This window comes from Aeromonas sp. OTU364 (assembly GCF_038440395.1).
Classification (GTDB): Bacteria; Pseudomonadota; Gammaproteobacteria; order Enterobacterales; family Aeromonadaceae; genus Aeromonas.
Window position 1 is genome coordinate 56,829 of the sequence record NZ_JASATR010000010.1, and the last position, 55,533, is coordinate 112,361.

General features: G+C 62.9%; 49 protein-coding genes and 14 tRNA genes (2 of these 63 running past the window's edge). 47 read left to right on the forward strand and 16 right to left on the reverse strand.

Annotated features, from left to right (window positions below):
• A protein-coding gene (locus AAHB08_RS11615; protein WP_342059008.1) for a proline--tRNA ligase crosses the window boundary here: on the reverse strand, positions 1 to 1,409 show its 5' portion. The gene continues 316 nt to the left of window position 1, outside the view; 1,409 of the gene's 1,725 nt are visible here — the first part of the coding sequence; the start codon lies at positions 1,407 to 1,409; its stop codon lies beyond the left edge, outside the window.
• Positions 1,410 to 1,665: 256 nt separating this feature from the next.
• Here AAHB08_RS11615 and ruvA point away from each other — a divergent pair, with 256 nt between their 5' ends.
• The 27 genes from ruvA to AAHB08_RS11750 all read left to right on the forward strand — a co-directional run bounded on the left by ruvA (position 1,666) and on the right by AAHB08_RS11750 (position 14,845).
• On the forward strand, positions 1,666 to 2,280 hold the full coding sequence (ruvA, locus tag AAHB08_RS11620; RefSeq protein WP_043128860.1) for a Holliday junction branch migration protein RuvA: 615 nt from the start codon (positions 1,666 to 1,668) through the stop codon (positions 2,278 to 2,280).
• Positions 2,281 to 2,355: 75 nt separating this feature from the next.
• Positions 2,356 to 3,366, forward strand: coding sequence for a Holliday junction branch migration DNA helicase RuvB (ruvB, locus tag AAHB08_RS11625; protein ID WP_043128861.1), 1,011 nt, complete (start codon positions 2,356 to 2,358; stop codon positions 3,364 to 3,366).
• A gap of 937 nt (positions 3,367 to 4,303) precedes the next feature.
• Complete coding sequence (gene cydA, locus AAHB08_RS11630) at positions 4,304 to 5,860, forward strand: cytochrome ubiquinol oxidase subunit I (protein ID WP_139439078.1); 1,557 nt, start codon at positions 4,304 to 4,306, stop codon at positions 5,858 to 5,860.
• Positions 5,861 to 5,872: 12 nt separating this feature from the next.
• Positions 5,873 to 7,009: a cytochrome d ubiquinol oxidase subunit II gene (cydB, locus tag AAHB08_RS11635; protein ID WP_042650005.1), complete on the forward strand. Its 1,137-nt coding sequence runs from the start codon at positions 5,873 to 5,875 to the stop codon at positions 7,007 to 7,009.
• A gap of 14 nt (positions 7,010 to 7,023) precedes the next feature.
• The gene (gene cydX, locus AAHB08_RS11640; RefSeq protein WP_005331536.1) at positions 7,024 to 7,140 is read left to right on the forward strand and encodes a cytochrome bd-I oxidase subunit CydX; all 117 of its coding nucleotides are present in this window, start codon (positions 7,024 to 7,026) and stop codon (positions 7,138 to 7,140) included.
• The gene (locus AAHB08_RS11645; protein ID WP_111913291.1) at positions 7,127 to 7,438 is read left to right on the forward strand and encodes a cyd operon YbgE family protein; all 312 of its coding nucleotides are present in this window, start codon (positions 7,127 to 7,129) and stop codon (positions 7,436 to 7,438) included. Before cydX ends, AAHB08_RS11645 begins: the two co-directional genes overlap by 14 nt.
• 208 nt (positions 7,439 to 7,646) lie before the next feature.
• On the forward strand, positions 7,647 to 8,054 hold the full coding sequence (ybgC, locus tag AAHB08_RS11650; RefSeq protein WP_005331541.1) for a tol-pal system-associated acyl-CoA thioesterase: 408 nt from the start codon (positions 7,647 to 7,649) through the stop codon (positions 8,052 to 8,054).
• A complete protein-coding gene (tolQ, locus tag AAHB08_RS11655; RefSeq protein WP_025325802.1) occupies positions 8,044 to 8,733 on the forward strand; it encodes a protein TolQ in 690 nt (229 codons plus the stop codon). Before ybgC ends, tolQ begins: the two co-directional genes overlap by 11 nt.
• Positions 8,734 to 9,180, forward strand: coding sequence for a protein TolR (gene tolR / locus AAHB08_RS11660; protein ID WP_005331545.1), 447 nt, complete (start codon positions 8,734 to 8,736; stop codon positions 9,178 to 9,180).
• 5 nt (positions 9,181 to 9,185) lie between these two features.
• Positions 9,186 to 10,319 carry a cell envelope integrity protein TolA gene (gene tolA / locus AAHB08_RS11665; RefSeq protein WP_139439080.1) on the forward strand — a complete coding sequence of 378 codons (1,134 nt, stop codon included), beginning with the start codon at positions 9,186 to 9,188 and terminating at the stop codon, positions 10,317 to 10,319.
• A gap of 93 nt (positions 10,320 to 10,412) precedes the next feature.
• Positions 10,413 to 11,738 (forward strand): Tol-Pal system beta propeller repeat protein TolB, encoded by a 1,326-nt coding sequence (tolB, locus tag AAHB08_RS11670; RefSeq protein WP_025325804.1) that lies wholly within the window; start codon positions 10,413 to 10,415, stop codon positions 11,736 to 11,738.
• Between the two features lie 50 nt (positions 11,739 to 11,788).
• Entirely contained in the window at positions 11,789 to 12,313 is a 525-nt protein-coding gene (gene pal / locus AAHB08_RS11675) for a peptidoglycan-associated lipoprotein Pal (protein ID WP_005331552.1), read from the forward strand.
• Between the two features lie 158 nt (positions 12,314 to 12,471).
• The gene (gene ybgF, locus AAHB08_RS11680) at positions 12,472 to 13,278 is read left to right on the forward strand and encodes a tol-pal system protein YbgF (RefSeq protein ID WP_162519289.1); all 807 of its coding nucleotides are present in this window, start codon (positions 12,472 to 12,474) and stop codon (positions 13,276 to 13,278) included.
• A gap of 174 nt (positions 13,279 to 13,452) precedes the next feature.
• Positions 13,453 to 13,528, forward strand: a tRNA-Lys gene (locus AAHB08_RS11685).
• A 32-nt stretch (positions 13,529 to 13,560) separates the two neighbouring features.
• A tRNA-Val gene (locus tag AAHB08_RS11690) sits at positions 13,561 to 13,636 on the forward strand.
• Positions 13,637 to 13,682: 46 nt separating this feature from the next.
• Positions 13,683 to 13,758 (forward strand) — tRNA-Lys (locus AAHB08_RS11695).
• A 22-nt stretch (positions 13,759 to 13,780) separates the two neighbouring features.
• Positions 13,781 to 13,856, forward strand: a tRNA-Val gene (locus tag AAHB08_RS11700).
• A 21-nt stretch (positions 13,857 to 13,877) separates the two neighbouring features.
• Positions 13,878 to 13,953 (forward strand) — tRNA-Lys (locus AAHB08_RS11705).
• 18 nt (positions 13,954 to 13,971) lie between these two features.
• Positions 13,972 to 14,047 (forward strand) — tRNA-Val (locus AAHB08_RS11710).
• 24 nt (positions 14,048 to 14,071) lie between these two features.
• Positions 14,072 to 14,147, forward strand: a tRNA-Lys gene (locus AAHB08_RS11715).
• A gap of 18 nt (positions 14,148 to 14,165) precedes the next feature.
• Positions 14,166 to 14,241 (forward strand) — tRNA-Val (locus tag AAHB08_RS11720).
• Positions 14,242 to 14,287: 46 nt separating this feature from the next.
• Positions 14,288 to 14,363: transfer RNA gene (locus AAHB08_RS11725), tRNA-Lys, on the forward strand.
• A gap of 22 nt (positions 14,364 to 14,385) precedes the next feature.
• Positions 14,386 to 14,461: transfer RNA gene (locus tag AAHB08_RS11730), tRNA-Val, on the forward strand.
• A 21-nt stretch (positions 14,462 to 14,482) separates the two neighbouring features.
• A tRNA-Lys gene (locus tag AAHB08_RS11735) sits at positions 14,483 to 14,558 on the forward strand.
• 17 nt (positions 14,559 to 14,575) lie between these two features.
• Positions 14,576 to 14,651 (forward strand) — tRNA-Val (locus tag AAHB08_RS11740).
• 24 nt (positions 14,652 to 14,675) lie between these two features.
• Positions 14,676 to 14,751, forward strand: a tRNA-Lys gene (locus AAHB08_RS11745).
• Between the two features lie 18 nt (positions 14,752 to 14,769).
• Positions 14,770 to 14,845 (forward strand) — tRNA-Val (locus AAHB08_RS11750).
• A 46-nt stretch (positions 14,846 to 14,891) separates the two neighbouring features.
• Here AAHB08_RS11750 and AAHB08_RS11755 read toward each other — a convergent pair.
• Positions 14,892 to 16,997, reverse strand: coding sequence for a methyl-accepting chemotaxis protein (locus AAHB08_RS11755; protein ID WP_342059009.1), 2,106 nt, complete (start codon positions 16,995 to 16,997; stop codon positions 14,892 to 14,894).
• Positions 16,998 to 17,138: 141 nt separating this feature from the next.
• On the opposite strand from AAHB08_RS11755, the gene nadA reads away from it, so the two are divergent.
• On the forward strand, positions 17,139 to 18,212 hold the full coding sequence (nadA, locus tag AAHB08_RS11760; RefSeq protein ID WP_342059010.1) for a quinolinate synthase NadA: 1,074 nt from the start codon (positions 17,139 to 17,141) through the stop codon (positions 18,210 to 18,212).
• A gap of 312 nt (positions 18,213 to 18,524) precedes the next feature.
• Here the strand turns inward: nadA and AAHB08_RS11775 are convergent, their stop codons facing one another.
• Together AAHB08_RS11775 and gap are read right to left on the reverse strand one after the other, a co-directional pair.
• Entirely contained in the window at positions 18,525 to 19,391 is an 867-nt protein-coding gene (locus AAHB08_RS11775; protein WP_342059011.1) for a D-hexose-6-phosphate mutarotase, read from the reverse strand.
• A gap of 105 nt (positions 19,392 to 19,496) precedes the next feature.
• Positions 19,497 to 20,492, reverse strand: a complete 996-nt coding sequence (gene gap / locus AAHB08_RS11780) for a type I glyceraldehyde-3-phosphate dehydrogenase (RefSeq protein ID WP_139439088.1) — start codon at positions 20,490 to 20,492, stop codon at positions 19,497 to 19,499.
• Positions 20,493 to 20,837: 345 nt separating this feature from the next.
• Between gap and malQ the strand changes: the two genes are divergently transcribed.
• The 4 genes from malQ (at position 20,838) to msrB (ending at position 27,877) form a co-directional block, all read left to right on the forward strand.
• A complete protein-coding gene (gene malQ, locus AAHB08_RS11785; protein WP_342059012.1) occupies positions 20,838 to 23,027 on the forward strand; it encodes a 4-alpha-glucanotransferase in 2,190 nt (729 codons plus the stop codon).
• A gap of 82 nt (positions 23,028 to 23,109) precedes the next feature.
• The gene (glgB, locus tag AAHB08_RS11790) at positions 23,110 to 25,287 is read left to right on the forward strand and encodes a 1,4-alpha-glucan branching protein GlgB (protein ID WP_342059013.1); all 2,178 of its coding nucleotides are present in this window, start codon (positions 23,110 to 23,112) and stop codon (positions 25,285 to 25,287) included.
• A complete protein-coding gene (gene glgX, locus AAHB08_RS11795; RefSeq protein ID WP_342059014.1) occupies positions 25,287 to 27,428 on the forward strand; it encodes a glycogen debranching protein GlgX in 2,142 nt (713 codons plus the stop codon). Before glgB ends, glgX begins: the two co-directional genes overlap by 1 nt.
• 56 nt (positions 27,429 to 27,484) lie before the next feature.
• A complete protein-coding gene (msrB, locus tag AAHB08_RS11800; protein WP_106884912.1) occupies positions 27,485 to 27,877 on the forward strand; it encodes a peptide-methionine (R)-S-oxide reductase MsrB in 393 nt (130 codons plus the stop codon).
• A gap of 70 nt (positions 27,878 to 27,947) precedes the next feature.
• Here the strand turns inward: msrB and chrA are convergent, their stop codons facing one another.
• The 3 genes from chrA to AAHB08_RS11815 all read right to left on the reverse strand — a co-directional run bounded on the left by chrA (position 27,948) and on the right by AAHB08_RS11815 (position 31,225).
• Positions 27,948 to 29,090: a chromate efflux transporter gene (gene chrA, locus AAHB08_RS11805; protein WP_342059015.1), complete on the reverse strand. Its 1,143-nt coding sequence runs from the start codon at positions 29,088 to 29,090 to the stop codon at positions 27,948 to 27,950.
• Between the two features lie 329 nt (positions 29,091 to 29,419).
• Entirely contained in the window at positions 29,420 to 29,854 is a 435-nt protein-coding gene (locus AAHB08_RS11810; RefSeq protein ID WP_139439097.1) for a nucleotide triphosphate diphosphatase NUDT15, read from the reverse strand.
• 366 nt (positions 29,855 to 30,220) lie between these two features.
• The gene (locus AAHB08_RS11815; RefSeq protein WP_342059016.1) at positions 30,221 to 31,225 is read right to left on the reverse strand and encodes an NADP-dependent oxidoreductase; all 1,005 of its coding nucleotides are present in this window, start codon (positions 31,223 to 31,225) and stop codon (positions 30,221 to 30,223) included.
• 199 nt (positions 31,226 to 31,424) lie between these two features.
• On the opposite strand from AAHB08_RS11815, the gene AAHB08_RS11820 reads away from it, so the two are divergent.
• The 3 genes from AAHB08_RS11820 (at position 31,425) to AAHB08_RS11830 (ending at position 32,572) form a co-directional block, all read left to right on the forward strand.
• Complete coding sequence (locus AAHB08_RS11820) at positions 31,425 to 31,850, forward strand: MarR family winged helix-turn-helix transcriptional regulator (protein WP_162519291.1); 426 nt, start codon at positions 31,425 to 31,427, stop codon at positions 31,848 to 31,850.
• Between the two features lie 29 nt (positions 31,851 to 31,879).
• Positions 31,880 to 32,110, forward strand: coding sequence for a hypothetical protein (locus AAHB08_RS11825; protein WP_139439101.1), 231 nt, complete (start codon positions 31,880 to 31,882; stop codon positions 32,108 to 32,110).
• Between the two features lie 144 nt (positions 32,111 to 32,254).
• The gene (locus AAHB08_RS11830; protein WP_005324594.1) at positions 32,255 to 32,572 is read left to right on the forward strand and encodes a hypothetical protein; all 318 of its coding nucleotides are present in this window, start codon (positions 32,255 to 32,257) and stop codon (positions 32,570 to 32,572) included.
• Between the two features lie 74 nt (positions 32,573 to 32,646).
• Here AAHB08_RS11830 and AAHB08_RS11835 read toward each other — a convergent pair whose 3' ends face one another.
• Both AAHB08_RS11835 and AAHB08_RS11840 read right to left on the reverse strand, forming a co-directional pair.
• Positions 32,647 to 33,123 (reverse strand): Lrp/AsnC family transcriptional regulator, encoded by a 477-nt coding sequence (locus tag AAHB08_RS11835; RefSeq protein ID WP_025325819.1) that lies wholly within the window; start codon positions 33,121 to 33,123, stop codon positions 32,647 to 32,649.
• Positions 33,124 to 33,433: 310 nt separating this feature from the next.
• Positions 33,434 to 34,057 (reverse strand): helix-turn-helix transcriptional regulator, encoded by a 624-nt coding sequence (locus AAHB08_RS11840; RefSeq protein ID WP_139439103.1) that lies wholly within the window; start codon positions 34,055 to 34,057, stop codon positions 33,434 to 33,436.
• 167 nt (positions 34,058 to 34,224) lie between these two features.
• Between AAHB08_RS11840 and AAHB08_RS11845 the strand changes: the two genes are divergently transcribed.
• Together AAHB08_RS11845 and AAHB08_RS11850 are read left to right on the forward strand one after the other, a co-directional pair.
• Positions 34,225 to 35,463 (forward strand): MFS transporter, encoded by a 1,239-nt coding sequence (locus AAHB08_RS11845; protein ID WP_319916990.1) that lies wholly within the window; start codon positions 34,225 to 34,227, stop codon positions 35,461 to 35,463.
• A gap of 247 nt (positions 35,464 to 35,710) precedes the next feature.
• Positions 35,711 to 36,532 carry a Cof-type HAD-IIB family hydrolase gene (locus tag AAHB08_RS11850; protein WP_342059017.1) on the forward strand — a complete coding sequence of 274 codons (822 nt, stop codon included), beginning with the start codon at positions 35,711 to 35,713 and terminating at the stop codon, positions 36,530 to 36,532.
• A gap of 37 nt (positions 36,533 to 36,569) precedes the next feature.
• Here AAHB08_RS11850 and AAHB08_RS11855 read toward each other — a convergent pair whose 3' ends face one another.
• Positions 36,570 to 37,133: a DUF2799 domain-containing protein gene (locus AAHB08_RS11855; protein ID WP_106884903.1), complete on the reverse strand. Its 564-nt coding sequence runs from the start codon at positions 37,131 to 37,133 to the stop codon at positions 36,570 to 36,572.
• Between the two features lie 200 nt (positions 37,134 to 37,333).
• Between AAHB08_RS11855 and AAHB08_RS11860 the strand changes: the two genes are divergently transcribed.
• The 3 genes from AAHB08_RS11860 (at position 37,334) to AAHB08_RS11870 (ending at position 41,445) form a co-directional block, all read left to right on the forward strand.
• The gene (locus AAHB08_RS11860) at positions 37,334 to 38,173 is read left to right on the forward strand and encodes an isopenicillin N synthase family dioxygenase (protein WP_043128396.1); all 840 of its coding nucleotides are present in this window, start codon (positions 37,334 to 37,336) and stop codon (positions 38,171 to 38,173) included.
• Between the two features lie 209 nt (positions 38,174 to 38,382).
• Positions 38,383 to 39,696 (forward strand): sodium-dependent transporter, encoded by a 1,314-nt coding sequence (locus AAHB08_RS11865; RefSeq protein WP_319916992.1) that lies wholly within the window; start codon positions 38,383 to 38,385, stop codon positions 39,694 to 39,696.
• 435 nt (positions 39,697 to 40,131) lie between these two features.
• On the forward strand, positions 40,132 to 41,445 hold the full coding sequence (locus AAHB08_RS11870; RefSeq protein ID WP_342059018.1) for a sodium-dependent transporter: 1,314 nt from the start codon (positions 40,132 to 40,134) through the stop codon (positions 41,443 to 41,445).
• A 37-nt stretch (positions 41,446 to 41,482) separates the two neighbouring features.
• On the opposite strand, the gene AAHB08_RS11875 is transcribed toward AAHB08_RS11870, so the two are convergent.
• From AAHB08_RS11875 to AAHB08_RS11885, 3 genes are all read right to left on the reverse strand, one after another.
• Positions 41,483 to 43,111, reverse strand: coding sequence for a hypothetical protein (locus tag AAHB08_RS11875; RefSeq protein WP_342059019.1), 1,629 nt, complete (start codon positions 43,109 to 43,111; stop codon positions 41,483 to 41,485).
• Positions 43,112 to 43,281: 170 nt separating this feature from the next.
• The gene (locus AAHB08_RS11880) at positions 43,282 to 43,746 is read right to left on the reverse strand and encodes a hypothetical protein (protein ID WP_342059020.1); all 465 of its coding nucleotides are present in this window, start codon (positions 43,744 to 43,746) and stop codon (positions 43,282 to 43,284) included.
• Between the two features lie 29 nt (positions 43,747 to 43,775).
• Positions 43,776 to 45,149, reverse strand: a complete 1,374-nt coding sequence (locus AAHB08_RS11885; protein WP_342059021.1) for an aminotransferase-like domain-containing protein — start codon at positions 45,147 to 45,149, stop codon at positions 43,776 to 43,778.
• 116 nt (positions 45,150 to 45,265) lie between these two features.
• Between AAHB08_RS11885 and AAHB08_RS11890 the strand changes: the two genes are divergently transcribed.
• From AAHB08_RS11890 to AAHB08_RS11905, 4 genes are all read left to right on the forward strand, one after another.
• Positions 45,266 to 45,862 (forward strand): LysE family translocator, encoded by a 597-nt coding sequence (locus tag AAHB08_RS11890; protein ID WP_139439689.1) that lies wholly within the window; start codon positions 45,266 to 45,268, stop codon positions 45,860 to 45,862.
• A gap of 114 nt (positions 45,863 to 45,976) precedes the next feature.
• Positions 45,977 to 46,567 (forward strand): LysE family translocator, encoded by a 591-nt coding sequence (locus tag AAHB08_RS11895; protein ID WP_139439688.1) that lies wholly within the window; start codon positions 45,977 to 45,979, stop codon positions 46,565 to 46,567.
• Positions 46,568 to 46,685: 118 nt separating this feature from the next.
• On the forward strand, positions 46,686 to 47,378 hold the full coding sequence (locus AAHB08_RS11900; protein ID WP_342059022.1) for an aspartate/glutamate racemase family protein: 693 nt from the start codon (positions 46,686 to 46,688) through the stop codon (positions 47,376 to 47,378).
• A 238-nt stretch (positions 47,379 to 47,616) separates the two neighbouring features.
• Positions 47,617 to 48,831: an aldose 1-epimerase family protein gene (locus AAHB08_RS11905; RefSeq protein ID WP_342059023.1), complete on the forward strand. Its 1,215-nt coding sequence runs from the start codon at positions 47,617 to 47,619 to the stop codon at positions 48,829 to 48,831.
• A gap of 75 nt (positions 48,832 to 48,906) precedes the next feature.
• On the opposite strand, the gene AAHB08_RS11910 is transcribed toward AAHB08_RS11905, so the two are convergent.
• Positions 48,907 to 50,697, reverse strand: coding sequence for an AMP-dependent synthetase/ligase (locus tag AAHB08_RS11910; RefSeq protein WP_202047864.1), 1,791 nt, complete (start codon positions 50,695 to 50,697; stop codon positions 48,907 to 48,909).
• 180 nt (positions 50,698 to 50,877) lie between these two features.
• On the opposite strand from AAHB08_RS11910, the gene AAHB08_RS11915 reads away from it, so the two are divergent.
• Positions 50,878 to 51,420: a hypothetical protein gene (locus AAHB08_RS11915; RefSeq protein WP_139439684.1), complete on the forward strand. Its 543-nt coding sequence runs from the start codon at positions 50,878 to 50,880 to the stop codon at positions 51,418 to 51,420.
• 77 nt (positions 51,421 to 51,497) lie between these two features.
• Here AAHB08_RS11915 and rimI read toward each other — a convergent pair whose 3' ends face one another.
• Together rimI and AAHB08_RS11925 are read right to left on the reverse strand one after the other, a co-directional pair.
• The gene (rimI, locus tag AAHB08_RS11920) at positions 51,498 to 51,947 is read right to left on the reverse strand and encodes a ribosomal protein S18-alanine N-acetyltransferase (protein ID WP_342059050.1); all 450 of its coding nucleotides are present in this window, start codon (positions 51,945 to 51,947) and stop codon (positions 51,498 to 51,500) included.
• Positions 51,948 to 52,045: 98 nt separating this feature from the next.
• Complete coding sequence (locus tag AAHB08_RS11925; protein ID WP_342059024.1) at positions 52,046 to 52,480, reverse strand: hypothetical protein; 435 nt, start codon at positions 52,478 to 52,480, stop codon at positions 52,046 to 52,048.
• Positions 52,481 to 52,703: 223 nt separating this feature from the next.
• On the opposite strand from AAHB08_RS11925, the gene AAHB08_RS11930 reads away from it, so the two are divergent.
• Both AAHB08_RS11930 and viaA read left to right on the forward strand, forming a co-directional pair.
• Positions 52,704 to 54,311 (forward strand): ATPase RavA domain-containing protein, encoded by a 1,608-nt coding sequence (locus AAHB08_RS11930; protein ID WP_342059025.1) that lies wholly within the window; start codon positions 52,704 to 52,706, stop codon positions 54,309 to 54,311.
• Between the two features lie 88 nt (positions 54,312 to 54,399).
• Positions 54,400 to 55,533: the 5' portion of an ATPase RavA stimulator ViaA gene (gene viaA, locus AAHB08_RS11935; RefSeq protein ID WP_319914274.1), read on the forward strand. It continues 321 nt past the right edge of the window; only the first 1,134 of its 1,455 coding nucleotides appear in the window; the start codon lies at positions 54,400 to 54,402; its stop codon lies beyond the right edge, outside the window.

The window sequence follows — 55,533 nt, forward strand, 5'->3', positions numbered from 1 at the left end:
GGCCAGATGATGCCGTACTGGTCGTTGTTCTGCTCGATGGCGGCGGCCACCAGGCGGGAAACCCCGATACCGTAGCAACCCATCTCCATGGTGACGGACTTGCCACCCTCGTTCAGCACGCTCGCCTTCATGGCTTCGGAGTACTTGGTGCCCAGCTGGAAGATGTGGCCCACTTCGATGCCGCGCTTGAGCAGCAGCTTGCCCTGGCCGCAGGGGCTGGGGTCGCCTTCCACCACGTTGCGCAGGTCGGCAACCTCGTAGGTGGCGATGTCGCGATCCCAGTTGGCACCGGTCAGGTGGAAGCCGGTCTCGTTGGCGCCGCAAACAAAATCGCTCAGATGGGCGGCGCTGCGATCGACGATGATGCGACCGGCAAAGCCGACCGGGCCTATGGAGCCCGCATCGCAACCGGCGGCAGCCTTGATCTGCTCGTCGTTGGCGAAGGTGAGCGGGTTGGCGACACCCGGCAGCTTCTCGGCCTTGATTTCGTTCAGCTCGTGGTCGCCACGCAGCACCAGGGCGATGACGGCCTGCTTGCCGTGCTCGTCCGCTTCGGCCAGTACCAGCAGGGTCTTGGCGATGGCGGTCGGTGCCACGTTGAGGAAGGCGGCCACTTCGTCGATGGTGTGAACGGCCGGGGTGGCGACCTTGGTCAGGGCTTTGGTGGCGGCGGCGCGCTCACCAGCCGGTGCCAGCGCTTCGGCCATCTCGATGTTGGCGGCGTAATCGGATGTATCGGAGAAGGCGATCAGGTCTTCACCGCTCTCGGCCAGCACCTGGAATTCGTGGGAGCCGGTACCACCGATGGAGCCTGTGTCGGCCTGCACCGGACGGAAGTTCAGACCCATGCGGGTGAAGGCGGCGCAGTAGGCGGCGTGCATCTTCTCGTAGGTCTCGATCAGCGAGGCCTTGTCGATGTGGAAGGAGTAGGCATCCTTCATCAGGAACTCGCGGCCGCGCATCACGCCGAAACGGGGACGAACCTCGTCGCGGAACTTGGTCTGGATCTGGTACAGATTCAGCGGCAGCTGCTTGTAGCTGTTCACTTCGTAACGGATCAGGGCGGTGATCACCTCTTCGTGGGTCGGGCCCAGCACGAAGGGACGGTTGTGGCGGTCGGTCAGGCGGCACAGCTCGGGGCCGTAGTCATCCCAGCGGCCGGACTCCTGCCACAGCTCGGCGGGTTGCACCACCGGCATGGAAACTTCGATGGCACCAGCATTGTTCATCTCTTCGCGAACAATGTTCTCGATCTTTTTCAGTACCCGCAGGCCGGTTGGCAGCCAGGCATACATGCCGGAGGCCAGTTTACGGATCATCCCGGCGCGCAGCATCAGCTGGTGGCTGATGACTTCAGCGTCGGAGGGGGTTTCCTTGAGAGTGGAAAGCAGATATTGGCTGGTACGCATCGCGGTAGACCTTCGCTAGTTCGGGCCCTTGGCCCTGGAAAATTTCAAGTGCGGAATTTTAACAGGCCGAGCCCCGTGGCCCAAGGGCTAAATTCAGCCAGGCAGGGGGGAAGGGCCGCGTTGGCGCGGGCCTTGTCCCCCCGGGCAGGGGAGGGGGAGCGGCAGATCGCGGGGCAAGCCCTATGCTGGATACTTATCCAGTTATTCTTTATGCTATGACCCAATTTACAAGAGTCTGCGTGGCGAGGAAGAGAACATGATCGGTCGCTTGAGAGGCGTCATCATCGAGAAACAACCCCCTGAGGTGCTGATCGAAGTGGGGGGCCTGGGCTATGAAGTGCACATGCCCATGAGCTGCTTCTATGATCTGCCCGAGCTTGGGAAGGAAGCTGTCATTCACACCCACTTCGTGGTGCGCGAAGATGCCCAGCTGCTCTATGGCTTCAACCACAAGCAGGAGCGGGCGCTGTTTCGCGAGCTGATCAAGACCAACGGGGTCGGCCCCAAGCTGGCGCTGGCCATCCTCTCCGGCATGACGGCCACCCAGTTCGTGATGAGCGTCGAGCGCGAGGAGATAAGCTCCCTGGTCAAGTTGCCCGGTGTGGGCAAGAAGACCGCCGAGCGGCTGGTGGTGGAGATGAAAGACCGCCTCAAGGGCTGGGTCAGCCACGATCTCTTCTCCCCTGCCGCTATCAGCCTGCCCGCCCAGGAGAGCCAGCTGCGCGCCCCCGATGCCAGCGAAGAGGCGGCCAGCGCCCTGGTGGCGCTCGGTTACAAGCCGCAGCAGGCGAGCCAGATCGTGGCCAAGGTGGCCAGCGAGGGCATGTCGGTGGAAGCCATCATCCGTGAATCCCTGCGCAGCCTGGTGTGAGGATGACAATGAAGCAAGCGGACCATCCCGGGTCACCGGACTGTGACCGCGGGGATGCAGAGCGTGAGGTAGTGCATGATTGAAGCGGATCGTCTCATCTCGGCCGGTGCCGCCCGCGAGGACGAGGTCATCGATAGGGCCATCCGGCCCAGGAAGCTGGCGGATTACACCGGGCAGGATCACGTCTGCGACCAGATGGAGATCTTCATCGAGGCCGCCCGCCAGCGCGGGGAGGCCCTCGATCATCTGCTGATCTTCGGCCCGCCCGGGCTTGGCAAGACCACGCTCGCGAATATCGTGGCCAACGAGATGGGGGTCAACATCAAGACCACCTCGGGCCCGGTGCTGGAGAAGGCCGGCGATCTCGCCGCCCTGCTCACCAACCTCGAACCGAACGATGTATTGTTCATCGACGAAATCCACCGCCTCAGCCCCGTGGTGGAGGAGGTGCTCTATCCGGCCATGGAGGATTACCAGCTCGACATCATGATAGGAGAGGGGCCTGCCGCCCGCTCCATCAAGCTCGATCTGCCCCCCTTCACCCTGATCGGGGCCACCACCCGGGCGGGCTCCCTGACCAGCCCGTTGCGTGACCGCTTCGGGATAGTCCAGCGCCTGGAGTTCTACAACGTCAAGGATCTCACCGACATCGTCTCCCGCAGCGCCCGCTGCCTCGGGCTCGACATGTCGGGGGACGGGGCGCTGGAGGTGGCTCGCCGCTCCCGGGGGACCCCGCGGATTGCTAACCGTCTGTTAAGACGGGTGCGGGATTTCGCCCAGGTGAAATCCGATGGTCGCATTGATGGACCCATAGCGGCCCGTGCCATGGATATGCTGGACGTGGACAATGAGGGGTTCGACTTCATGGACCGCAAGCTATTGTTGGCCGTCATCGACAAGTTTATGGGGGGGCCCGTGGGTCTCGACAACCTGGCCGCCGCCATAGGGGAAGAGAAGGACACCATAGAGGACGTGCTGGAGCCTTATCTGATCCAGCAAGGCTATCTGCAACGTACACCCAGAGGGCGGATCGCGACACCGAGAGCTTATGCGCACTTTGGCCTGCAACGGCCAGATGAGCAGTAAAAGCAGCCTTTTGAACGACAAACCGCCCCTAGGGCGGTTTTTTATTATCCGGGCAAAAAAAAGCCCACGGCGGATGCGGTGGGCAAAGACAATTCAGGATGGATGTTCACAGACAGTGAGTGCGTCTGCAGACCGGTCGGGAAAAAACAAAGGAGCCGTCGCGAGGCCTCAGAGTCGGTTCATTTGATAGAGTTGAACGAACGAAAGCTTGTAGTAACGGATGGTCTTGGCAACAAACTTTTTCATCATTAATCCCAACAAACAGGTTCGAAATGTTCATCGAATACGTACCGGGAACCCGGAATGACCGGCCTGTATCCAGAGGTGTGCCCTCACTGCGAGGCGCATTGTAGGAGCTCTTGCCGGGCCGGACAAACAAGAAAATCTATGTGTTTCGGATTAGATAAAATAATTGATTTGCGAGATGACCCTATCCGCATAAACATGTGTTTTTGTTGGTTTTAAATTGATTTCATGATGGCCTTCACCATTCTTGAAATATCGGATTGATAAGGGCGAGTCTGCCCACCTTGTCTATTTGTTTAACAGAATTGAAACTATTTTCACGAGAGTTAAAATTGATTTAAATCAAGTATTTACGGTTTAATGTTTTTTGTGAGCAAGCTCCCAAAATTAATGGGAAACGGCTTGTAAGTTGCCTTGAAAAGGCATGTATTGATGATGGGTTTACATTGATTTCAATCAAATAAAGATGATATAAAACAGCCATCATTATAGGCGAGAATAGAACTGTAGTTAATGTTTACCAGATGTTAAACATTAGCTTTTTTTGTTCCTCTATATTGCCTTGTTGTTAATGTGGTGGCAGTCGAATCCGGTCAGTCCGCGAGGGGTGATCGACCATTCGGGGACTTCCAATGGAAGCTTTGTCCTTAAAACTTAAAATAGCCGTGCCAATAATCGGTGAGGAAACATCATGATTGCTGAGCATGTGGTAGACCTATCGCGGTTCCAATTCGCTGCGACGGCCCTTTATCACTTCCTGTTTGTACCCCTGACGCTGGGAATGGCCTTCCTCCTGGCGATCATGGAGTCTGTCTATGTGATGACCAACAACACAGTGTACCGGGACATGACCAAGTTCTGGGGCAAGTTGTTTGGTATCAACTTTGCCCTTGGGGTTACCACCGGGCTCACCATGGAGTTTCAGTTCGGTACCAACTGGGCTTACTACTCCCACTATGTCGGCGATATCTTCGGGGCCCCGCTGGCCATCGAAGGCTTGATGGCCTTCTTCCTGGAGTCCACCTTCGTCGGCATGTTCTTCTTCGGTTGGGATCGCCTCAGCAAGCGCCAGCATCTGGCGGCAACCTGGCTGATGGCACTCGGGACCAACCTCTCCGCCCTCTGGATCCTGGTCGCCAACGGCTGGATGCAGAACCCGGTCGGCGCCGAGTTCAACTTCGAATCCATGCGCATGGAGATGGTGAGCTTCGCCGATCTGGTGTTCAACCCGGTGGCGCAGGTCAAGTTCGTCCACACAGTGGCGGCGGGCTACACCACGGGCGCCATGTTCGTGCTGGGCATCTCCTCCTACTACCTGCTGAAGAATCGTGATGTGGCCTTCGCCCGTCGCTCCTTCGCCATCGCGGCCGCGTTCGGCATGGCCTCCATCCTCTCCGTGCTGGTGCTGGGTGACGAGTCCGGCTACGAGACCGGGGAAGTGCAGAAGGTGAAACTGGCGGCCATCGAGGCAGAGTGGAACACCGAGCCGGCCCCCGCGTCCTTCACCCTGTTCGGCATTCCGAACCAGGAAGAGATGCGCACCGACTACGCCATCAAGATCCCTTATGCCCTCGGCATCATAGCGACCCGTTCCCTGGACGGTCAGGTGACCGGTCTCAAGGATCTGAAGAGCGAGCATGAAGTGCGCGTGCGCAGCGGCATGACAGCCTACGATCTGCTGACCAAGCTGCAATCCGGCGACAAGTCAGACGAGACCCGCGCTCGCTTCGACGAGGTGAAGCAGGATCTGGGCTACGGTCTGCTGCTCAAGCGTTACACCGCCAACGTGACCGACGCGACCGACGATCAGATCAAGGCCGCCGTGGATGACTCCATCCCGCAGGTGCTGCCGCTGTTCTTCGCCTTCCGCATCATGGTTGCCTGCGGCATGTTGATGCTGGTGCTGATCGGTCTGGCCTTCTATGACAGCACTCGCCACAAGATCGGTGAGCGCAAGTGGTTGCTCAAGGCGCTGCTGTACGGCATCCCGCTGCCCTGGATCGCCATCGAGGCAGGCTGGTTTGTCGCCGAGTACGGTCGCCAACCCTGGACCATCGCCGAGATGCTGCCGACCTCAGTCTCCGCATCCAATATCCCTGCGTCCGAGATCTGGTTCTCCCTGATCGGGATCTGCCTGTTCTACACCGTACTGCTGATCATCGAGATGTACCTGATGTTCAAGTATGCGCGTCTGGGCCCAAGCAGCCTGAAGACGGGCAAGTACCACTTCGAACAGAGCAAGGCATAAGGAGAGTAACCCATGTTTGATTACGAAATGTTGCGTCTGGTCTGGTGGGTGTTGGTCGGCGTGCTGCTGATCGGCTTCGCCATCACCGACGGCTTCGATATGGGGGTCGGTGCCCTGCTCCCCTTCGTCGGCAAGAAGGATGTGGAGCGTCGGGTGATGCTCAACACCATGGGGCCGCACTGGGAAGGCAACCAGGTCTGGCTGGTCACCGCGGGCGGTGCCCTGTTTGCGGCCTGGCCCATGGTGTATGCGGCGGCCTTCTCCGGCTTCTACATCGCCATGATCCTGACCCTGATGGCGCTCTTCTTCCGTCCGGTCGGTTTCAAGTACCGCTCCCTGCAGGAAGGCGCCCAGTGGCGCACCAGCTGGGACTGGGCGCTGTTCGCCGGTAGTGCCATTCCCCCCGTCATCTTCGGGGTGGCCTTCGGCAACCTGCTGCAAGGGGTTCCCTTCAGCTTCAACCAGTTCCTGATGCTGACCTACCACGGCAACTTCTTCGGCCTGCTCAACCCGTTCGGTCTGCTGGCCGGTCTGGTGAGCCTGTTCATGATAGTGACCCAGGGCGCTGCCTGGCTGATGATGAAGACCGAAGGTGAAGTGCTGGCCCGCTCCCGCACCGCCGCCATGATCTTCTCCCTGCTGACCCTGGTGCTGTTTGCCCTGGCCGGTGTCTGGGTGAGCGGCATGGATGGCTATGTGATCGTGGGCGCCGTCGCCACCGACGCCGTCACCAACCCGCTTCACAAGGAAGTGGTGGTGCAGGCCGGTGCCTGGATGCAGAACTACAACCTCTACCCCTGGATGATTGCCGCCCCCGTGCTGGGTCTGGTGATGAGCCTGCTGACCGCGCTTGCGGCCAAGCTGGGCAAGGGCTGGATGGCGTTCCTGTTCTCCTCCCTGGCCATTGCCGGCATCATACTGACCGCGGGCTTCTCCATGTTCCCGTTCGTGATGCCCTCCAGCCTGGAGCCGTCCCAGAGCCTGACCATGTGGGATGCCACCGCCTCCTTCAACACCCTCAAGGTGATGACGGTAGTCGCAGTCGTCTTCGTACCGACAGTGCTGGCTTACACCATCTGGACCTACATCAAGATGTTTGGCCGGGTGAGTAACAAGCACATCGAAGACAACCAACAATCGCTCTACTAAGAAGGTGCCCTGATATGTGGTATTTCACCTGGATCCTGGGGCTGTTGCTGGCCTGTGCGTTTGGGATCATCAATGCGCTCTGGCTGGAGCACACCGAGAACCTGGATCGTCAGATCGATGAAGACAAGTGACAGGCTCGCCCGGCTGGCCGCTCCCCTGGAGCGCCAGCCATGGCAAGGTCTGATGTTGCTGGCGGCGGCCCTGCTGGGCGTCGCCATCTTGCAGGCACCGAATCTGGTCGCCGCCAACACCAGTGACCACGGTCTCTGGCTGGCCCCCTGGCTGATGTGGGCGGTCTGCTGCGGCGTCATGCACGGACTGGGATTCCACCCCCGCAGCCTGGTCGGGCGCCTGCTGTTTTTCCCCTGGCTCGCCTTGCCAAGCCTGTTGTACGGGCTCTGGCTGACCAGCGGTTATTACCTGCCATAAACACAGAGGGAGGCCAGACATTTTCTGCCTCCCTCTGCTTTTGTACCCCGCAGTGCGGCCGTGGTTTTGCCCCCGGCGGATCGGCCATTATTGCCTGCCATAAAAAACAGGGGGAGATGGGATTTCCCTGTCTCCCCCTGCTTCTTTCCTATTCAGCCCTGCGCTATGATAGCCCCCCATCTGACTGTCGAATGGATCACAGATTTTTATGGGGGAAGTCTCTGAGTTTCCGGTACGTGTCTACTACGAAGACACAGACGCCGGAGGCATCGTCTACAACGCCAATTATCTCAAGTTTATGGAACGGGCTCGCACCGAGTTCCTGCGCGCCGGCGACATCGAGCAAGATGTCCTGTTGCAGGCGGGGATCGCCTTCGTGGTGAGTCGCACCGAGATCGATTTCCGCTCCGCGGCCCGCTTCAATGAACTGCTGACCGTATTGACGCAAGTGACTGAAGTGAAACGTGCATCCATGCGCTTTTCACAGCAGATCCTGGCGGCTGATGGACGACTGATCACCCAGGCCATGGTACAGATTGCCTGTGTCAGTCATCCGCAAATGAAACCTGTTGCAATACCTGAAAAAATCAAGGGAGTGCTGTTAAGTGCACGCTGAAATTTCGTTTATTGGTCTGTTCTGGCAAGCCAGCCTGCTGGTGAAACTGGTCATGATGACCCTGATGGGCATGTCGGTCGTCTCCTGGGCGCTGATCATCCAGCGTTCCAAGGTCATCAAGGCGGCCAACCTCGCCTCGGAGCAGTTTGAAGACAGATTCTGGTCCGGCGTCGACCTCAACCGTCTCTATCAGGAGTCCTCCTCCCGCCGCGATGACATCGAAGGCATGGAAGACATCTTCTATTCCGGCTTCAAGGAGTATGCCCGCCTGCTCAAGGCCGGTGCCCGTGGCCAGGATGCGGTGATGGACGGTACTTACCGCGCCATGCGCGTCTCTCTGTCCCGTGCGGTGGACGAGCTGGAATCCAACCTGCCAGTGCTGGCGACCGTCGGCTCCATCAGCCCCTATATCGGCCTGTTTGGTACCGTATGGGGCATCATGAACGCCTTTATCGCCCTGGGCCAGGTGCAGCAGGCGACGCTGCAGATGGTGGCACCGGGCATCGCGGAGGCGCTGATCGCCACCGCCATGGGTCTGTTCGCGGCCATTCCCGCGGTTATTTTCTATAACAGATTCACCAACAAGGTGGAGAAGCTGGAGAACGCCTACGCCAACTTCATGGACGAGTTCACCACCATACTGAACCGCCAGATTGCACAGCAGCAGGGTGACAAGTAAATGCAAACCTATCAGCGGATCCGGCGCAAGAAGGTCGCCGAGATCAACGTGGTGCCCTATATCGACGTCATGCTGGTGCTGCTCATCATCTTCATGGCGGTGACGCCGGTGATCACGCAAGGGGTCAAGGTGGACCTGCCCCAGGCGGAGTCCGAGCAACTGCCCGAGGATGCCAAGCCCCCCTTCATCGTCAGCGTCAACACCGAGGGTGAGTACGTCATCAAGGCCGGTGAGGCGGATGACGAGCCAGTGCCAAGCGGCACGCCCGAGGCGATGCAGCAATACATCACCGAGAAGGCCATGGGCTATCTGGCCATCAACCAGAATGCTCCCGTGGTGGTGGCGGGTGACAAGTCCGTGCGTTACGAAGAGGTGATCCTGCTGATGGTGGCCCTCAAGAAAGCCGGTGTGCCTCAGGTTGGCCTGATGACGGATCCGGTGAACTGACGGAGATGGATGTGAAGCGTGGTATTTCCGGTTATCTCGTCGCGTCGCTGCTGCTGCATCTGATCATCGGCATCATACTGCTGGTCGGGGTCGACTTCAGCAAGCCCAAGCGCCCCGAGTCGAAGGGACAGATCGTCAATGCGGTGATGCTGGACAGCGAGTTCCTGGAGCAACAGGCACAGCAGATCCAGCAGCAGAAAGCTCAGCCCAAGGCTGCCCAGCAGCAGAAAGAGAAGGACAAGGAAGACGCCGATCAGGCCCGGCGCGAGCTGGCGAAGGAGCAGGAGCGTCTGCGCATCGCCGAGACCAAGCGCAAGGAGGCCGAAGAGGCCACCCGCAAGGCCGAGACCGAGAAGCAAAAGAAGGTAGCCGAGCAGAAGCAGGCGGAAGAGCAGGCCCAGAAGGCCGAAGAGGCCCGCAAGCTGGAGGCGCAGAAGACCAAGCAGGCTGAAGCCAAGCGCCAGGAAGAGGAACTCGCCAAGGCGCTGGCGCTCAAGAAAAAGAAAGAAGAGCTGGAGAAGAAGCAGGCCGAAGAGAAAGCCAAGGCGAAGGCGGATGCGGCCAAGAAGGCTGAAGCCGACAAGAAGGCCAAGGCCGAGGCCGAGAAGAAAGCCAAGGCGGAAGCCGAGAAGAAGGCCAAGGCTGAGGCAGAGAAAAAGGCTGCAGATGAAGCCGCCAAGAAGGCAAAAGCTGACGCAGAGAAGAAGGCGAAGGCCGAGGCTGACAAGAAGGCCAAGATAGAGGCGGAGCGCAAACGCAAGGCGGCCGAGGAGGCCAAGCTGCAGAAAGAGATGGAAGCCATGATGCAGCAGCAGCTGGAGGCTGAGGCCAGTTCCCGCAGCCAGGCCGCATCGGCTGCCGCCAAGGGGGAGGTCGACAAGTACGCCGCCCTCATCAAGGCAACGGTCGAGCGCTACATGATTTTGGATCCCACCATGCGGGGCAAAACCTGTACTATCGGTGTCAAATTGGCCAGTACCGGCTTCGTCATCTCGGTGGACAACGGTCAGGGTGACCCGGCGGTCTGCCGCTCCGGCAAGGCGGCAGTGCTGAAGGCGAATCAGTTGCCGGTGCCGAAGGACCCGGCGGCGTTCGAGATGTTGAAGGAGTTTAACCTCAAGTTAGAACCTAGCATCTAGACGTGATAAAACGGGGTCATTGACCGTGGTTGGCAGCATCTGCTGATAAAGGAATTTCACCTCTCATTTTTATTGGAACAGAGTATTTAAGCCATGATAAGAAAAGTGTTTTTTGCTTTGGTTGGCTGCCTTCTGCTAGGCCAGAGCGCTCAGGCGGCCTTGGACATCGTCATCACCGGCGGTATTGACAGTGCGCGTCCCATCGCCATCGCTCCTTTCAAGTGGGAGGGCAATGGTCAACTGCCACAGGACATCGCAGAGGTGGTCTCCAACGACCTGATGCGCAGCGGCAAGTTCAAGCCGCTGGCCCGTGGCCAGATGCCGCAGACCCCGAGCACCAGCGGCGAGATCAACTTCGCTCCCTGGGCGTCCCAGGGTGTGGAGGCCGTGGTGGTCGGTTCCATCGCGGCGGTCGGTGATGGCACCTACAAGATCAACTTCGAGCTGGTCGACGTGCTGAAGGGCCAGCTGGCCAAGACCCAGGGCGGGGAAGCAAACGGCTACATCCTCGACAGCCGCATGGCGACCATACCGGGTGCCCAGATGCGCCAGTTCGCCCACCGCATCTCCGACATCGTCTACGAGCGGCTGACCGGTGAGCGTGGTGCCTTCCTGACCCGTCTGGCCTATGTCTCCGTCCAGCAGGGCACCCAGTTCCCGTACCAGCTGCGGATCTCAGATTACGATGGCTACAACGAGAAGACCCTGCTGCGCTCCCGCGAGCCGCTGATGTCACCGGCCTGGTCGCCGGATGGCAGCAAGCTGGCCTATGTGAGCTTCGAGAACCAGAAGTCCGAGATCTATGTGCAGGACATCTATACCCAGCAACGCAGCCTGATCACCAGTTTCCGCGGCATCAACGGTGCCCCCGAGTGGTCACCAGATGGTCGCCGTTTGGCTATTGTTTTGTCCAAAGATGGGCAGCCTGATCTCTATGTTGTTGATGTTGCTAGCAAGCAACTCACTCGAGTCACAAATAACCGTACCATAGACACCGAACCCTCCTGGATGCCGGACGGTCAAACTTTGCTGTTCACCTCTGAACGTGGTGGCAAACCCCAGATTTATAGCGTAAATTTGGCGACTGGCGTCACTCGCCGGATGACCTGGGAAGGGGATTCCAACCAGGGGGCATCCATCACGCCGGACGGCAAGTCCATGGTGATGGTGACCCGGGTTCAGGGACAATATCGCATCGCTCGCCAGGATATGGAGAACGGAGCCATGTTGGTACTGACTCAGAGTGCTCTGGACGAGTCGCCAAGTGTGGCACCCAATGGCAGCATGATCATTTATGCCACCATCTATCAGGGTCGTAAGAGTCTTGCGTTGGTGTCGACCGATGGTCGCTTCAAGGCAGTGCTTCCGACCAGTAGCGGTGAAATTCGTGCACCAGCTTGGTCGCCCTTCTTGAATTGATAAAAAAATCGATTGTTTTTTGTTTTGTTATAAAGGTTTAAGGAAATAGCATGCAACTCAATAAACTGCTCAAGGGTCTGGCCATCGCACTGCCACTGTTCACCCTGGCTGCCTGTAGTTCTTCTTCCGACTCCGACGCCGCTGGCGCCGAGTCTGGCATGACCGACGGCATGGGCGGTGTACAAACCGGTGGCGCCAACGGCATGTTGTCCCCGGAAGAGCAGATGCGTCAGAAGTTCGAAGCTCTGCAGCGCGATAACGTGATCTACTTCCCGTACGATGGTTACGACATTCAGGGTCAGTACGCCGACCTGCTGGATGCCCATGCCAGCTACCTGCGTGAGCGTCCGAGCGTCAAGGTATTGATCGAAGGCCACGCCGATGAGCGCGGTACTCCAGAATACAACATCGCCCTGGGTGAGCGTCGTGCCAAGGCCGTTGCCAAGTATCTGCAAACCCTGGGTGTGCAGGCCGAGCAGCTCTCCATCGTCAGCTATGGCGAAGAGAAGCCGCTGGATCTGTCCCACACCGAGGACGCCTTTGCCAAAAACCGCCGTGCGGTCCTGGTTTACTAAGGTTTGAACCGAACGAAGTTCGTTTATATGCAAGCGGCCATTTCGATGGCCGTTTTATTTGCACTAAACGCCAAGGTTTGATCCGAATGAAATCTGTATAAGCGAGCGACTATGGCGCTGGCCGTTTTATTTGCACTAAACGCTAAGGTTTGATCCGAATGAAATCTGTGTACAAGCAAGCTGTTGTTGCGCTGGCCGTATTGGTTGCTCTGAATGCGCATGCGGCGGCCCCTGTCAGCGATCTGGGTGGTGACTCGGGTGGTGGGGTTGTCCTTAGCGGCAACAACGGCGCTATCGTGCCTACCGGTAGCCTGGAAGACAGGGTCGCCCTGCTGGAGCGCACCCTGAATGCCCGTCTGCGCCTGCAGGCCGAGCTGCAGCAACAGGTCGACTCCCTGCAAGGGGAGGTCTCCGAACTGCGTGGTCAGCTGGAGCAGCAGACCTACCAGATGGAGCAGTCGCAAGAGCGTCAGCGCCAGCTCTATCAGGAGCTCGACAAGGTGGCCAACAGCCAGCCTGCCGCCGCAGCGCCCGCGACCCCGGCAGCCGGCGCCACGACACCTGCCGCCGCGGCCAACTACTCGACCAATCAGGACGAGAACCAGGCCTATGACGCCGCCGTGAACATGGTGCTCAAGGAGAAGAACTACGACAAGGCCATTCCTGCCTTCGAAGGGTTCATCAAGCAGTTCCCGAGCTCCAGCTATGTTCCCAATGCGCACTACTGGCTCGGCCAGCTGATGTTCAACAAGGGTGACAGAGCCGGTGCCGCCAGCCAGTTCTCCACTGTGGCGAACAAGTACAGCAAGTCGCCCAAGCGGGCCGATGCCCTGCTGAAGCTGGGCATGCTGGCGCAGCTCGACGGCAAGAAAGCGGAAGCCAAGGCCTTCTATGAGCAGGTGATCAAGGGCTACCCCAATACCTCGCCGGCCCAGTTGGCCAAGCAGAGCCTCGGCAAGCTGTAACATTGCTGCATGTCACTGTTTTCGTAACAGTCTTGTAAATACGGCTCTGCTTTGTATGCGCAGTGAACAAACAGATTTAATTTAAGATTTTTCTATTGCGCCAGGATGATAAATCCGTAATATAGGCCGCCGTCAGAGCCGGTGCAGCAGTGCGCTCGGAACTGGTCGTGGTGAGGGTCGTTAGCTCAGTCGGTAGAGCAGTTGACTTTTAATCAATTGGTCGCTGGTTCGAATCCAGCACGACCCACCATTTCTTCACAACGGGTGAAGACAGCATTCCCAGGTCGTTTAGCTCAGCTGGGAGAGCACCTCCCTTACAAGGAGGGGGTCACTGGTTCGAGCCCAGTAACGACCACCATGCTTTAACACCGTCCGCCACATGCGGTTGGTGACAGGTTCAAGATGGGTCGTTAGCTCAGTCGGTAGAGCAGTTGACTCTTAATCAATTGGTCGTAGGTTCGATCCCTACACGACCCACCAATCTTGACCACAGAGAATCCCAGGTCGTTTAGCTCAGCTGGGAGAGCACCTCCCTTACAAGGAGGGGGTCACTGGTTCGAGCCCAGTAACGACCACCATGCTTTAAAAATGATACAGATGGGTCGTTAGCTCAGTCGGTAGAGCAGTTGACTTTTAATCAATTGGTCGCTGGTTCGAATCCAGCACGACCCACCATCATTCAGTCTTATCCCAGGTCGTTTAGCTCAGCTGGGAGAGCACCTCCCTTACAAGGAGGGGGTCACTGGTTCGAGCCCAGTAACGACCACCATGCTTTGAAAAAAATGATACAGATGGGTCGTTAGCTCAGTCGGTAGAGCAGTTGACTTTTAATCAATTGGTCGCTGGTTCGAATCCAGCACGACCCACCATCATTTAGCCATATCCCAGGTCGTTTAGCTCAGCTGGGAGAGCACCTCCCTTACAAGGAGGGGGTCACTGGTTCGAGCCCAGTAACGACCACCATGTTTTAACACCGTCCGCCACATGCGGTTGGTGACAGGTTCAAGATGGGTCGTTAGCTCAGTCGGTAGAGCAGTTGACTCTTAATCAATTGGTCGTAGGTTCGATCCCTACACGACCCACCAATCTTGACCACAGAGAATCCCAGGTCGTTTAGCTCAGCTGGGAGAGCACCTCCCTTACAAGGAGGGGGTCACTGGTTCGAGCCCAGTAACGACCACCATGCTTTAAAAATGATACAGATGGGTCGTTAGCTCAGTCGGTAGAGCAGTTGACTTTTAATCAATTGGTCGCTGGTTCGAATCCAGCACGACCCACCATCATCAGTCTTATCCCAGGTCGTTTAGCTCAGCTGGGAGAGCACCTCCCTTACAAGGAGGGGGTCACTGGTTCGAGCCCAGTAACGACCACCATGCTTTGAAAAAAATGATACAGATGGGTCGTTAGCTCAGTCGGTAGAGCAGTTGACTTTTAATCAATTGGTCGCTGGTTCGAATCCAGCACGACCCACCATCATTCAGCTTTATCCCAGGTCGTTTAGCTCAGCTGGGAGAGCACCTCCCTTACAAGGAGGGGGTCACTGGTTCGAGCCCAGTAACGACCACCAGATTGAAAAAAAGCCCGCAGCAATGCGGGCTTTTTTTATTCGCTCGTCAGGTGTGCAGCCGATCGAGTTCGTTGGCCAGCGTGGTTGCCGCCTGCTCCAGCTCCTCGCTCAAGAGGTGGCTGGCACTCGCCTCCTGCCCCAGGGCGGTGGCGGTATCCCCAATGCGCATCAGATTCTGGTTGATGCTATCGCTGACGGCGCTCTGCTGCTCGGCGGCGGTAGCCACCTGGCTGATGTGATCATGGATCTGCTGGATCTGGCTCACCACCTGATTGAGCGCCTCGAAGGCCTGCTCGGTTCCCTCGACCGTGCTGACGGATCGGGTGATGCCCGTATTCATCAGCTGCTGGCTGCTGGTGACCTCGGTTTGCAGACTGCCGATGAGCTGGCCTATCTCGTCGGTGGATGAACGGGTCTTGTTGGCAAGGGCCCTCACTTCGTCCGCCACCACGGCAAAGCCCCTGCCCATGTCGCCAGCCCGCGCCGCCTCTATGGCCGCATTGAGTGCCAGCAAGTTAGTCTGCTCGGCGATGGCCCGGATCACGTCGAGAATGTGGCTGATGTTGGTGCTGCGCTGGGCCACCTGCGCCACCGCCTTGTCCGCCTGGTGCATGTCCTCGACCAGGGTGTGGATCTCGCTACGGGCCCGGCTCAAGGTCTGCTGGGCCCTGTGGATATGGTGGGTGGCCGTTTCCGACTCTTGCGCCGCCTGCTCGGCGTAACCCGCCACGCTGACCGCAGTGGTGCTCATCTCGTGCATGGCACTGACCACGCTCTCCAACTCCAGACTCTGTTCATCCAGGCTGCTGCGCATGGCATCCGCCGTCTGCTTCATGCCCATTGCCTGCTGGTGTACCTGCTGACCAATCTGCTTGCTGCCCTGCACCATGGCTCTCAGTTTGCCGAGGAAGGCATTGAGGTATCTACCTAGCTCGATGAGCTCCTGGTGGGTATCTATCTGCATCTGCTGGGTCAGATCCCCCTCATTGCTGGCGAGGTGGGAGACGTGGCGGCTGATGAGGGAGAGAGGGGCCGTGATGGTCTGAATGAACCAGACGAGCAGAGCCAGTGCCACCAGGGTGATGACGACTATGGCCATCAGCTGCTGTTGCCGGGTGGCTTGCAGCAGGCTGCCAAGCTGGTTGCTGATGGTGTTGGCCTGACTGAGGGCGAGGGCCTTGGGCACCTTGATCATCAGCCACCACTGGCTGTCGGCGGCGTCGATCTTGATGGGTTGCTGCAGGATGAAGTCGCTGTCGCTATCCCTGGGCTTGCCATCTGGCGCCACCAGTCCGGCCTCCGTCAGGGGGCGCCCCAGCTTGTCCGCATGGCGGTTGCTGCCGACGATAAAGCCCATCTTGCTGACCAGGGTCACCTCGGCCTGATTGTCATACAGACTCTTGCCGAGGCGCTCGGCCAGTTGCTGGAAGATGGGCAGGTTCATGTCGACCCCGGCGATCCCGACAAACCTGCCCCCCTTGAGGATGGGGACCGTCAGGCTGGTCATCAACATCTGCTTGCCAGGGCTTATCTCGTAGAGGTAGGGCTCCATCAGGCAGGGGCGCAGGCTGTCACGGCCACAGAGATACCACTCGCTGTTGCGAATGCCGAACTCGTTGCGCGAGGTATCGAACTTGGCTTCGCTGGTTGCCGCATCTATCTGCTGCTGCGCAATCTGGCCATTCTGCTCCCGGGTGAAGTACACCTCCAGGCTGCCCTTGCCCGCGACCGAGTGTGTTGCCCCCGCCTGCCAGCTGGCATCCTGCCCGTCATAGCCATCGGGTTCGAACTGGGCATAGATGGAGCTGATCCCCTCAGCCTGACGCAGGCGGCTGCCAAGCAGCAGCTCCACCTGCGGGCGGCTCGGCATCAGCTCCGGCTGTGCCATGCCGTCTTCGAGCTGTGCGGCTATCCCCAGCGGTATCTGGTAGGACTGCTGCAACAGGTCGGCGATTTGCACGGCATAGCGCTCGGCCTGGAATTGCAGGGTGCGCGATACCTCCTGCTCCAGGGCGCCGCGAGTCTGGGTCATGATGTCATTGCGCAGGGTGTTCAGGGAGGCAGACTGCATCAGGGTCATGGCGACGCCACTGGCGAGAAAGAGGCCCAGGGTGAGCAGCAGCAACTTGGTTTTGAGCGAGCGTTGTTTCATTCGACAACTCCTTTTGGCAAGAATGACAACGATAAATCCGGGCGGGTTCTGACCGTTTTACTGTACTGGATTTGTTGATGGGTTTGTGCGCGGCTTCTGGTTATAATTTTGGCCTTTCCAAGCGTTGATGGAACAGTCGCAATGAGCAATGCACTGAGCAGTGTCCCTCCGGTCATCGAGATGGACTATCCCTTTCCGGTCAAACCGGCTCCCCTGACTGCCGAACAGAAGGCGGCCCTGATCATCGAGATCAAGGCGCTGCTCGAGGCGCGTCAGGCCGTGCTGGTTGCCCACTACTACACGGATCCCGAGATCCAGGCGCTGGCCGAGGCCACCGGCGGTTTCGTCGGCGACTCCCTCGAGATGGCTCGCTTCGGTCGTGATCACGCCGCCCAGACCCTGATCGTGGCCGGTGTGCGCTTCATGGGGGAGACCTCCAAGATCCTGAGCCCCCACAAGCGGGTGCTGATGCCGACTCTGGAGGCGGAGTGCTCCCTGGATCTGGGCTGCCCCATCGACCAGTTCTCCGCCTTCTGCGATGCCCATCCCGACCACATAGTCGTGGTCTATGCCAATACCTCGGCGGCGGTGAAGGCGCGGGCCGACTGGGTGGTCACCTCCAGCATCGCGCTGGAGATAGTCGAGCACCTGGACAGCCAGGGCCACAAGATCATCTGGGGGCCGGACAGACACCTGGGTGCTTACATCGAGAAGAAGACGGGCGCCGAGATGCTGCGCTGGCAGGGTCACTGCATCGTCCACGACGAGTTCAAGGCCAAGGCCCTGCGCGAGCTCAAGGCCCAGAACCCGGATGCGGCCGTGCTGGTGCACCCGGAGTCCCCGGCTTCCGTCATCGAGCTGGCGGATGCGGTGGGGTCTACCAGCCAGCTCATCAAGGCGGCCCGCGAGCTGTCCCAGCAGAAGCTGATCGTGGCGACCGATCGCGGCATCTTCTACAAGATGCAGCAGGCCTGCCCGGAGAAGGAGATGGTGGAGGCGCCGACCGGTGGCGATGGTGCCACCTGCCGCAGCTGTGCCCACTGTCCCTGGATGGCGATGAACGGTCTGGTGGCGATCAAGGAAGCGCTGACCGACGGCGCCGAGCGTCATGAGATCCATGTGGATGAGGCGCTGCGCCTGAAGGCCCTGATCCCGCTGGATCGCATGCTGAACTTCGCTGCCGAGCTCAAGCTCAAGACCCAGGGCAATGCCTGACCTTCTCTGATGACAAGATGCAAAGAGGGCTCCCGCGGGAGCCCTCTTTATTTATCCGTCTGACATATCGTCAGATGATCACGGCGGAGAAGCTGTGCTCCTCGTCCGGCGCCACCGTTACGCCGGCGTCGGCGGTGATGGCTGCCTCGACACAGAGGTTGGAGTGATAGCCTTCATCGCCCGGCCAGGCTTCAGATGATCACGGTAGAGAAGCTGTGCTCCTCGTCCGGTGCCACCGTTATACCGGCGTCGGCGGTGATGGCTACCTCGACACAGAGGTTGGAGTGATAGCCTTCATCGCCCGCCCAGGCTTCAGATGATCACGGTAGAGAAGCTGTGCTCCTCGTCCGGTACAACAGTGATGCCGGCGTCGGCGGTGATGGCTGCCTCGACACACAGCATGGTGCGGTAGCCGTCGTCGCTCATGTCGGCCATGGCCGCGGCGCCCTCAGCCCAGGGATTCCAGACCACCACGCTGTCATGGTTGCCGCTCACTACCTGGGTGGTGCGATCCCCATCCTGCAGGCTGACCATGGGGTCGGGCTGGTTGTAGATGCGATCCATGGCGGCAGAGAGCGTCAGCGCCCCCTGTTGCTGTGCCTCCCGGCCGGTCAGCTTGTCATGGTAAGGCTCGCCGAGGCCGGTCACCTGAACGGCCTCCGGGCGGCTTATCTGCAGATAGGTGTGCAGGGCCGCGTTGTAGGTGAGGGGCGTCTTGCCGGTGTTGCGGGTGGTCAGCACCAGGGAGAGCTCCTTGCCCACCAGCACATCCAGCTCCAGCTCGAAGGCGTGGGGCCAGAGGGCACGGCTGGCGTCGGTGTCACGCAAAGACAGATGGACGAGGGTGCCATCCCCGTGATCGGAGACGCCATCCAGGGTCCAGAGGCTGGTGCGGGCGAAGCCATGGGCCGGTTTGCCGCTGCCGACGCGAGCGGGGGAGGGGCCGAACCAGGGCCAGCACAGAGGGATACCGCCCCGGATCGGCTTGCTGCCATCCAGCACGGCCTTGTCGCTGAGCCAGATAGAGGCGGGTTCGCCGTGGCGCTGATAGCTCAGCACATGGGCGCCAAACAGGCTGATCTCGGCCCTGGCATGCTGGTTGTCGATGGTCAGCAGAGGCTGGCCATCCGCTGGGTGGCTAAGGGTGCAGTGGGCAGTCAGAGTACGTGTCGGTTGCATGGAGACTCCTGTGTTCGGGCACATTCAGAAAGGGTCCGTGATTCAGAATACAAAAAGGCGGCCAATGGCCGCCTTTTTTCAAGCTACGCGATTGCGCATCCCAAATTACTTGGAGATGTGAGCGATCAGGTCCAGAACCTTGCTGGAGTAGCCCATTTCGTTGTCGTACCAGGAGACGACTTTCACGAAGGTCTTGTTCAGCTGGATACCAGCCTTGGCATCGAACACGGAAGTCTGACGCTCACCCAGGAAGTCGGTGGAAACCACTTCGTCTTCGGTGTAGCCCAGCACGCCCTTCATGGCGCCTTCGGAGGCAGCCTTCATGGCCTGGCAGATTTCAGCGTAGGAGGCTTCTTTCTTCAGGTTGACGGTCAGGTCAACGACGGACACGTCCGGAGTCGGAACGCGGAAAGCCATGCCGGTCAGCTTGCCGTTCAGTTCCGGGATGACCACGCCAACAGCCTTGGCAGCACCGGTGGAGGACGGGATGATGTTCTGAGCCGCACCGCGGCCACCGCGCCAGTCTTTGGCAGACGGACCATCAACGGTCTTCTGGGTAGCAGTGGTAGCGTGGACAGTGGTCATCAGGCCGGATTCGATACCGAAGGTATCGTTCAGAACCTTGGCGATGGGGGCCAGGCAGTTGGTGGTGCAGGAAGCGTTGGAAACGATGTCCTGGCCAGCGTAGGAGTTCTGGTTAACACCCATGACGAACATCGGGGTGGCGTCTTTGGACGGACCGGTCAGTACGACTTTCTTGGCACCGGCAGCGATGTGCTTGCGAGCGGTCTCGTCGGTCAGGAACAGACCGGTAGCTTCGGCAACAACGTCAACACCGATGGCATCCCATTTCAGGTTTGCCGGGTCACGTTCAGCGGTAACACGTACGGTTTTGCCGTTGACAACCAGGTTGCCGTCTTTGACTTCAACGGTGCCCTTGAAGCGGCCGTGGGTGGAGTCGTACTTCAGCATGTAAGCCATGTAGTCAACGTCGATCAGATCGTTGATACCAACCACTTCGATGTCAGCACGCTCAGCGGCCAGACGGAAAACGAAACGACCGATACGGCCAAAACCGTTAATACCTACTTTGATAGTCATAATTGGTTACCTAACTGTTCAGTAGTCAAAGAAAATTCCGTTTGTAAATTTACTAGAACTCACCGGTGAGTCAACCAACAATCTGCGCGAAATTGCGCTATATCATGAAAAACTGTGAAATTTATTTTCGTTTTATGTAACTGGCTACCAACTTTTGTCGAATGCATCATCAGCGGATCCGGTCGCAGAGATCAACAATAGTGCCTGTCCGGTCACACATCCGGCCGGGGAGATATGTAAAAATGTGCGCGGTTTAGCATGGCCAAAGAGCCACTGTTCAAGTACCACCCATAAAAATTAATCACAAATAGTGTAGATAGAATCCACAGCGGGAATTCTCAAACTATGACCACCCTGATTGAACAGCTGGCTGCCGCCAAAGGTATCGCCAGTGAGTATGTTGATGCCTGGGGCCACCCGGCCCAGGTATCCGAAGAGAGCAAGGCCGCCATGCTGGGCGCCATGGGCTACCGCGTCGACGACGAGGCCGCCCTGACCGAGCAGCTGGAGCAGGAGCACCGTCAGCACTGGTTGCGGCCTCTGGATCCCGTGATGGTAGTGCGCAGTGGCGATCCCGTCAGCCTCGAGGTTCGTCTGCCCATCGAGTTCGTCAATGACGCCCTCCACTGGCAGATAGAACTGGAGCAGGGTGCCCTGTTGTCCGGCCAGCTGACCCCCATCGAAGGGGAACTGGTCGGCGTCGCCGAATTCGAAGAGATGGAGTGCCAGGCCTACAGGGTCGCGCTGGATGTGCAGCCGGAGCTCGGCTATCACCAGTTGGTGCTGCTGGAAGAGGGCAACGACGAGCCGCTCGCCACCATGCGCCTCATCGTCGCCCCCAAGTCCTGCTACAAGCAGGCGCCGATTGCCAACGGCCGCAAGGTGTGGGGTCCGAGCGTGCAGCTCTACTGCCTGCGCAGCCGCCACAACTGGGGCATAGGTGATTTCAGCGACCTCGGCCAGCTGGTCGAGAAGGCCGCCGCCTGGGGCGCCCACTTCGTGGGGCTGAACCCCATCCACGCCCTCTATCCGGCCAACCCCGAGAGTGCCAGCCCCTACAGCCCCTCTTCCCGTCGCTGGCTCAACGTGGCCTACATCAACGTGGAAGCCGTGCCCGAGTTTATCGCCAACGATCGGCTCAAGGCCGATGTGGCGAGCCCGGCCTTCCAGCAGCATCTGGCCTCCCTGCGGGCCAAGGAGAACGTGGATTACACCGGCGTCATCGAGACCAAGATCGGGATGCTGCGTCAGGTGTTCGATGAGGCCAGGCTCGGCGCCGAGCGTCAGGCTGCGTTCGATGCCTTCGTGGCCGCCGGTGGCGACAGCCTGCAACAGCAGGCCGCCTTCGATGCCCTGCAGGCCCACTTCTATGGCAAGGGTGAGAACGCCTGGGGCTGGCCGGTCTGGCCGGATGCCTTCCGCGATTACCACAACCCGGAAGTGGCGGCCTGGATGAAGGAGCACCGCCAGGATGTGAATTTCTACCTCTATCTGCAGTTCCTGGCCGATGAGCAGCTGGCACAAGCCGATGCCCGCGCCAAGGCGGCCGGCATGGTGATGGGGATCTACCGGGATCTGGCGGTGGGCGTCTCCGAAGGCTCCACCGAGATCTGGGCCAACCGGGATCTCTACTGCCCGAAAGCCTCGGTCGGTGCTCCCCCCGACATACTGGGCCCCCTCGGCCAGAACTGGGGCCTGCCCCCCATGAACCCGAACCAGCTGTTCGAGGCGGCCTATCAGCCCATGGTGGATCTGTTCCGCGCCAACATGCGTGCCTGCGGCGCGCTGCGCATCGATCACGTGATGGCCTTGCTGCGGCTGTGGTGGGTTCCGCCCGGAGCGTCCGCCGCCAAGGGCGCCTACATCTACTATCCGGTCAACGATCTGCTGGGGATACTTGCCCTCGAGTCCCACCGCAACCAGTGCCTGCTGATCGGCGAGGATCTCGGCACTGTGCCGGAAGGCATAGACGTGACCCTCAAAGAGAACGGGGTCCACTCCTACAAGGTGTTCTTCTTCGAACGCTCCAAGGACGATGGCGGCTTCATCTCCCCGGCGCACTACACCGAGCAGGCGATGTCGGCCCTGACCACCCACGACATGCCGACCCTGAAGGGCTTCTGGCATTGCGACGATCTGGCGCTGGGTCGCGAGCTGGGCCTGTACCCGGATGAAGAGGTACTCAAGACCCTGTATGCTGATCGCCACCAGGCCAAGCAGCGGATCCTTGACAGCCTGCATGCCCATGGGGTCATCTCTGGCAACATCAGCCATGACGTGAACTGGGTCGGGATGAACACCGAACTCAACCATGGCCTGCAACTGCACATGTCCCGCGGCAGCTGTGCCCTGTTCAGCACCCAGCTGGAAGACTGGCTGGAGATGGACAAGCCGGTCAACGTGCCGGGCACCAGTTACGAATACCCGAACTGGCGTCGCAAGCTTTCAACGGATCTGGAAGATATTTTTGCCGATGAGGCGCTCAAGGCGCTGGCGGGCAAGATGAGCCAGGCCCGTGACGAGGCCAGTCGTTGAGCCCCTGCTGTCAACATGTGACTCACTTTCATCCGCTTCGGCCCAGGCCGGAGCGGATGTTCAGCCATGAAAGGAAATGTCGATGCCCGTTGAACGTTTGGTTGCCGCCCGCTGTGCCGATCCCTTCTCCCATCTAGGCCTGCTGGCCAATCCGGATGGGCCAGGCCTGAAACTGACGGCCTGGTTGCCCGATGCGCTCGAGGTCCGGGTCAGGGACCTCAAGTCAGGCAAGATAGTTGCCACCCTGACCTCCGCCGACGAAGCGGGCCTTTTTGAAACTGTTTTCACTCGCCGCAAGAATCCCTTCCCCTATCAGCTGATCGCCAGCTACCCCGATGCCAGTGCCGAATCCATCGACCCTTACCAGTTCCAGGCTGCCGCCTGGGAAGGCCTGGCCGAGCTGAGCTTCCAGCCGGAAAACCTCTACCACACCCTGGGTGCCCAGCTGCGCACCGTGGAGCATCTCGGCCAGCGGGTGGCAGGGGTGCGCTTCGCCGTCTATGCGCCGAGCGCCACGGCGGTGAGCCTGATCGGCGATTTCAACTTCTGGGATGGCCGTCGCCACCCCATGCAGCGCAGCCAGTGCGGCCACTGGGTGCTGTTCGTGCCAGGCCTCAAGGCCGGGGATCGCTACAAGTTCGAGCTCAAAGACCCCATGGGCAACCGCCTGCCCCACAAGAGCGATCCCGTGGGTTTCTACTGCGAGCAGTATCCGTCGTTCGCCTCCGTCATCCACGACCACGAGCAGTACCAGTGGCAGGATGCCGCCTGGCGCGAGAGCCAGCGCAACGACAAGCGGGAGCAGCCGCTCTCCATCTACGAGCTGCACGTGGGCTCCTGGAAGCGTCACCCCAACGGCGACAGCCTGAACTGGCGCGAGCTGGCGGTGGAGCTGGTCAACTACGTCACCGAGATGGGGTACACCCACATCGAGCTGATGCCGGTCTCCGAGCACCCCTTCAGCGGCTCCTGGGGCTACCAGCCGGTGGGCATGTTCTCCCCCACCAGTCGCTACGGCAGTGCCGATGACTTCAAGCATTTCGTCGACGCCTGCCACCAGGCCGGCATAGGCGTCATCCTCGACTGGGTGCCGGCTCACTTCCCGTCCGATGCCCACGGCCTCGCCCGCTTCGACGGCACCCCGCTCTACGAGTACGAGGATCCGCGTCGTGGCTGGCACCCGGACTGGAACTCCTACATCTACGATTTTGGCCGCAACAACGTGCGCCAGTTCCTGGTGGCGAGCGCCCTGTTCTGGCTCGACAAGTTCCACATCGACGGCCTGCGGGTGGATGCGGTGGCCTCCATGCTCTATCTGGACTATTCCCGCAACGCCGGTGAGTGGGTGCCGAACGTCGACGGGGGCAACCACAACTACGAGGCGATCAGCCTGCTCAAGTGGACCAACGAGGAGGTCTACGGCAAATATCCCCACGCCATGACCATAGCCGAGGAGTCCACCGCCTTCGCTGGGGTCTCCCGTCCCACCTTCCTCGGCGGCCTTGGGTTTGGTTTCAAGTGGAATATGGGCTGGATGCACGACACCCTGAGCTACATGCAGAAGGAGCCGATCCACCGCCGCTATCACCACAACGAGATGACCTTCTCCATGGTCTATCACTATGACGAGAACTTCATCCTGGCCCTGTCCCACGACGAGGTGGTGCACGGCAAGCACTCCCTGCTCTACAAGATGCCCGGTGACGAGTGGCAGCAGGCCGCGAACCTGCGGGCCTACATGGGCTTCATGTATGGCCATCCGGGCAAGAAGCTCAACTTCATGGGTACCGAAATCGCCCAGAGCAACGAGTGGAATCACGATGCCCAGCTGCCCTGGCACCTGCTGCAATTCCCCAAGCACGGCGGCCAGCAACGGCTGATCCGGGATCTCAACCGGCTCTATCGTCATGAAGCTGCCTTGTATCAGGCGGATTATGAGCAGAGCGGCTTCCGCTGGCTGGATCACAACGACGCCGACAACAGCATCTTCGCCTGGCTGCGGGCCGACAGGCAGGGGGCCAATCCTGTGGTGATCGCCTCCAACTTCACCCCGGTGCCGCGCCTCGCCTATCGCCTCGGGGTGCCGGCGGCAGGCCGCTATGCCGTGGTGCTCAACACCGACAGTGAGCATTACTGGGGCAGCAACTATGATGTGGGTTTGACCCTAGTCGCCGAGGCGACCCCCTGGCAGGGGATGGCGCACAGCATAGTGCTGGACTTGCCGCCGCTCGCGACCTTGTTCATCAAACAGGAGTCCTGATGTTTGTAATGGAAAATGGGGCGGACTACCCGCTGGGAGCCCGGCTCGACGAGGCGGGCTGCCACTTCTGCGTCTGGGCCCCCCAATCGGACAAGGTGGAGCTCTGCCTGTTCGACGAACAGGAGCAGGAGCTGGTCCGGCTGGCCCTGCCCGGTCGGCGCGGCCAATACAGATTCGGCTATGTGCGCGGGGTGCGGGCAGGTCAGCGTTACGGCTATCGGGTCCATGGCACGCCCCAGGAGGGGATGCTATTCGACCCGGACAAGCTGCTGATCGACCCCTATGCCAGGGCGCTCAGCCGGGCGACCCGTTGGGATGACGACCTCTATCAGGGGGACAGCGCCGCCATGGTGGCCAAGTCGGTGGTGGTGGACGACGCCTTCGACTGGCAGGGCGTCGGCAAGCCTGCCATCCCCCCCGAGCGGGTGGTGCTCTACGAGACCCACGTCAAGGGCTTCACCCGCCAGCACCCCGGGGTGCCCGAGGCGCTGCGGGGCACCTACCTCGGCATCAGCCATCCGCTGATGATCGAACACCTGCTCTCTCTCGGGGTCACTTCGGTGCAGCTGATGCCGGTGGCCGCCTTCATGTCGGAGCCCAGGCTAGAGCAGCTTGGGCTGACCAACTACTGGGGCTACAACCCCATCGCCTTCTTCGCCCCCGAGCCGCGCTACGGGGCGGGAGAGGCGGTGACCGAGTTCAAGACCATGGTGCGCGAGCTGCACCGGGTCGGGCTCGAGGTGATACTGGACGTGGTCTACAACCACACCGCCGAGTCCGGTGCCGACGGCCCCATGCTCTCTCTCAAGGGGTTCGACAACGCCGGCTACTACGCCTTCGAATCGGGGGCCCACGGCCCGGACTACCAGCGCCACGCCAACGTCACCGGCTGTGGCAACAGCGTCAACCTGGATCACCCCAACAGCCTGCGACTGGTGCTCGACGCCCTGCGCTACTGGGTCACCGAGATGCAGGTGGACGGTTTCCGCTTCGATCTGGCGGTCACCCTGGCGCGGGAGGCGGGGGAGTTCGATCCCATGAGCGCCTTCTTCAAGGCCCTGCTGGCAGATCCCGTGCTGGCGCGGGTCAGGCTCATCGCCGAGCCCTGGGACATAGGCCCCTTCGGCTATCGCCTGGGCCAGTTCCCGAGCCAGTGGCTGGAGATCAACGACCGCTATCGCGACACGGTACGCGCCTTCTGGCGCGGTGACGCGGGCAAGATGGGGGACTTCGCCACCCGGCTGGCGGGGTCGCGGGATCTCTTCCCGAAGAACTGGCGCTCCCCCCACACCAGCGTCAACTACCTCTGCTATCACGACGGCTTCACCCTGGAGGATCTGGTCTCCTACAACCAGCGCCACAACCAGGCCAACGGTGAAGACAACAGAGATGGCCACGGCAACAACCTCTCCTACAACCACGGGGTGGAGGGGCCGACCCTGGACCCCAGGGTGAACAACCTGCGCCAGCAGCAGAAGCGCAACCTGATCGCCACCCTGCTGCTCTCCCAGGGCACACCGCACTTCCTGGCCGGGGACGAGATGGGCCGCAGCCAGCTCGGCAACAACAACGCCTATTGCCAGGACAACCAGATCAGCTGGGTCAACTGGCAGTTGCGCCCCGAGGATGAACGGCTGCTCGCCTTCACCCGCCAGATGATGGCGCTGCGGGCGGAGTCCGGGGTCTTCGCCAACCTGCAACTGAGCGACGATGAGTGGAATGGCAAGGCGACCAGCTGCCACAGGGTCAACTGGTATCACCCCGATGGCCATCAGCTCACCGATCAGGACTGGCACGCCCCCATGGGGCAGGCGTTCGCCATGGACATCGGCATGCTGACGTGCGGCGGGGAGCGCTGGTACGTGCTGTTCAACGCCAGCGACTACGACATCCAGTTCCGCCTGCCGCCGCCGGGAGAAGGGCTGGAGTGGATCCAGACCATAGACACGGCCACCAACGACGGCCTGCCCTTCCTGCCTGACGACATCAAGCGGCAGGTGGCGGTGGGGCGCGCCCACTCCCTCAAATTGCTGGAGCGGGTTGCGCTGCCGGCGGTGGCGCTGGCCAAGGAAGGGGTGGTCGCCACGCCGGATGTTGCCGCCGTGTTGCCAACGGGATCACAGTTCCCGCTGGCGGGGTAGAGTCGGGGCGTCCGAGTGGGTATGCTGGGCGCCGTGATAAAAGGCAAGGAGTCAGTATGAAGGGCAACAATCCCGAGCAGTGGCGCAGCAAGTTGAGTGCCGAGCAGTTTCACGTTTGCTGGGAGAAGGGCACAGAGCGCCCCTACAGCGGCGCCCTGCTGCACAATCGCAAGAGCGGGGACTACCTCTGCGTCTGCTGCAAGAGCGTACTGTTCCATGCGGATGCCAAGTTTGACTCCGGCTGCGGCTGGCCCTCCTTCGATCGGGCCATCGAGGGGACAGTGACCTACACAGAGGATCGCAGCCACGGCATGGCAAGGGTGGAGATCACCTGCAGCCAGTGCGGCTCCCACCTGGGTCACGTCTTCCCGGACGGGCCGACCGAGACAGGCCAGCGCTACTGCGTCAACAGCCTGAGCCTGGAGTTCGAGCCCGATACAGACGCCTGAAAGCTTTGGAAATGAAAAATGGCGCCTCCGCTTGCGGAGGCGCCATTTTTTATGGGGTCCTGGTTGACCCTCAGATCGGCAGCAGGCTGGCCCCCACCAGCAGGGCGGAGAGCGCCAGTATGGGCAGCCTGATGACGCGCAGCAGATAGAAGCCGATGGCGGCCAGCGCCAGATCGGTCGGGGCCAGCACGGCGCTCTGCCACACCGGCTGATAGAGGGCGGCCAGCAGCAGCCCCACCACGGCGGCGTTGATGCCGGCCACGGCTCCCGCCAGCCTGGGGTGGGCCAGCCAGCGCTGCCAGCAGGGACCCAGGGCCCAGAGCAGCAAGAATCCCGGCAAAAATAGTGCGAGCGTTGCCAGCAGGGCGCCCGCCAGTGGCGCGGCAGGCAGCAGCTGGGCGCCCAGGTAAGTGGCCAGGGTGAACATGGGGCCGGGCACCAGCTGGGCCAGGCCATAGCCGGTCAGGAACTGCTGCTCGCTGAGGCTGTGGCCGACGCTCTCCTGCAACAGGGGCAGCACCACGTGACCGCCGCCGAACACCAGACTGCCCGCCCGATAGAAGTCGGCGACCAGCTGGCTGGCGGGGCCCTGGGCCAGCAGCGGCAGGCCGACAAACAGCAGGGCAAACAGCAGCAGGGTCGGCCAGTGGGGTTGGCGAGTCAGATCCTCTGAGGGGGCCTGCGCCGGCTCGCTCTGCTCACGGTAGGCGCAGAGCAGGGCTGCCCCCAGCAACATGCCCAGCTGGGTCAGCAGGCCAGGCTGCCACCAGAGGGCGGCGGCGGTCGCCACCATGACTCCCTGTTGCAGCGCCGTCTTGCAGAACTGGCGGCTCATGGTGAGCACCGCATCGGCCACCACCACCAGCGCCAGCAGCTTGAGGCCGTGCAGGGCGGCATCCAGCCAGAGGTTGTTGCCGAGCTGCCCGAGGCCGATGGCGGCGGCCAGCAACAGCAGGAAGGAGGGCAGGGTGAAGCCGGCAAAGGCGGCGAGCGCGCCCCCAAGGCCGGCCCGCTGGCGGCCGATGGCGAAGCCGAGCTGGCTGGAGGCGGGTCCCGGCAACAGCTGGCACAGGGCCAGCAACTGGGCAAACTCGGCCTGGCTCAGCCAGCCCAGCCGCTGGACGAAGGTGCGCTGGAAGTAGCCGATATGGGCGGCCGGCCCGCCGAAACTGATGCAGCCGAGCCACAGAAATTGAAGGAATACCTGTCCCACCACTCACTCCCCGTTGTCATCGTTGATGGGCGGGATGATATGACAAAGCGATGACTTTTTTATGACAATTCGCGCTGGTGTGGCTGTGGCAATTAGCCGCGAGCCAGCCAGTAGGGGATGGTCATTCTGTCGGCTGAGGCAGATGGCAGCGTCCCGCCAGCCGGCAGGGGATGGGGATTAGGTCGGCTGGCCTGGTTGCGGCAGATGGCGGCTTTTACGTTACAGACTGCGGCAGATAGCAGCGTCCCGCCAGCCAGCAGGGGATGGGGATTAGGTCGGCTGGTCTGGTTGTGGCAAGTAACAGCGACCAGCCAGCTGGCAAGCGATGGTCACGCTGTCGGCTGAGGCAGATAGCAGCGCCCCGCCAGCCAGCAGGCGATGGACTGGCGGCTGGCATCGAAGTGGGGCTCGGGCAGCGCGCGGGGATCGCACCAGACCCAGCCCTCGCACTTCTCAGGCTCCAGCAGTTGCGGCTCCCCTTCCACCTCGGCCAGCAGGGTGACAGAGATGTAGTGCAGCCCGCTCTCGCGCCAGGTCTCCAGGTTGTTGGTGACGGCGATGACGCTGGGGTTGGTGATGAGAAAACCCGTCTCCTCGGCCACCTCCCGGATCGCCGCCGACTCGAAGCTCTCGCCAAGCTCCAGATGGCCGCCGGCGATGGACCAGTAGGGGGCGTGGCTGCCTTTGCGCTTGCCGAGCAGCACCTGGCCCTGATGGTTGACGAGGATGACACCGACCCCGACGCGGGGATAGGGAGTGGACATAAGAAGAGCTCCTTGCTGTGGCTGCGCGACGAGGGGCATCGACCACCGACGCCGGGACAAGACGTGGCAGGGATGGGCAGGGCACCCTGCCGACCCGGCATGGCACCATAAAAAACGGGCCCACCTTAGGACGGATGGGCCCGTTTCGCAAGTCGCCGCTGGAGGAGCCCGAGGGCGCGGGAGCTTGCCGTTTCTCTATCTGCCAATCAGATGGCTATCGCTAATCGCATCTGCCAAGCAGATGGTAGAAACGGGGAATGAGGCTCCCCGGTGCGTGGCTGGCCGTCAGCCCAGCCAGATCGGCCTCTTGCCGGCGCTATGCCCATCGGCTTGTCATCGTCGATAAGGGCCAGGGCAGGCCGCTTGTCAGCCCAGCCTGACCAGCATCTTGCCGGTGTTGCGGCCCTCGAACAGCCCGATAAAGGCCTGCGGCATGCTGGCCAGCCCCTCGCTGATGGTCTCCTCGGCCTGCAGGGCGCCGGCCTCGAAGGCGGGGATGGCCTCGGCCAGGAACTCCCCGTAGTGCTGCCAGTGATCGGAGACCAGCAGCCCCTGCATCAGGAGGCGTTTGCGGATCATCTGGGAGAGGTTGCGCGGGCCGCTCCCCTGGCCATTGCTGTTGTACTGCTCGATGAGGCCGCACAGGACGATGCGCCCGTGCAGCGCCATGTGGTTGAGGGCCGCGTCCAGCATGGCGCCCCCCACGTTCTCGAAGTAGACCTGGATGCCTGCCGGGGCGAGGCGGGCCAGCTCGGCGTCGAGATCCGGCGTCTCCCTGTAGTTGATCACCGCATCCGCACCGAGCGTCTTGAGGTAGGCGACCTTGTCGGCCGAGCCGGTGGAGCCGATCACCCGGGCACCGGCCCGCTTGGCGAGCTGTACCGCCATGGTGCCGACCGCGCCCGAGGCGGCCGAGACCAGCAGGGTCTCACCGGCCTGCAGGCGGGCGACCTTGTGCAAGCCCGCCCAGGCGGTCATGCCTGGCATGCCGAGGGCGCCGAGGAAGAGCTGGGACGGCAGCGCCGTGGCGGGCAACCGGGTCAGCTGCTCCCCCTTGGCGACGAAGGCATCCCGCCAGCCCAGCATGCTGCTCACCTGGTCACCCACCTTGAAGTCGGGGTGACGGGAGGCCTGCACGGTGCCGATGGCGCCGCCGTCGAGGGGGCCGTTGAGGGGGAAGGGGGACACATAGCTCTTGGCCTCGCTCATGCGACCGCGCATGTAAGGGTCCACCGACAGCCACTGGTTGGTCACCAGCACCTCGCCCTCCTGCAGGGCGGGCAGGGGCACTTCCCTGAGGGCGAAATCGTCCGGGGTGGGGAGGCCGGTGGGGCGGCGCAGCAGTTGGATCTGATGGCTGATCGGGGTCATGGTCGTTCTCCAGCGGGGTAGGGGGTTGTCGACGCCGCGCCAGCCTGGGGGCGGAGGCAACGGCTCGGGCATTCTGTTTGTGTGCAAACTAAAATCAGGTTAATCCCGAAAAGAGGGGGTGACAACTGTTTTGTGTGCAAATTATTCAGGCGTCAGTTGTCCTGGGGTATACTGGCCCCAGTCGTCAGCGAGGTGCCCCATGAGTGAATTGAAAAAGCAGGTCTGTTTTGCCCTCTACAGCGCCTCCAATGCGGTGATGCGCGCCTATCGGCCGCTGCTGGACAAGCTGGATCTCACCTACACCCAGTACCTGGTGATGCTGTCGCTCTGGGCGCGGGACGAGGTCAGCCTCAAGGAGATTGGCCAGGAGACAGGGCTGGACGCGGGCACCCTGACCCCCATCGTCAAGCGGCTGGAGAGCAAGGGCTGGCTGACCCGCACCGTCTCCAGCGAAGACGAGCGGCAAAAATGCATCCGCCTGACCGAGGCGGGGCGCCAGCTGCAGCAGGGGGTCAGGGAGTGCTGTCTGGCGGACAACTTGCGCAATCAAGTGGATCTGGCCGATGCCGAGCTGGCCGAGCTCAAGCGACTCTGCGATCGCGTGGCGGCCCAGCTCGGGCGCTGAATCCTCTTCCTCTTGCCTGGAGTCATCCGATGAAACCCTGGTTACCCTTGCTTGTTCTGCTGCTCGGTGGCTGCGCCGGCGGCACCCAGCCCCCGTCCGAGTTGCGGATCGATGATGCGGATGCCTGGCAGGCCCTCTGCAAGGATGGCGTCAGGGTCAGGGCCATCAGCGAGGAGGGGATCTGCGCGGATCACCGCGGCCTGGCCATGTGGACGAATAAGCCAAGGTCGGTTCGAATGGCAGAGGAAGCCGCCAAATAGTGTGATCCAGACGCCATAAAATGACACAACCGGCCCCTTGGCCGGTTTTTTTCGCGATCTAGCCTGCACTTTGCGGCCTTGTTCATGGTGCACTCATGCTTCCCTTTCCATACTGGCCCCACAGTTTCATGAGAGGAGAGAGAGATGCAGTCATCCATCGTCGGGCTCTCCATTCTGTGGGGGCTGGCCAGTTTTGGTGTTCAGGGGGATTTCATCGAGAGCCGTGATTCCGTTGCGCCGTCCTGGCAAGCCGAGTCCAGAGTGGAGATGGAAGGTTATCTGATTGAGTCGCTTGGCGAAGATCGCTGGGTGTTCGATAACGGCAGCGAGAGTCTGCTGGTCTCCCTGCCCGAGGGGCAGTGGGTGTCAGAGGGGGAGCGGTTGCGACTGAGCGGCGAACCCCAGCAGGAGCAGGCCGGCTGGTTGTTGCAGGTGCAGGACGTCAGCCAGGTCGGCGTCTGATCCGGTCAGTTCCCGGTGACACAAGATACAAAGAGGAGGCCTGGGCCTCCTCTTGCTTTTTGTGCCTCTGGCCCTCAGCCCAGGTGGTTGAGGGGTAGCGCCGTCTTGTGCTTGATGCGGCGCAGCACGAAGCTGGAGCGCACCCCGGTCACCCCGGAGATGTGGGTCAGCTTGTCCAGCAGGAAGTGCTGGTAGTGCTCCATGTCCCGTACCACCACCTTGAGCTGGTAGTCGGCGTCGTTGCCGGTGATGAGGTCGCACTCCAGCACCTCGGGCAGATCCTGGATGGCCCGATCGAAGTTTTCGAACCGCTCGGGGGTGTGCCTGTCCATGGAGATGTGAATGTAGGCGGTGAGGGTGAGCCCCAGCTGGCGGGCGTTGAGCAGGGTGACGTGGGTATCGATGAGACCGGCATCCTCCAGCGCCTTGACCCGGCGCGAGCAGGGGGAGGGGGAGAGCCCGACCAGTTCGGCCAGCTCCAGGTTGCTGATGCGGCCATTCTCCTGCATCAACTCCAGAATATGCCTGTCTATGCGATCAAGTTTCAGCATTCTCCGTTCCTCGTTGCAATTACTGATTCACTTTTCCTAGATTAAGGGTGAACTATTGCAAAAACAACTGAAAATACCTACTACTTCACAACCACTCACCGCACCGGTAGGAGTACCATGGTTTCATCTTCCGGTGGCAAGACAGATGCCCGACCAGGCCTCTGTGGTGAAGGACCTTACCGGGTCAACAACCCCATCAGCCGTCCGACCTTATCGGGAAACGACGGGCTGGAACGAGAGCATCCCCTCCCCGAAGGCAACAAAGCAGGCATCCCGGCGCCTGCTTTGTTGTTTTTGCGCGCCGGCATCCTCAGGCCTGCGGCGGCCGGATGCGATAGAGGCAGCGCCTGTCCCCCTCCAGCAGGTACTGCTCCCGCTCCACCCCGGCCGGTGCCAGCAACTGGCGAAACAGCGCCAGCTCGCTCCGGCAAAAGCCCCGGCAGGCCCGCGCCGCGGCGCAGATGGGGCAGTGACTCTCCCACCATAGCCAGCTGCCATCCTCCTCCTGGCTCATGTCCGCCATATAGCCCTCCCGGCTGCGCAGCTCCTTGAGCGCGGTCAGCCGATCCGCCAGCGCCGGCTGGGTCAGCCTGGCCTGATAGCGGCTCAGCATCTGCTGCTCCCGCCGTGCGATCAGTTGATCCAGGCCGCTCTCGCCAAACAGCTGCTGCACGTCGTCGATGAGCTGCAGGGTCAGCTCGCTGTGGGTGTCGGGGAAGCGCTGCCAGGCCTGCTCGGTCAGGTGCCAGAGCCGTATCGGGCGACCGCGGCCCCGCGCCTCGTCGCTAAAGCCCACCCAGCCGTCGGCCTCCAGCGCCGTCAGATGCTGGCGGGCGCCCATGGAGGTCATCTGCAACTGCTCCCCCAGCGCGGCGGCACTCTGGGGGCCGTGAGTCTTAAGCAGGTAGAGGATCTTGTCGGTACTGGCGTTCATGGGGGATCTCGTTATCGACAGGCATTCGCTGCGGGAAAGCCAGGGCGGCACTGGCGTTGATAGGGTCATTATGGGCAGCGGCCTCATTTAAATCAATAATTCACTTTACTTAATGCCGTTCCCTTCGCAGTATAAATAAACCAATGACTTTATTTAATGAGGCGAAGATGGAAGGGATCAAGGGACAGGCGACCCTCTGGGTATTGGTGATGACGGTGACCCTGGCGGTGGCGGGCTTCAGCCTGCCCTCGCCGGTGCTGGCGCCGCTGATGCTGGATCCGGCCCAGGGCATGTTGACGCCCGAGGCGTCTGACTGGAGCCGCAAGCTGTGGCTCGGGGTCATCATGGGGCTCTATCCGCTGTTTCAACTGCTGGGGGCCCCCTGGCTGGGCAAGCTGTCGGATCGCCATGGCCGCAAGCCGGTGCTGACCCTCTGCCTGGTCGGGGTGCTGGCGGGTTATGTGCTGATGGCCCTGGGGATCGCCTGGCGCTCCCTGCCGCTCTTGCTGCTGAGCCGGGTGGTGGAGGGCTTCTTCAACGGCGACATCGCCATCGTCCAGGCCATGGCGGCGGACATGAGCACCGCCAAAACCAAGGCGCGCAACTTCGCCCGCATCAACATCGGCATGAACCTGGGTTGGGTGCTGGGCCCCATGATAGGGGGCTATGCGGCCGTGGTGTCGGGGGATTACAGCCTGGCGGCCTGGCTGGCGGTGGCCATGACGGCGGGCAACCTGCTGCTGGTGCTCTGGCTGTTGCCCAACCGGCCGCCGGTACCGGCCGAGCAGGAGCTGGCTTCCCTCTCGACCCGGCAGTTGCTGTTGCAGCCCCGCCTCCTGCCCTACTTCGTACTGACCCTGCTCAGCTACGGGGCGGTGCAGCTCTACTTCACCTACTTCAACGTCTGGCTGGTGGAGCGGCTCTCCTGGGATCCGGTGCAGCTGGCCCAGGCCGCCGTGCTGGTGAGCGTGCCCATGATGCTGGGTTCCTGGCTCGGGGAGCAGTTGGCCCGCCACTGGCGCGGCAGCTCCCTCGGCATCGTCGGACATCTGGTGATGGCGGCGGGCATGCTGATGTTCATCCTGCCGACCCAGTGGTGGGGGCTGGCGCTCACCTTCATTCCGGCCGGCATCGGCATGAGCCTGGGGGAGCTCGCCACCTCGGTGGCCATCTCCAACCGCAGCCATGCCAGCCAGCAGGGGCAGGCGATGGGGATCTATCGCGGCCTGGCGGTGGGCAGCGAGATCCTGGCGGTGGTGCTCGGCAGCCTGGCGCTGCTGGCAGGCACCGAGTGGCCCTTCTATCTGGCGGCGCTCTGCGGCGTGATCTGCGCCCTCGGTTTCTACGGGTTGCGCAGACGGGCGGACAGGCGAAGCGCCGTGGCCGCCTGCGCCGAGCCGGGCTGACGAAGGGCGAGGGGATCACAGATTGGCGCCGGAGTGGCAGGCGGGGCTTGCATCCCGGCGCCGAGTTTGGGACGGTATGGCTCTTTGTCCCCTTTTACTCCGTCGCCCGGCGAACCTGGCCAGCACAGGCCTTCATATGCGCCCCGCGATGCCCAGTCCTGAGAGGTGATATGAATCATTATCAAGCCATTGTGCTGGACGCGGGATTATACGGTGCCGCATTCGTTTCGACATTCTTGGAGGTGATATGAGTCGTTTTCAGGCCATTGCTTTGGATATGGACGGTACCCTGCTGACCCGGGATCACAAGATCTCGTCCGCCACCCGGGCCGCCCTGGCCCAGGCCCGGGCCCACGGCATCAAGGTGCTGCTGGTGACGGGTCGCCACTTCATGACGGCCCGTCCCTTCCATCACGAACTGGCCCTCGACACCCCCCTCATCTGCAGCAACGGCGCCTACCTCTATGATCCGGTGCAGGGTCGGATCCAGGTCGGGGATCCCCTGGCGGTGGCGCCGCTCACCGGCCTGCTCGCCGAGGTGCAGGCCCAGCAGATGGGCGCCCTGTTCCACCTCGACGAAGGCATAGGCTATCTCGGCTGCGAGGAGCATGTGGGGCGGATGCGGCACTGGTCGGCGAACCAGCCGGATCACCTCAAAGTCTCCCTGCTGCCCGCCGAGGATATCGACAGCTGGCTGCAAAAGCCCATCTGGAAGCTGGAGCTGTTCAATCAGGATCCCGGCCTGCTGCACCGCTTCGTGGGGGAGGTGGTGCAGCATCTGCCCTTCACCCAGGACTGGGCGGCGCCCTATGCGGTGGAGCTGGTGCAGCCCGGGTGCAGCAAGGGCAACCGGCTGGCCCAGTGGGCGGCGAGGGAGGGCATAGCGATGGAAAACGTGGTGGCCTTTGGGGACAACAACAACGACATCAGCATGTTCGAGCAGGTGGGGCTGGCGGTGGCCATGGGCAATGCGGCGCCCCAGATCCAGGCCCATGCGGACAGGGTCACCGCGGATCACAACGAAGACGGCATAGCGCTGGCGCTGCAGCGCTGGGTCCTGCCCTCCTGAGGGGCAACAGAAAGGGGCCGGCGCGGCCCCTTGATTGTCAGCTCCCGAAGGAGAACTGGATCACCCGATCCGGGAAGCGGATCCGGTTGTAGTCACGGCGCACCCCTTCGTAGTGGCGGATGGCGCGCTCGCGCTGGGCCCGGTAGTAGTCCCGCTGCTTGCTGTCGCTCTCGCCCCGGATCTGCTGATCCAGCTGATAGATGGTCCGCTCGGTGCGCTCCAGCTCCTGTTGCAGCTCGCCGAGGCGCTGCTCAAGCAGGAACTCCTTGCGGCCGCGCTCGAACTGGGTGAGGAAGCTGGTGTCGTTGGGGCAGACCCCCAGGTACTCGTTCCCCTCCCGCCCCTTGCTGTAGGCGAGCTCCGGGATGCAGTAGAGCTCCAGCCCCTTGGCGTAGCCGCGCTGCCACTCGTCTTCGTCCACCCTGAGGCCGTACTCCCCGCAGGTCTGCTTGTAGTCACGGGTGGCGGTCCGGGTCTTGCCCTGCTCCCCGTCCTGATAACCCTGGTTGTACCAGCTCATGGCGCGGCACTCCTCCTCCGACAGGGAGCTGCACCCGGCGAGCAGCAGGGGGAGGGTCAACAGCAGGATCTTGGGGGACATGAAGGGGCTCCGACAGCAATGATGGTGGGGCATTCTAGAAGAGGAAGCCCGCCCGGGACAAGCACCCGGCACCAGGCCGACATCATGATGTTTTTATCAGTATTTTCAAGCCGTTGCGAACGGGCCTCCGGCAACCTTTTCTTGCCGGGGGAGGCAGGGTAAACTGCGCCTACTTTTAACTGGCATGTAACAAAAAAACAATGAAAGTCCTGACCGTCGATTATCGCTCCCCCGACGCGGCCGAGCGCTTCACCGAATCCCTGCGCACCACCGGCTTCGGGGTGCTGACCCACCACCCCATCCCGAAGGAGCTGGTGCAGTCCATCTATGACAACTGGTATCGCTTCTTCATGAGCGAGCAGAAGCAGGCGTTCCTGTTCAACCGCGAGACCCAGGACGGCTACTTCCCGCCCTCGGTGTCCGAGGTGGCCAAGGGCAACACCCAGAAGGACATCAAGGAGTACTTCCACCTCTACCCCTGGGGCCAGATGCCGGAAGAGCTGAGGGCGCAGGCGATGGAGTACTACCGCCTCGCCAACGATCTCGCCGCCGAGCTGCTCTCCTGGGTGGAGCAATACACCCCGGCGGACATCGCCGCCCACTACAGCTGCCCGCTCTCCTCCATGATCGAAGAGAGCCAGAAGACCCTGCTGCGGGTGCTGCACTATCCGCCGTTCGACGGCACCGAGGAGCCGGGGGCCATCCGCGCCGCGGCCCATGAAGACATCAACCTGCTGACCATTTTGCCCGCCGCGAGCGAGCCCGGCCTGCAGGTGAAGGGCTCGGACGGGGAGTGGATGGACGTGCCCTGCGACTTTGGCACCCTGATCATCAACATAGGTGACATGCTGCAGGAGGCCTCCCGTGGCTATTACCCCTCCACCACCCACAGGGTCATCAACCCGACCGGCGGCAGTGCCGCCAAGTCCCGCATCTCCTTGCCGCTGTTCCTGCACCCCCGTCCGGACGTGGTGCTCTCCGAGCGCCACACCGCCCACAGCTACCTGATGGAGCGGCTGCGGGAGCTGGGGGTCATCTAATCCCGTCAGAGGCGATCAGACAGCAAACCGGAGCAAACCGCTCCGGTTTTTTATTTTGTGGCACGTTTGGTTGGTTATCCGAATTTTATTGGCAAATGATGCTAAAAGCTGAGTTTTATATCGAATATACGCCGAGTGATTGCGCGCCCCCGGGCGTACTCTGAGCGCCATTCCGGGCCCCGCTGGCGGGCCCCTCGATTGGAGTTCCCATGAAGCAGTCCCAATGGTCATCCCGGCTCGGTTACATCCTGGCCGCCGCAGGTTCGGCGGTCGGTCTCGGCGCCATCTGGAAGTTCCCCTATGTGACCGCCGCCAACGGTGGCGGCGCCTTCCTGCTGGTGTTCCTGCTGTTCAGCTTCACCCTGGGGGTGGCGGTGCTGATGGGGGAGACCTTGCTCGGCAGCCTGACCCGGCGCGGGGTGGTGGGGGCCTTCGGGGAACTGATGGGCAAGCGCTGGCGCTGGGTCGGCGCCATGGGCCTGCTGTGCAGCCTGCTCATCTTCAGCTTCTACAGCGTGGTGGGGGGCTGGACCCTGGGCTACACCGGCATGGCGCTGGCGGGAGAGTTGCAACAGGGGGACGGCGCCGCGCTGACCGCCCGCTTCAACGACTACGTCGGTGATCCGCTCTGGCCGGTGCTGACCCACCTGCTGTTCGCCGCCCTCACCTGGTGGTTCGTGCAGGGGGGCGTGCAGAAGGGGGTGGAGCGCACCCTGCGCTGGATGATGCCGGCCCTCTTCATCATGATCCTGCTGCTGGTGGCCTTCGGCCTCACCCTGCCCAATGCCATGGCCGGGGTGCGCCACTTCCTGATGCCTGACTTCAGCAAGCTCGGCATGTCCGGGGTGCTGGACGCCATGGGGCTGGCCTTCTTCTCCCTCTCCATTGGTCTGGGCATCCACACCACCTATGGCGCCTACCTGCCCTCCAGCGAAGGGGTGGGCCGCTCCAGTCTCTGGGTGGTGCTGCTGGCGAGCCTGATCGCCGTGCTGGCGGGCTTGATGATCTTCCCGGTGCTGGCGGCGACCGGCATAGATCCCGCCTCGGGGCCCGGCCTCACCTTCATGACCATGCCGGCGGTGTTCCAGCAACTGCCCTTCGGCCAGGGGCTGGGGGTGGTCTTCTTCGCCCTGCTGGTGGTGGCGGCGCTCTCCTCGGCCATCTCCCTGCTGGAGCACCTGCAGTGCTTCGTCTGCGAGGGCCTGGGCTGGTCGCGGCGGGCGGCTTGCAGCCTCATCACAGCCCTGGTGATGGCGGGGGGCATCCCGGTCAGCCTGTCGTTCGGCCCCTGGGCGCAGGTGACCCTGTTTGGCAAGAACATCTTCGAGCTGCTGGACTTCATCACCTCCAACCTGATGATGCCCCTGTTCGGGCTGGCCCTGACGCTGCTGCTGGGCTGGCAGCTCGGTCGCCGGGCGCTGCCCGCCGGGCTGGCACCGCACTGGCGGACTCTGCTGATGGGCTGCTGGCGCTGGCTGGCGCCCCTGCTCATCGGCGGCATCCTGGTGCGGGGTCTGCTGTAACCTCCCGCCGTGCGGGTGGGCCCCGGGCCTGCCCGTTGTCCGGGCAGAGAGAGGATCCTCGCTGGCAGGATTGACTGCCTCGAAAAATCCACGAAATAGCGGTTTTTCAAAACTTTGATTTATAGAGCGGCCATTTAATTGATAAATATTCTGTTTTGCGGGCAAAAATGGACTATTGGCTGTCAACTTCTCTTGCCGTGGTTTAGGCTGTGGCTCCTTTTTCGCGTCCAGGTTACCCACTGCATGTCACCCCTCATCGCCCTCACTGGTCGATTTTTCCGCTCGCAAGAGAGGTGACCCTGCACGCGCACTCAGTCTGAATGTTCATTGCAAAGGTCGCCCCCGGGCGGCCTTTTTGTTGCAACCCGGTCGTTGCGACCCAGGTTGCACTTACCCATGGAGTATCGATTCGATGTTGTCTTCCCCGGAGGTTGTATGAGCCAGGTTCAGTGGTCTTCCCGTCTCGGTCATGTGCTGGCGGCGGCCGGCACGGCCATCGGCCTTGGTGCCATCTGGAAGTTTCCCTATGTGACCGCCACCAATGGCGGCGGCGCCTTCCTGCTGGTGTTTCTGCTGTTCAGCTTCACCCTGGGGGTGGCGGTGCTGGTGGGTGAGACCCTGCTCGGCAGCCGCAGCCAGCGCGGGGTGCTCGGCGCCTTCCACAAGCTGGTGGGGCCTAACTGGCGCTGGATGGGCTACATGGGGATCCTGTGCGGCTTCTTCATCTACAGCTTCTACAGCGTGGTGGGGGGCTGGACCGTGGGCTATGCGGCGCTGGCTGTGGCGGGCAAGCTCAACCTCGGCGAGGGCGCGGCGCTGACCGCCCTGTTCAACGGCTATGTCAGCCATCCCTGGTGGCCTGTGCTGACCCATCTGGTCTTCGCCGGGCTCACCTGGTGGTTCGTGCAGGGGGGCATCCAGAAGGGCGTGGAGCGGGCGCTGCGCTGGATGATGCCGGCGCTCTTCATCATGATGCTGCTGCTGGTGGGAGTGGGTCTCTCCATGCCGGGGGCCATGGCGGGCGTGCGCCAGCTGCTGCTGCCGGACTTCTCCATGCTGACCGGCCAGAGCGTGCTGGATGCCCTGGGGCTGGCCTTCTTCTCCCTCTCCATCGGGCTCGGGGTACACACCACCTATGGCGCCTACCTGCCCAGCAGCGAAGGGGTGCTGCGCTCCGGGGTCTGGGTTGTGACCCTGGCGAGCCTCATCTCTGTGCTGGCGGGGCTGATGATCTTCCCGGCGCTGGCCTCCACCGGCATAGACCCCACCGCCGGCCCGGGTCTCACCTTCATGACCATGCCCGCGGTGTTCAGCCACCTGCCGTTCGGCCAGGGGCTGGGGGTGGTCTTCTTCCTGCTGCTGCTGGTGGCGGCGCTCTCCTCCTCCATCTCCATGCTGGAGCACCTGGTGCGCTTCACCTGCGAGGAGTGGGGCTGGTCGCGCCGTGGCGCCTGCCGGGTGCTGACCCTGCTGATCATGGCCTCCGGCATTCCGGTCAGCCTGTCGTTCGGCCCCTGGGCCGACTACACCCTGTTTGGCAAGACCATCTTCGACCTGTTGGACTACCTCACCTCCAACCTGATGATGCCCCTGTTCGGTCTGGTGCTGACCCTGCTGCTGGGCTGGCGGCTGGGGGAGACCATACTGCCCGGGGGGCTCTCCCCGACCCTGCGTCTGTGCCTGCTCTGGTGCTGGCGACTGGTGGCGCCGCTCTTGATCGGCGGGATCCTGGTGCGGGGTCTGATCTAGCCGTCGCCCCGTGGCGGCCCTTGGGCTCTGGCCGCCCCTAGCGGGGTGGGAGGGGGGAAAGCCTGGGGGCCAGATGAGATCGGATCTGCCGCAGCGTCTCCTGACAGGCGTCGGCATGCTGCCCCATGAAGGCGGCACTGTGGTTGAGGCGTAGCTCCAGCCTGTCCACCAGTTGTGCCACCGCCGGGGCCGCCATGCCGGCGGGCCAGCAGTGGGTGAGCAGCGTCAGCAGTTGCCAGGCATCCCCCGCCTGGGCGGGGAACGCCTCCTGCAGGGTCAGGGCACACTGCACGGCGAGCTGGTGCTGGCCCGCCGTCATGGCCTGTTGCCGCTGCTGGCGCAACTGGGCCAGGTGCTGCTCGCGCTGCTCCAGCTGCCGCTGGAGCTCCTCGACCACCTGGCGGATCAGCCGCTGCAACTGCGGGCTCTGCGCCACCGGCCCCCGGTACTGGCCCAGCTGGGCCAGATAGCGCCGGGCGTGGTGGGGCAGGCCGCAGAACTGGCTGACGGCCACGCCGAGCAACTGGTTGAGGTGATGGTCCCGCGCCGCCTCCGGCGGGTGCTTGGCCAGCAGCAGCAGGGCCTCGTCGAAGCGGTAATCCAGCCCCAGCATCAGGGCGCGTAGCAGGGCCTCCTCGTGGACCCGCAGGGTGCCCGCCTGCTGGCCGAGATCCGCGAGACCCTGTTGCAGTCCATGCGCCCTGGCCGCGACCGGGGGATGCCAGAGCACCGCCAGGGTGGCATCCAGCATGCAGCGCTCGACGGACTGGCGAAACTTCTGCTTGGGGAAGAAGCGCAGGGTGAAGTCGTCGGCTTGGGCCAGCACCTCCCCCTCCTCTTTGAGCAACAGGGCCAGCAAGATGGCGGTCTGGCGCCATTGTGGCTGCCAGGGACAGCGTTGCAGCAATCCCGTCAAGGTGTCCCAGGAGCTCTCCCACTGCGCCTCGTGCAGCAGGCAGGTGAGGGAGAGCTCCTGATGAATGGCGGGGGGCAACTTCTGCTGATTGCGGGCCAGATCCTTGCGGGCACTCTCCAGCCGGTTCAATCCGAGCAGGGCGAGGATCAACCCCTTGCGCGGCCACCAGGCGTCGTGTTCCGTGGTGCACATGGCGTAGTGCTGGGTGGCCTGAAAGTGATCCTGCTCCTGCAACAGCATGTAACCCTTGACCCTGTCCATCTGCGGCCCCAGCGCCTTGTTGCTGGCATGCCGGTAGAGCAGATCCTCGCACTGGGCGCAGGCGCTGCGCCACTCCCTGAGGGCCATGGGCGTCGCCAGGGGGCGGCTCAGGGTCGTCAGCGCCAGCAGTTCGTGCAGGCTGCGGCTCAACTGCTCGGTGGTGAAGGGCACAGCCAGGCGCAGGGCGAAATAGAGATCGGAGGGGGGATAATGGCCGGCATCATCGTCATGGTCCAGCAGCAGCAGTACGCAACCCGGCGTGAGCAGCCCCAGGTGGTGGGCCTCCTGCAGCAGGCGGACCCCCTCGCGGGCCTGGTGGTGATACTGGCGGCAGAGGATGGCATCGAACGACTGCTGGCGCAGCAGGGCTGGCAGGGTGGCGAGCTCTTTGCAATGGTGCAGCTGGGAGGGGGCCATCCCCTGGTCACTCAACCCCTGGGTGAGGGCCGAGCCCAGCATGGCATCGTCTTCGATCAGGAGGATCTGCATCTTCGACGCTCCTTCGCCGGTTGGGGTGGCGAGGTTGGATTCAAAAGTAGCCTCCACTGTCGTCCGGGAGCCGTGACGGGGTCAATACCTCACTTGGGTCAGTGGTGAGCTGGCGGGGCCGCAAGGCTCACGCACACTTAGCCCGGACAGGGCCCCGGCGTCGGCAGGCCTCACTGCAACCCCTGCCCCCTGGCGGAGAAGGGACAGTCGCGCTGGTGGATGCGCTGGCTGCCCTGCTGGCCGCTCCCCTGCCAGGCGAGCTCGAGCTGGCCGAGGCGACCGAGGTGGCGCAGCTCGAACTCGTAGCGCAGGCAGGGGTTGTCCGTGGGCAGCCGGGTCATGGACGCCGGCAGGCGGTAGTCGTAGCGCAGCAGAGGGCCGTCCTGCAGCCGGCTCTGGGCGGGCACCAGGCCCTCCGCCGTGGGGGAGGGGGCGCTCAGGTAGCGGCGCAGGGCCAGGGGCGCGTCTATGGCCTTCTGGTAGTGGAGCCCGTTCATGGCGGCCAGCTCCTCCTCCAGCCTTGTCAGCTCCCCTTCCAGGCCACTCAGGGCCTGGCCCAGCTGCTGATGGCTGGGGGAGGCGCAGCCTCCCAGCAGCAGGGTGACGAGCAGCAGGGCGGGGCGGACGGGCGGCATGGTCACTCCTTCGGGATCAGGGCCACAGACTATAGCAGGGGATTGGTGGGCGGCGCCGCGCGCAGCAGCCCGGCGAGGCGCTCCAGCCCCTCGGCGACGCGGGCGTCGGTGGCGGGCTGGCTCAGGCTCAGGCGCACCCCTTGTGGGGCGGCAAACTGGCCGGCGGCAAAGTGTTCTCCGCTCGCAACCCCGACGTCAAGGGCGTTGGCCGCCTCGGCGAACTCCTGACTGCGCCAGGGCTCGGGCAGCGGCAACCAGGCGTGCATGGAACCCGGCTGCCAGCGGGCCCCCGACAGCAGGTGGCGCAGCAGCTCCCCCCGACGCGCCAGGATTTTTCGCTGTTGTTCGATGAGCGGCATGATCTGGCGCTGGCTCACCAGCTTGCAGGCCAGCTCGATGAGCAGGGGGCTCACCATCCAGCTCGACAGCCGCATGGCCTGGGCGAAGCCGTTGCGAAGGGCGGGGGGAGTCAGCACGAAGCCGACCCTCAGGCCGCCGCAGGCGATCTTGGCCAGGCTGCCGAGGTAGATGACCCGCTCCGGCGCCAGGTTGACCAGGGGCGGCAGCATCTCCTCGGGCAGCAGGCCGTTGACGTCGTCCTCGACGATCAGCAGATCGTGGCGGCGGGCGATGGCGACGATTTCCTCCCGCCGCGCCAGGCTCATGGTGGCCGTGGTGGGATTCTGCAGTGTGGGGGTCAGGTAGAGCAGCTTGGCCCGCCGCTGGCGGCAGGCGGCCTCCAGGGCGGCGGGGATCAGCCCCTCCTCGTCCATCGCCAGCCCCATCACCTGATTCTTCAGCTGACGCGCATTGCCCAGCATGCCGGGGTAGCTGAGCCCCTCGCAGAAGAGGGTCTCCCCCACGCAGCCGGTGGCCAGCAGGGCCAGCATGATGCCGTGCTGGGCCCCATGGCTGAACAGCAGCCTCTCCTCGCTTCCCCGGATGCCCTGCTCGGCGAGCCAGTCGATGAACAGCTGGCGCTGCGGGGCACGCCCCGCCTCCTTGTCATAGCCGAGCAGGCCGTTGAGATCCCCGTCCGCCAGTTCGGTCAGCATGGGCTTGATGATGGCGGCCCTGTCCAGCTGCACCGGCAGGTTCTGCCACAGCTCGATGCGGTGATTGTCCTCGTTGCGGATCACCCATTCGTTGGCCGGATCCGCCGCGGCCCTGACCCAGGTGCCATGACCCACCCTGGCCGCCAGCAGACCCCGCCGCTCGGCCTCCGTGTAGGCCCGGGTGATGGTGCCCACCGTCACCCCCAGCCGGTCCGCCAGCGCCCTGTGGGTGGGCAGCCGGGTCTGGGGAGGCAGGGCGCCATCGGCAATGGCCTGCTCGATGGCCTTGACCAGTTTCAGGTAGAGGGGCCCCTCGAAGGGGGTGAGGTCGGGCGTCCAGATTGTCATGGTGACAATAAATCCATTGATCCAATATTGTCCCCAATATAGCGTGATATTCAGCCTGTTAACAACCAAATAGCTCACATTGTACCGATACAATGTGGCGAGAAAGGAGTCACCTCATGACCATCGAATGGTACGCCACCCTGTTTGGCTTCGCCCTGCTCACCTGCGGCACCCCGGGGCCCAACAACCTCATGCTGACGGCATCCGGCGCCAACTTCGGGGTGCGTCGCACCCTGCCACACCTCATCGGGGTGACGGTCGGCCAGCCCGTGCTGCAACTGGTGCTGGCGCTCGGCTTCTATCCGCTGTTCGAACGCTGGCCCCTGCTCAAGCTGAGCCTGCAGGTGCTCGGCAGCCTCTATCTGCTGTGGCTGGCCTGGCGCATCGCGGTGGCCGGTGCCCCAGGGGATCCGGCAAGACGCGCCCGCCCGCTGACCCTGCTGGAAGGGCTGGGCTTCCAGTTCCTCAATCCCAAGGCCTGGATGATGGGGATCTCCGCCATCAGTCTGTTCAGCCTGCCGGGGAGCGACTACTGGGCGAGCATGTGGGGCATCATGTCGGTCTTCCCCATGGCGGGGCTGCCGGTCTGCTTTGCCTGGGTGCTGTTCGGTCATCAGCTCAGTCGCTGGATCAACTCGGACAAGGGGTGGCGCCGCCTCAATGGCAGCCTGGGGGCCCTCACCGCCCTGTGCGTGGTGATGCTCTGGTATTAATGAGCGCCTGATTATTCATGCAAAGAAAATGCATTGCTGACCTTGTCGTCAGGGCAGAGGCTCTGCATATTAGGAGGCTTGCCGCGCTCTTGCCGTACTAAGGATGAGATTGAGATGGATCTGAACTGGTTGTTCCCCCTGGCGGGCTTTGCCCTGATCACCTGTGGCACCCCGGGCCCCAACAACATGCTGCTCACCAGCGCCGGGGCCGCTCAGGGATTTCGCCGCTCCATTCCCCTGCTGGTGGGGGTGGTGGGGGGCATCAACCTGATGATCCTGGCCACGGCCCTGGGGCTGGGGGTGATGTTCGAGAAGGTGCCGCTGCTGCACGACGGCCTCAAGCTGGTGGGTTCGGCCTACCTGCTCTGGCTGGCCTGGAAGGTGGCCAATGCCAGCGGCCCGGCGGATGGCAGCCGGCCGCTTATTCCGGCCCATCAGGGGGCCATGTTGCAGTTGCTCAACCCCAAGGCCTGGATGATGGCGCTCTCCGCCATCAGCGGCTTCACCCTGGCGGGGGAGGCTTACTGGCCGTCCGCCGGCTGGGTGCTCGGCATCTTCTTCGTGACCGGCCTCTACACGGGGGCCTTCTGGGTGCTGTTCGGTGCCCAGGTGCGCCGCCTCATCCGTACCGCCAGAGGCTGGCGTCGTTTTAACCTCGGCATGGGGATCGCCACGGCGGCCTGCGTGCTGATGATCTGGGTTTAGGCCCTGGCCTGAGCCTTTACCGGCTGTCTTGTTGGCCCTTCGGGGCCTTTTTTGTTTCCCCGGCGGCGCGGCATGGCGCTCGCGTCGCCCAGTGCCAGCATGGTGGCAAGGAGGTCTAATGAAATGTATCGGTCTGCTGGGTGGCATGAGCTGGGAGTCCACCGTCAGCTACTACCAGGCGCTCAACCGGGGCGTGCGGGGGCGGCTCGGCGGTCTGCACTCGGCACGGGTGTTGCTCAATAGCGTCGATTTTGCCGAGATAGAGCGGCTGCAACATGCCGGTGATTGGCCCGCCACCGCCCGTCTGCTGGCGGCCGAGGCCCGGGCACTCCAGGCCGGTGGCGCCGATTTCCTGATGATAGGGACCAACACCATGCACAAGGTGGCGCCCGAGATCGCCGCCGCCATCGAGATCCCGCTGCTGCACATCGCCGACGCCACCGCCCGCCGCCTGCTGGCCGACGGGGTGACCCGGGTCGGCTTGCTCGGTACCCGCTTCACCATGGAGCAGGATTTCTACAAGGGGCGGCTGGAGGCGCAGTTCGGGCTGGAGGTGCTGGTGCCCGGTGACGCCGCGCGGGAGCGGGTGCACCGCATCATCTATGACGAGCTCTGCCTCGGCGACATTCGCGAGTCGTCGCAGGCCGAATACCTGGCCATCATCGCCGATCTGGCCCGGGCCGGGGCCCAGGCCGTGATCCTGGGCTGCACCGAAATCGCCCTGCTGGTGGGGGAGTGCCAGGCCGCCGTGCCGCTCTACGACACCACCGCCATTCACGCCGACGCCGCCGTGGCGTGGGCGCTGGAGTAGGGCAGGGAGAGACAGGATCCCGTGGAGGCGCTGCGGCGCCTCCTCTCTTTCTTTCCCCTCATCCCCCCGATCCTGACTGTGAGTCAGCCTTCACTTCAGCAAGCCGATCGACGCTTTTATTGTCAAACGGCTCACATTTCCCCCTTTTGACTCTTGAGTCTGGTGCGTCGGGCGCCTAGTTTTCGATAACTGAAACGATTCAGCTATCACCAAAAACAAGAGACACGAGGATAAAGCCATGTTGAAGAGACTCTCCATTGCCGTGCTGCTCGCCTTGGGCACCACCGCGGGCCAGGCCGCCGAGTTCCTGCTGACCGACGCCCAGCAGGGACTGGATGTAGGGGACTGGAAGATCACCAGCGACAAGCTGGGGATCAAGAGCCCGGTCCCCTTCTCCATCGAGAAGAGGCGCCTGCACGGCGGGCGCCAGGAGGGGGTGGATCTGCTCATCGTCGACAACGGGGTGATGAAGATCACCCTGGTGCCGACCCGTGGCATGGGGATCAAGGAGGTCAAAGGGGCCGATCTGCGCCTGGGTTGGGATTCCCCGGTCAAGGAGGTGGTCAACCCGGCCTTCATCGATCTGGAGAGCCGCGCCGGTCTCGGCTGGCTCGATGGCTTCAACGAGATGCTGGTGCGCTGTGGCTACGAGTGGACCGGTCACCCCGGGGTGGATGACGATGGCCGCCTCAAGAGCCTGCACGGCCGGGTGCAGAACATACCGGCGTCCGTGGTCAGTGTGACAGTGGACGAGGAGCCGCCCTACGCCATTCACGTGCGGGGCCGGGTGGACGAGCGCACCTTCAAGATGAGCGAGCTGGTCACCTGGACCCAGCTGAGCGTAGTGCCCGGTCAGGCGGAATTTGCCCTGCAGGACAAGCTGACCAACCACGCCGACTACGAGAACGAGTACCAGATCATCTATCACGGCAACTTCGGGGCCCCCATCCTGGAGGAGGGGGCGCGCGTCAGCACCCCGGTGAAGCAGATCTCTCCGTTCAACGACTACGCCAAGGGGGGGCTCAAGGGCTGGCAAACCTATCTGGGGCCGACCAAGGGCTTCGACGAGATGGTGTTCAACCTGGTGCCCTACAGCGATGCCGAGGGCAATACCCTGGCGGTGCTGAACAACAAGGCGGGCAGCGTCGGGGTGGCGGTGGGTTACAACACGCACCAGTTGCCTGTGCTGACCCTGTGGAAGAACACAGACACCCGGGCCCAGGGCTATGTGACCGGCATAGAGCCAGGCACCAGCTATGCCTACAGCACCAAGTACCAGCGTCCGCTGGGGCTGGTGCCCAAGATCCAGCCTGGGGAGACCAAGACCTTCGACTTGACCTATCGCCTGCTGCGCAATGGGGAGGAGGTGAAGCAGGCCCTGGCCCAGGTTGAGAAGATCCAGGACGGCCGCCCCACCGAGCTGCGGGAGCAGCCTCTGGTCAAGCTGCCCTGAGTCACAGGCAGACAGCAAAAAGCCGCTCCATGAGCGGCTTTTTCATGCCAGATGAGGGATCAGCCGTAGCTGGACTCAGACATGGCTATACATGGCCTCTATCTCGCTCTGGTACTTGGATTCGATGATCTTGCGGCGCAGCTTCATGGTGGGGGTGATCTCCCCGAGCTCCATGGAGAAGGCGCTCGGCAGCAGGGTGAACTTCTTCACCTGCTCGAACTTGGCCAGCTCCTGTTGCAGATCCGCGATCCGTGCCTCGAAGAACTCCACCACCTTGGAGTGGCGCAGCAGCTCGGTCTTGCACTGGTACTGCAGGTTGATGGAGCGGGCGTACTCCTCCAGGGACTCGAAGCAGGGGACGATCAACGCCGAGACGAAGTGGCGGGCGTCGGCGACGATGGCGATCTGCTCGATGAAGCGATCCTTGCCCAGGGTCCCCTCCACCAGTTGCGGCGCCACGTACTTGCCGTTGGAGGTCTTCATCAGCTCCTTGAGGCGCTCGGTGAAGTAGATGTTGCCCTCGTCGTCCAGCTCGCCGGCATCGCCGGTACGCAGGAAGCCATCCGCCGTCATCACCTCGGCCGTGGCCTCCGGCTTGTTGTAGTAGCCGCGCATCACCGTGGGCGAGCGCACCAGCAGCTCGTTGTTCTCCCCGAGTTTGACCTCTATGCCCTCCATGACGGTACCGATGGAACCCAGCTTGAACTGGCTCTCCTCGTAGCAGCAGACGGTGGCCGTGGTCTCTGTCATGCCGTAGCCGTACTTGAGGTTGAGCCCCATGGCCTGGAAGAAGAGGTTGACGTCATCCGCGAGGCGGGCGCCCGCCACCGGGAGGAAGCGGGTGCGGCCGCCGAAGCGGGCACGCAGCTTGCGAAACACCAGCCGCTCGGCCAGGGCCAGCTGCAGGTAGAGCAGGGGGGAGGCGGACTTGCCCGCCTGGCGGGTGGCGACCATCCGCTTGCCAACCCCGGTGGCCCAGCCGAACAGGGCACGGCGCAGGCGCGGCGCCTGGGCAACTTTGGCCTGGATCATGGCGTAGGCCTTTTCGTAGAGACGCGGCACGGCGCACATCACGGTCGGCTTCACCTCGCCAATCACCTCCATCACCTTCTGCGGATCGCGGATATAGACGTTCTCGGCGCCGCAATAGAGTACGTAGTAGCTCCAGGCGCGCTCGAACACGTGGCTCAGCGGCAGCATGCAGAGGGACACGTCCTGCTCGCCAAGATCCAGGCGGCGATCGTGCATCTCGAAGCAGGCGGCGATGTTGTTGAAGTCGAGCATGACCCCCTTGGGTTCACCCGTGGTGCCCGAGGTGTAGATCAGGGTCAGCAGATCGTCCATGCGGTAGTGCTGCTCGCGCTCCCTCAGCGCCTGCTCGCTCGGCTGATGGTTGCCGGAGACCAGGAAGCTCTGGAAGTGGCTCGCCTGCTCGCAGCCACGCAGATCGACGGTGCCGTCCAGGGTGACTATCTGGTTGATCTCGCCGCTCTCGAGCAGCAGGAGCGCCTGATCGAACTGGGGCTGTTCCCCCACGAACAGCAGCTTGATGCCGGCATCCTTTACGATGTAGCGCAGCTGATCCAGCGTGCTGGTGGGGTAGATGGGCACGCTGACGCCACGGGCGGCCAGGATGCCGAGATCGGCCTGGGTCCACTCCGGCATGTTGCGGGCATAGATGCCGACCATCTCGGTGGGCTGGTGGCCGGCGCGGATCAGCGCCTGGGCACAGTAGTCCATGGCCTGGCCCAGGGTGCGCCAGCCGATGGCGCGCCACTGGCCATCCTGCTGGACGCGCAGGGCGGCCTTGTTGCCAAGGCGGGCAATACGCTCACGCATCACTCTAACCAGATGAAGCTGCGACATCTAAATCATCCTCAAGTAACAGTTGTGCGCCCGCAGGGGCACTAAAATCGGGGCTGGAGTTTAAACTCTAACATTACAGCTTACAAGTGTGCGCCATTTGTCCTGGATCACAAAGTCGTCAACTCGGGGAGAGTCAGGCATGATAAGGGCAAGGGTCGGATTCATTCAGGGAGGTGCGCCATGGGGATCGGGGTCAAGAGTCTGTTGACGGGCATGTTGTTGCTGCTGGCGGGAGCCGGCGCACTCTGGTTCCTCCTTGGCGGATCCGAGGGGCAGGACAACCCCTGGCTGAGCGGGGCCGAGGGTTATGAGCAGGCGCAGCGGCTGGCGCTGAGGGAAGGATACCCCCTGCTCTACGTGATAGAGCGCGCCAAATGCCGACGCTGCAAGGCGCTCGATAGCGAGCTCTGGCGTGCCCCCGAGATGCAGTCCGCCCTGGCGGGGCTGGCCAAGGTGCGGCTCAACCCGGATGCGGGGGATGGCAGCGAGCACATATTGCGGCGCTTCCCCCAGGTGGCGACCGCCCCCGGCATCTATGTGCAGCGACCGGGGGAGCCGCTTCGGCCCATCAAGGTGGCGGTGGATATCCAGCAGATCTGGATGCCAGGGGTCACCTACGGGCGCGGCTTCTTCATGCCGCTCTCGGGGGCCGCCTTCGAGGCGGTGCTGAGGGTCACCCTCAGCCTGGAGGATCCCGCCATCGACAATGCCCCCCTGCCCTGAGGGGCGGCTGGGGAGCGGGATGAGGGTAGACACGACAAGGGGGCTGCACGGCCCCCTTGTCTGTTGCGGGCGGTCTCTTAGCCGAAGTCGAACAGGCGGGACATCAGCACGGCATCCTCCCGATCCTGGCCGGTGCCGTAGTAGTCGGTGCGGCGGCAATACTCGGCAAACCCCTCGCTCTCGTAGAGGCCGATGGCGGTACGGTTGCCCGCCCGCACCTCCAGGAACCAGGCCTCGGCCCCCTTCGCCTTGCTGCGGGCCAGATACTCCTTGAGCAGGGCCCGACCCAGCCCCTTGCCCTGAAACTCGGGGTGCACGCAGATGTTCATCAGCGAGCTGTCTCCCGCCACCAGATCCGAGATATAGAAACCGGCGGGACGGCCCTCCACCAGCATCAGGCCGTTGAGATAGCGCAGCCCGAAGCAGGAGAGCAGGTTGGCCTGGCTCCAGGGCTCCTGGTGGGCGGCCCGCTCTATGGGATAGATGGCATCGAAATCGGATTCGAGCAGGGGACGAAAGCTGGGCAAGAGGTCAGACATGGTTACTCCGGACGGGATTCGGACTTGCGACGGACGGCATGGTCATGCCATGGTCGTGGCTTCAAGGATCTTGGCGGCTGGCCGGTTCAACCTGGCTGGCGCTGCCGGCACTGCTGCCAGAGGGCGCGCTTGTGCGCCGGGCCTGGCTTGAGCGGGCAGACGAGGGCATGGGGCCAGCGCGGATCCGGGGCCGTCAGCCAGAGCAGGGGGGGCGTCACCCCCTCGGGCAGCTCGCCGAGCAAGGATACCTCGTCCGTGCCTATGCCGAGCCACTGGCAGATGTCCCCGAGCAAAGAGGGCGCGGGCAGCGCCTCGGCCTGCAGCCAGAGCTTGCCGGTCGGCACCGCCACCGGCTGGTGTGGGGTCGCCGCATCCTCTGCCGCCGGGGTCACCTGCGGCTGCCGGGCTGCCGCAGCGTCTGCCGGTTGGTCTGGCAGGCCCCGGGCTCTCAGTTGCCAGAGGGGGATGCCCATCCGGGCCAGGATGCGCTGACGCAGTGGGTCCAGCAGGGGATCTTGCATGCGAAGGCTCACTCTTGATCTGCGTTGGGGTAAATTCTGATGCGCAGAGTACACTCTCGCAGGTTTTGCTGCACCCCCTTGCGTGCCGGGATTGTCCCGCCGGGGCCGTGCTGTCCCGACCCCGACCGCGGGATGACCAGATTCAACAGACCATGACAGTGAGGCGGGGCCTGAGGCCGGACCCCGTGGACACCATGACAATACCAGCTTCGGAACTGTGCCTATGCCGCCTTTAGCCCAGAATACTGTTCGTGCCACCCCCATCCATGAGCGCCTGCCACGGCTGCTGGCTGCCCTCGGGGAGGGGCTCTATGAGCGCCAGGACGCCCTGCGGCTCGGCCTGCTGGCGGCCTTGAGTGGCGAGAGCGTCTTCCTGCTTGGCCCCCCCGGCATCGCCAAGAGCCTGATCGCGCGGCGCCTCAAGCTCGCCTTTCACGATGCCCGTCACTTCGAATACCTGATGACCCGCTTCAGCACGCCGGAGGAGGTGTTCGGCCCCCTCTCCATCCAGGCGCTCAAGGAGGATGGCAAGTACCTGAGGCTGACGCACGGCTACCTGCCGGAGGCCGAGGTGGTCTTCCTCGACGAGATCTGGAAGGCGGGCCCGGCCATCCTCAACACCCTGCTCACCGCCATCAACGAGCGGCAGTTCCGCAACGGCGACAGCCAGCACCCCATTCCCATGCGGCTGCTGGTGACCGCCTCGAACGAGCTGCCCGCCCCGGACAGCGGGCTGGAGGCGCTCTACGATCGCATGCTGGTGCGGATCTGGATGGACAGGGTGCAGGAGAAATCCAACTTCCAGGCCATGCTGGCGAGCGATGGCCAATCCCACCAGAACCTGACTCCCTCGGTGCAGATCCGGGGGGAGGAGTACGAGGCCTGGCAGCAGGAGATCGAGCAGGTGCGCCTGCCCGACGCCTGTTTCGAGCTCATCTACCAGCTGCGCCAGCAGCTCGACAGCCAGCTCGGCCACGGCTGCTATGTGTCGGATCGGCGCTGGAAGAAGGCGGTCAGGCTCATCAAGGCGAGCGCCTTCTTCAACGGCCGCGACGAAGTGGCCCCGCTGGATCTGCTGCTGTTCAAGGATTGCCTCTGGCACGACGAGGCCTCCCGCACCGCCTTGCTGGAGATGATAGGGGAGTTCTCCCGCCTCTACGGCTACCAGCAACTGGTGCTGACCCGTGAGCTGCTGGCCCTGCGTGAGCGGTTCAAGCAACTCAAGGGGGCGGTTGCCCAGCGACTCGGCTGCAAGGCGGTCAAGCGCAAGCAGTGGTTCGGCCGCCGCGCCCGCGGCACCGAGTTGCCGCTGGCCAACGCCAAACCCTTCGGCAAGCAGGTGCACTTCCACCTGCTCACCCCGGCGCCCCTGGATGGGGGGGATCCCGATCGCCTGACCGAGACCCTCACCTTCGATCGCACCCTGCTCTCCCACTGGCACCCCACCGGGGAGGCGCTGGTGGGCTGGCCCCTCGGCAACCCCAAGGAGGGGCACTACGAGCTGGTGCTGGACGAGCAGTTGCGGCTGCAGGTGCTGGATGTCCAGCGCCAGCCCGTGCCCCTGGTGCTGGTGGAGCGAACCCCCATCCCCGAGGTGGTGACGGCCCCCTGGCAGGCCGAGCTCGGTGAGTTGGCGAGCCAGGTTGTCCGGGTGCAGCAGAGCCTCAAGGGGCAGCGCAGCCTGTTCGATCGTCACCAGCCCCACCTGTTTGTCGGGGAGCACTGGCTGCGCCAGGTGGAGGACAGCTTCTTCGTGCTGAACCGGGACCTGGAACGGCTGGGCGAGGAGCTGCAGCAGTGGCGGGATCGCCTGCCCGGGCTGGATGCCTGATGCGCTCCGGACTGACGCCGCCACCAGCCCTTGGCCGCCTGCCGCACCGGCAGCATGGCGCCGTGCGTCCCTTGCATAGGGAGTCCCCATGCTAGAGATCGGCATGATGGATCTGGGGCTCCTCATCGGTGAGGGGGAGCTGGCGGGGGAGATGGCGCTGCTGCTGGCCTCCACCCCCAAGATCTCCGAGTTTCTCAAACGCTCCCCGCTGCAGGGCAAGCTGCTGAAAAAACGCATCCAGAGCTGGAGCGAGCAGCTCGGCGAGGAGATGCGCCACAAGCCGGTGCCGGTGGCGCTGGAGCAGGAGTACCTGCTCTATCAGGCCCACAGATTGCTGTCCCTGCCCGAGCTGGTGGGGCGGCTGCCGGCCCTGCTTGAGGCGCTGGAGCAGCACAGCCCCTTCGCCGGGGATGCCCGCAGCCTGGTGCGCCAGATCATGGTGCAGCCGACCGAGGGGCTGCGTCAGCTGTTCGTGGAGAAGTGGCGGGCCAGCCTGGTGGGCAGCCTGCTGCAGTTGCAGCAGCAGATCGCCGAGGCGGAGCGGGAGAAGCAGCGCCAGGAGATAGAGGATCAGCTGCTGGCGAACCGGACCCTGGCCGATGCCCTGGATCCGCACCAGATCTCCGCCGGGGGGCTCTGGGATCTGGCCCAGGGCAGCTGGCACAAGCGCAGCCTGGTGCTGGTGCAGCAATATGCCCGCATGTTGCAGCGCGAACCCCTGCTGGGGGAGATAGCGGCCCTGCTGGGGCGCAGCGAGCGGGATCGGCGGACCGACGCCCGGACGCTGCCCCCCGTGCCCATGCACGAGCTGGAAGAGGTGCAGACCGACGACGTGCCTGACGATCTGGTGGGGGTGCACCCGGCCAGCGATCTGATGCGCCTCTTGCCGAGCGAGGCGGTGATGCTGGCCCTGCCGGAGCTGGAGCTGGAGTTCTATCGCCGCTATCTGGAGCGGCGCCTGCTGAGCTATCAGTCGCGGGGCACCTTGCCGCGCCAGCGCCTGATGCAGCGCTCCCCGGAGCAGGGCGGGCAGGAGGTGCAGCCGCGGGGCCCCTTCATCGTCTGCGTCGATACCTCGGGCTCCATGGGGGGCTATCCGGAGGAGTGCGCCAAGGCGCTCTTCCTGGCCCTGCTCAAACTGGCGATGGACGAGAAGCGGGGCTGCTATCTAATGTTATTTTCCACCGAGGTGGCGACCCTGGAGATCACCGCAGACACCGGG

Bases quoted from the DNA above. Each gene is read 5' to 3' on its own strand.
- AAHB08_RS11820 (WP_162519291.1), top strand. From the start codon at position 31,425: ATGAGTGAATTGAAAAAGCAGGTCTGTTTTGCCCTCTACAGCGCCTCC.
- tolR (WP_005331545.1), top strand. From the start codon at position 8,734: ATGCAAACCTATCAGCGGATCCGGCGCAAGAAGGTCGCCGAGATCAAC.
- AAHB08_RS11815 (WP_342059016.1), bottom strand. From the start codon at position 31,225: ATGACCCCGATCAGCCATCAGATCCAACTGCTGCGCCGCCCCACCGGC.
- cydA (WP_139439078.1), top strand. From the start codon at position 4,304: ATGATTGCTGAGCATGTGGTAGACCTATCGCGGTTCCAATTCGCTGCG.
- AAHB08_RS11825 (WP_139439101.1), top strand. From the start codon at position 31,880: ATGAAACCCTGGTTACCCTTGCTTGTTCTGCTGCTCGGTGGCTGCGCC.
- AAHB08_RS11835 (WP_025325819.1), bottom strand. From the start codon at position 33,123: ATGCTGAAACTTGATCGCATAGACAGGCATATTCTGGAGTTGATGCAG.
- AAHB08_RS11880 (WP_342059020.1), bottom strand. From the start codon at position 43,746: ATGCCGCCCGTCCGCCCCGCCCTGCTGCTCGTCACCCTGCTGCTGGGA.
- cydX (WP_005331536.1), top strand. From the start codon at position 7,024: ATGTGGTATTTCACCTGGATCCTGGGGCTGTTGCTGGCCTGTGCGTTT.
- ruvB (WP_043128861.1), top strand. From the start codon at position 2,356: ATGATTGAAGCGGATCGTCTCATCTCGGCCGGTGCCGCCCGCGAGGAC.
- msrB (WP_106884912.1), top strand. From the start codon at position 27,485: ATGAAGGGCAACAATCCCGAGCAGTGGCGCAGCAAGTTGAGTGCCGAG.
- AAHB08_RS11885 (WP_342059021.1), bottom strand. From the start codon at position 45,149: ATGACAATCTGGACGCCCGACCTCACCCCCTTCGAGGGGCCCCTCTAC.
- AAHB08_RS11645 (WP_111913291.1), top strand. From the start codon at position 7,127: ATGAAGACAAGTGACAGGCTCGCCCGGCTGGCCGCTCCCCTGGAGCGC.
- AAHB08_RS11810 (WP_139439097.1), bottom strand. From the start codon at position 29,854: ATGTCCACTCCCTATCCCCGCGTCGGGGTCGGTGTCATCCTCGTCAAC.
- pal (WP_005331552.1), top strand. From the start codon at position 11,789: ATGCAACTCAATAAACTGCTCAAGGGTCTGGCCATCGCACTGCCACTG.
- AAHB08_RS11930 (WP_342059025.1), top strand. From the start codon at position 52,704: ATGCCGCCTTTAGCCCAGAATACTGTTCGTGCCACCCCCATCCATGAG.
- AAHB08_RS11855 (WP_106884903.1), bottom strand. From the start codon at position 37,133: ATGTCCCCCAAGATCCTGCTGTTGACCCTCCCCCTGCTGCTCGCCGGG.
- AAHB08_RS11910 (WP_202047864.1), bottom strand. From the start codon at position 50,697: ATGTCGCAGCTTCATCTGGTTAGAGTGATGCGTGAGCGTATTGCCCGC.
- AAHB08_RS11865 (WP_319916992.1), top strand. From the start codon at position 38,383: ATGAAGCAGTCCCAATGGTCATCCCGGCTCGGTTACATCCTGGCCGCC.
- AAHB08_RS11830 (WP_005324594.1), top strand. From the start codon at position 32,255: ATGCAGTCATCCATCGTCGGGCTCTCCATTCTGTGGGGGCTGGCCAGT.
- gap (WP_139439088.1), bottom strand. From the start codon at position 20,492: ATGACTATCAAAGTAGGTATTAACGGTTTTGGCCGTATCGGTCGTTTC.
- AAHB08_RS11900 (WP_342059022.1), top strand. From the start codon at position 46,686: ATGAAATGTATCGGTCTGCTGGGTGGCATGAGCTGGGAGTCCACCGTC.
- AAHB08_RS11875 (WP_342059019.1), bottom strand. From the start codon at position 43,111: ATGCAGATCCTCCTGATCGAAGACGATGCCATGCTGGGCTCGGCCCTC.
- AAHB08_RS11870 (WP_342059018.1), top strand. From the start codon at position 40,132: ATGAGCCAGGTTCAGTGGTCTTCCCGTCTCGGTCATGTGCTGGCGGCG.
- AAHB08_RS11850 (WP_342059017.1), top strand. From the start codon at position 35,711: ATGAGTCGTTTTCAGGCCATTGCTTTGGATATGGACGGTACCCTGCTG.
- AAHB08_RS11845 (WP_319916990.1), top strand. From the start codon at position 34,225: ATGGAAGGGATCAAGGGACAGGCGACCCTCTGGGTATTGGTGATGACG.
- nadA (WP_342059010.1), top strand. From the start codon at position 17,139: ATGAGCAATGCACTGAGCAGTGTCCCTCCGGTCATCGAGATGGACTAT.
- glgX (WP_342059014.1), top strand. From the start codon at position 25,287: ATGTTTGTAATGGAAAATGGGGCGGACTACCCGCTGGGAGCCCGGCTC.
- AAHB08_RS11840 (WP_139439103.1), bottom strand. From the start codon at position 34,057: ATGAACGCCAGTACCGACAAGATCCTCTACCTGCTTAAGACTCACGGC.
- AAHB08_RS11860 (WP_043128396.1), top strand. From the start codon at position 37,334: ATGAAAGTCCTGACCGTCGATTATCGCTCCCCCGACGCGGCCGAGCGC.
- ybgC (WP_005331541.1), top strand. From the start codon at position 7,647: ATGGGGGAAGTCTCTGAGTTTCCGGTACGTGTCTACTACGAAGACACA.
- AAHB08_RS11925 (WP_342059024.1), bottom strand. From the start codon at position 52,480: ATGCAAGATCCCCTGCTGGACCCACTGCGTCAGCGCATCCTGGCCCGG.
- AAHB08_RS11915 (WP_139439684.1), top strand. From the start codon at position 50,878: ATGGGGATCGGGGTCAAGAGTCTGTTGACGGGCATGTTGTTGCTGCTG.
- AAHB08_RS11755 (WP_342059009.1), bottom strand. From the start codon at position 16,997: ATGAAACAACGCTCGCTCAAAACCAAGTTGCTGCTGCTCACCCTGGGC.
- AAHB08_RS11775 (WP_342059011.1), bottom strand. From the start codon at position 19,391: ATGCAACCGACACGTACTCTGACTGCCCACTGCACCCTTAGCCACCCA.
- malQ (WP_342059012.1), top strand. From the start codon at position 20,838: ATGACCACCCTGATTGAACAGCTGGCTGCCGCCAAAGGTATCGCCAGT.
- tolA (WP_139439080.1), top strand. From the start codon at position 9,186: ATGGATGTGAAGCGTGGTATTTCCGGTTATCTCGTCGCGTCGCTGCTG.
- AAHB08_RS11905 (WP_342059023.1), top strand. From the start codon at position 47,617: ATGTTGAAGAGACTCTCCATTGCCGTGCTGCTCGCCTTGGGCACCACC.
- glgB (WP_342059013.1), top strand. From the start codon at position 23,110: ATGCCCGTTGAACGTTTGGTTGCCGCCCGCTGTGCCGATCCCTTCTCC.
- tolB (WP_025325804.1), top strand. From the start codon at position 10,413: ATGATAAGAAAAGTGTTTTTTGCTTTGGTTGGCTGCCTTCTGCTAGGC.
- ruvA (WP_043128860.1), top strand. From the start codon at position 1,666: ATGATCGGTCGCTTGAGAGGCGTCATCATCGAGAAACAACCCCCTGAG.
- ybgF (WP_162519289.1), top strand. From the start codon at position 12,472: ATGAAATCTGTGTACAAGCAAGCTGTTGTTGCGCTGGCCGTATTGGTT.
- AAHB08_RS11890 (WP_139439689.1), top strand. From the start codon at position 45,266: ATGACCATCGAATGGTACGCCACCCTGTTTGGCTTCGCCCTGCTCACC.
- cydB (WP_042650005.1), top strand. From the start codon at position 5,873: ATGTTTGATTACGAAATGTTGCGTCTGGTCTGGTGGGTGTTGGTCGGC.
- AAHB08_RS11895 (WP_139439688.1), top strand. From the start codon at position 45,977: ATGGATCTGAACTGGTTGTTCCCCCTGGCGGGCTTTGCCCTGATCACC.